Origin of the sequence: Klebsiella sp. RHBSTW-00215 (assembly GCF_014103785.1) — a bacterium.
Taxonomy (GTDB): Bacteria; Pseudomonadota; Gammaproteobacteria; order Enterobacterales; family Enterobacteriaceae; genus Klebsiella.
Window position 1 is genome coordinate 2,700,064 of the sequence record NZ_JABXQS010000001.1, and the last position, 57,671, is coordinate 2,757,734.

Annotated in this window: 51 protein-coding genes, 4 tRNA genes, 3 rRNA genes and 2 pseudogenes (2 of these 60 only partly in view); 40 read left to right on the forward strand and 20 right to left on the reverse strand. The window is 51.7% G+C overall.

The window, feature by feature from the left end; all coding sequences use genetic code 11:
• From rnhB to tilS, 7 genes are all read left to right on the forward strand, one after another.
• On the forward strand, nt 1-415 hold the 3' portion of the coding sequence (rnhB, locus tag HV127_RS12780) for a ribonuclease HII (protein WP_182236458.1). It extends 182 nt beyond the left edge of the window; the window shows 415 of its 597 coding nt (coding positions 183-597); its start codon lies beyond the left edge, outside the window; the stop codon is at nt 413-415.
• A 38-nt stretch (nt 416-453) separates the two neighbouring features.
• Nucleotides 454-3,936: a DNA polymerase III subunit alpha gene (gene dnaE / locus HV127_RS12785; protein ID WP_182236460.1), complete on the forward strand. Its 3,483-nt coding sequence runs from the start codon at nt 454-456 to the stop codon at nt 3,934-3,936.
• Nucleotides 3,937-3,948: 12 nt separating this feature from the next.
• Nucleotides 3,949-4,908: an acetyl-CoA carboxylase carboxyl transferase subunit alpha gene (gene accA / locus HV127_RS12790; RefSeq protein WP_181483496.1), complete on the forward strand. Its 960-nt coding sequence runs from the start codon at nt 3,949-3,951 to the stop codon at nt 4,906-4,908.
• Nucleotides 4,909-5,098: 190 nt separating this feature from the next.
• On the forward strand, nt 5,099-6,901 hold the full coding sequence (locus HV127_RS12795) for a chitinase (RefSeq protein ID WP_182236462.1): 1,803 nt from the start codon (nt 5,099-5,101) through the stop codon (nt 6,899-6,901).
• Between the two features lie 77 nt (nt 6,902-6,978).
• On the forward strand, nt 6,979-9,117 hold the full coding sequence (locus tag HV127_RS12800; RefSeq protein WP_182236463.1) for a lysine decarboxylase LdcC: 2,139 nt from the start codon (nt 6,979-6,981) through the stop codon (nt 9,115-9,117).
• Between the two features lie 62 nt (nt 9,118-9,179).
• Nucleotides 9,180-9,569, forward strand: a complete 390-nt coding sequence (locus HV127_RS12805) for a VOC family protein (RefSeq protein WP_112215840.1) — start codon at nt 9,180-9,182, stop codon at nt 9,567-9,569.
• A 69-nt stretch (nt 9,570-9,638) separates the two neighbouring features.
• A complete protein-coding gene (gene tilS, locus HV127_RS12810) occupies nt 9,639-10,955 on the forward strand; it encodes a tRNA lysidine(34) synthetase TilS (RefSeq protein WP_182240647.1) in 1,317 nt (438 codons plus the stop codon).
• A gap of 1 nt (nt 10,956) precedes the next feature.
• Here tilS and rof read toward each other — a convergent pair whose 3' ends face one another.
• Both rof and HV127_RS12820 read right to left on the reverse strand, forming a co-directional pair.
• A complete protein-coding gene (gene rof, locus HV127_RS12815) occupies nt 10,957-11,217 on the reverse strand; it encodes a Rho-binding antiterminator (protein WP_110272453.1) in 261 nt (86 codons plus the stop codon).
• Nucleotides 11,204-11,404 carry a YaeP family protein gene (locus tag HV127_RS12820; protein WP_110272452.1) on the reverse strand — a complete coding sequence of 67 codons (201 nt, stop codon included), beginning with the start codon at nt 11,402-11,404 and terminating at the stop codon, nt 11,204-11,206. Before HV127_RS12820 ends, rof begins: the two co-directional genes overlap by 14 nt.
• A 196-nt stretch (nt 11,405-11,600) precedes the next feature.
• Here HV127_RS12820 and HV127_RS12825 point away from each other — a divergent pair, with 196 nt between their 5' ends.
• Genes HV127_RS12825 through nlpE form a run of 3 tightly spaced genes read left to right on the forward strand, consistent with a single transcriptional unit; the run spans nt 11,601 to nt 13,298 of the window.
• Complete coding sequence (locus HV127_RS12825; RefSeq protein ID WP_112215841.1) at nt 11,601-12,146, forward strand: YaeQ family protein; 546 nt, start codon at nt 11,601-11,603, stop codon at nt 12,144-12,146.
• Nucleotides 12,143-12,556, forward strand: coding sequence for an alternative ribosome rescue aminoacyl-tRNA hydrolase ArfB (arfB, locus tag HV127_RS12830; protein ID WP_110272450.1), 414 nt, complete (start codon nt 12,143-12,145; stop codon nt 12,554-12,556). The genes HV127_RS12825 and arfB overlap by 4 nt, the downstream gene beginning before the upstream one ends.
• Before the next feature lie 19 nt (nt 12,557-12,575).
• Nucleotides 12,576-13,298 (forward strand): envelope stress response activation lipoprotein NlpE, encoded by a 723-nt coding sequence (nlpE, locus tag HV127_RS12835; RefSeq protein WP_167492823.1) that lies wholly within the window; start codon nt 12,576-12,578, stop codon nt 13,296-13,298.
• On the opposite strand, the gene HV127_RS12840 is transcribed toward nlpE, so the two are convergent.
• The 7 genes from HV127_RS12840 to metN all read right to left on the reverse strand — a co-directional run bounded on the left by HV127_RS12840 (nt 13,299) and on the right by metN (nt 19,757).
• Entirely contained in the window at nt 13,299-14,120 is an 822-nt protein-coding gene (locus HV127_RS12840; RefSeq protein WP_182236464.1) for a YaeF family permuted papain-like enzyme, read from the reverse strand.
• Between the two features lie 54 nt (nt 14,121-14,174).
• Nucleotides 14,175-15,893: a proline--tRNA ligase gene (proS, locus tag HV127_RS12845; protein WP_112215843.1), complete on the reverse strand. Its 1,719-nt coding sequence runs from the start codon at nt 15,891-15,893 to the stop codon at nt 14,175-14,177.
• Nucleotides 15,894-16,004: 111 nt separating this feature from the next.
• Entirely contained in the window at nt 16,005-16,712 is a 708-nt protein-coding gene (gene tsaA / locus HV127_RS12850) for a tRNA (N6-threonylcarbamoyladenosine(37)-N6)-methyltransferase TrmO (RefSeq protein ID WP_182236465.1), read from the reverse strand.
• Nucleotides 16,709-17,116, reverse strand: coding sequence for an Rcs stress response system protein RcsF (gene rcsF / locus HV127_RS12855; RefSeq protein WP_110272445.1), 408 nt, complete (start codon nt 17,114-17,116; stop codon nt 16,709-16,711). The genes tsaA and rcsF overlap by 4 nt, the downstream gene beginning before the upstream one ends.
• Nucleotides 17,117-17,224: 108 nt before the next feature.
• Entirely contained in the window at nt 17,225-18,040 is an 816-nt protein-coding gene (metQ, locus tag HV127_RS12860) for a methionine ABC transporter substrate-binding lipoprotein MetQ (protein WP_110272444.1), read from the reverse strand.
• A gap of 39 nt (nt 18,041-18,079) precedes the next feature.
• Nucleotides 18,080-18,733, reverse strand: coding sequence for a methionine ABC transporter permease MetI (locus tag HV127_RS12865; RefSeq protein ID WP_110272443.1), 654 nt, complete (start codon nt 18,731-18,733; stop codon nt 18,080-18,082).
• Nucleotides 18,726-19,757: a methionine ABC transporter ATP-binding protein MetN gene (gene metN, locus HV127_RS12870; protein ID WP_182236466.1), complete on the reverse strand. Its 1,032-nt coding sequence runs from the start codon at nt 19,755-19,757 to the stop codon at nt 18,726-18,728. The genes HV127_RS12865 and metN overlap by 8 nt, the downstream gene beginning before the upstream one ends.
• Nucleotides 19,758-19,945: 188 nt before the next feature.
• Between metN and gmhB the strand changes: the two genes are divergently transcribed.
• The 8 genes from gmhB to dkgB all read left to right on the forward strand — a co-directional run bounded on the left by gmhB (nt 19,946) and on the right by dkgB (nt 27,138).
• Nucleotides 19,946-20,512 (forward strand): D-glycero-beta-D-manno-heptose 1,7-bisphosphate 7-phosphatase, encoded by a 567-nt coding sequence (gene gmhB / locus HV127_RS12875; RefSeq protein WP_110272441.1) that lies wholly within the window; start codon nt 19,946-19,948, stop codon nt 20,510-20,512.
• Between the two features lie 365 nt (nt 20,513-20,877).
• Nucleotides 20,878-22,417, forward strand: a 16S ribosomal RNA gene (locus HV127_RS12880).
• A gap of 71 nt (nt 22,418-22,488) precedes the next feature.
• Nucleotides 22,489-22,565: transfer RNA gene (locus HV127_RS12885), tRNA-Ile, on the forward strand.
• Nucleotides 22,566-22,674: 109 nt separating this feature from the next.
• Nucleotides 22,675-22,750, forward strand: a tRNA-Ala gene (locus HV127_RS12890).
• Between the two features lie 200 nt (nt 22,751-22,950).
• Nucleotides 22,951-25,857 (forward strand): 23S ribosomal RNA (locus tag HV127_RS12895).
• 65 nt (nt 25,858-25,922) lie between these two features.
• A 5S ribosomal RNA gene (gene rrf / locus HV127_RS12900) occupies nt 25,923-26,038 on the forward strand.
• Together the 16S, 23S and 5S rRNA genes with 3 tRNA genes alongside form the textbook arrangement of a ribosomal RNA operon.
• A 56-nt stretch (nt 26,039-26,094) precedes the next feature.
• Nucleotides 26,095-26,171: transfer RNA gene (locus HV127_RS12905), tRNA-Asp, on the forward strand.
• A 163-nt stretch (nt 26,172-26,334) separates the two neighbouring features.
• Nucleotides 26,335-27,138 (forward strand): 2,5-didehydrogluconate reductase DkgB, encoded by an 804-nt coding sequence (gene dkgB / locus HV127_RS12910; protein ID WP_182236468.1) that lies wholly within the window; start codon nt 26,335-26,337, stop codon nt 27,136-27,138.
• 49 nt (nt 27,139-27,187) lie between these two features.
• Here dkgB and yafC read toward each other — a convergent pair whose 3' ends face one another.
• Complete coding sequence (gene yafC, locus HV127_RS12915; protein ID WP_182236470.1) at nt 27,188-28,090, reverse strand: DNA-binding transcriptional regulator YafC; 903 nt, start codon at nt 28,088-28,090, stop codon at nt 27,188-27,190.
• A 104-nt stretch (nt 28,091-28,194) separates the two neighbouring features.
• Here yafC and HV127_RS12920 point away from each other — a divergent pair, with 104 nt between their 5' ends.
• From HV127_RS12920 to HV127_RS12930, 3 genes are all read left to right on the forward strand, one after another.
• Nucleotides 28,195-29,385 (forward strand): MFS transporter, encoded by a 1,191-nt coding sequence (locus HV127_RS12920; protein ID WP_182236472.1) that lies wholly within the window; start codon nt 28,195-28,197, stop codon nt 29,383-29,385.
• 103 nt (nt 29,386-29,488) lie between these two features.
• On the forward strand, nt 29,489-30,286 hold the full coding sequence (locus HV127_RS12925; RefSeq protein ID WP_181486486.1) for an endonuclease/exonuclease/phosphatase family protein: 798 nt from the start codon (nt 29,489-29,491) through the stop codon (nt 30,284-30,286).
• An 84-nt stretch (nt 30,287-30,370) separates the two neighbouring features.
• Nucleotides 30,371-31,141 (forward strand): class I SAM-dependent methyltransferase, encoded by a 771-nt coding sequence (locus HV127_RS12930; protein ID WP_182236474.1) that lies wholly within the window; start codon nt 30,371-30,373, stop codon nt 31,139-31,141.
• Nucleotides 31,142-31,195: 54 nt separating this feature from the next.
• On the opposite strand, the gene mltD is transcribed toward HV127_RS12930, so the two are convergent.
• Together mltD and gloB are read right to left on the reverse strand one after the other, a co-directional pair.
• Nucleotides 31,196-32,563 (reverse strand): murein transglycosylase D, encoded by a 1,368-nt coding sequence (gene mltD, locus HV127_RS12935; RefSeq protein ID WP_112213997.1) that lies wholly within the window; start codon nt 32,561-32,563, stop codon nt 31,196-31,198.
• Between the two features lie 71 nt (nt 32,564-32,634).
• Nucleotides 32,635-33,390 (reverse strand): hydroxyacylglutathione hydrolase, encoded by a 756-nt coding sequence (gloB, locus tag HV127_RS12940; protein ID WP_182236477.1) that lies wholly within the window; start codon nt 33,388-33,390, stop codon nt 32,635-32,637.
• A 33-nt stretch (nt 33,391-33,423) separates the two neighbouring features.
• Between gloB and HV127_RS12945 the strand changes: the two genes are divergently transcribed.
• A complete protein-coding gene (locus HV127_RS12945) occupies nt 33,424-34,146 on the forward strand; it encodes a class I SAM-dependent methyltransferase (protein WP_182236480.1) in 723 nt (240 codons plus the stop codon).
• Here HV127_RS12945 and rnhA read toward each other — a convergent pair.
• Nucleotides 34,143-34,610 carry a ribonuclease HI gene (gene rnhA / locus HV127_RS12950; protein WP_182236483.1) on the reverse strand — a complete coding sequence of 156 codons (468 nt, stop codon included), beginning with the start codon at nt 34,608-34,610 and terminating at the stop codon, nt 34,143-34,145. The genes HV127_RS12945 and rnhA overlap by 4 nt on opposite strands.
• Before the next feature lie 65 nt (nt 34,611-34,675).
• Between rnhA and dnaQ the strand changes: the two genes are divergently transcribed.
• Complete coding sequence (dnaQ, locus tag HV127_RS12955; RefSeq protein ID WP_197975052.1) at nt 34,676-35,407, forward strand: DNA polymerase III subunit epsilon; 732 nt, start codon at nt 34,676-34,678, stop codon at nt 35,405-35,407.
• Between the two features lie 132 nt (nt 35,408-35,539).
• Nucleotides 35,540-35,616 (forward strand) — tRNA-Asp (locus HV127_RS12960).
• Nucleotides 35,617-35,684: 68 nt separating this feature from the next.
• Here HV127_RS12960 and HV127_RS12965 read toward each other — a convergent pair.
• Nucleotides 35,685-36,215 (reverse strand): annotated as a pseudogene (locus HV127_RS12965) (substrate-binding domain-containing protein); the annotation flags it as partial.
• A 97-nt stretch (nt 36,216-36,312) separates the two neighbouring features.
• On the opposite strand from HV127_RS12965, the gene HV127_RS12970 reads away from it, so the two are divergent.
• The gene (locus HV127_RS12970) at nt 36,313-37,716 is read left to right on the forward strand and encodes an ISNCY-like element ISKpn21 family transposase (RefSeq protein WP_001567368.1); all 1,404 of its coding nucleotides are present in this window, start codon (nt 36,313-36,315) and stop codon (nt 37,714-37,716) included.
• A 28-nt stretch (nt 37,717-37,744) separates the two neighbouring features.
• Here the strand turns inward: HV127_RS12970 and HV127_RS12975 are convergent, their stop codons facing one another.
• On the reverse strand, nt 37,745-38,377 hold the full coding sequence (locus HV127_RS12975) for a hypothetical protein (RefSeq protein ID WP_001567369.1): 633 nt from the start codon (nt 38,375-38,377) through the stop codon (nt 37,745-37,747).
• A gap of 97 nt (nt 38,378-38,474) precedes the next feature.
• A pseudogene (locus tag HV127_RS12980) lies at nt 38,475-38,846 on the reverse strand (LysR family transcriptional regulator); the annotation flags it as partial.
• A gap of 104 nt (nt 38,847-38,950) precedes the next feature.
• Between HV127_RS12980 and eamB the strand changes: the two are divergent.
• Entirely contained in the window at nt 38,951-39,544 is a 594-nt protein-coding gene (gene eamB, locus HV127_RS12985; protein ID WP_182236485.1) for a cysteine/O-acetylserine transporter, read from the forward strand.
• A 156-nt stretch (nt 39,545-39,700) separates the two neighbouring features.
• Here the strand turns inward: eamB and HV127_RS12990 are convergent, their stop codons facing one another.
• Both HV127_RS12990 and fadE read right to left on the reverse strand, forming a co-directional pair.
• Nucleotides 39,701-40,471, reverse strand: a complete 771-nt coding sequence (locus HV127_RS12990; RefSeq protein WP_182236488.1) for an amidohydrolase — start codon at nt 40,469-40,471, stop codon at nt 39,701-39,703.
• A 166-nt stretch (nt 40,472-40,637) separates the two neighbouring features.
• A complete protein-coding gene (gene fadE / locus HV127_RS12995; protein ID WP_182236499.1) occupies nt 40,638-43,082 on the reverse strand; it encodes an acyl-CoA dehydrogenase FadE in 2,445 nt (814 codons plus the stop codon).
• Nucleotides 43,083-43,320: 238 nt separating this feature from the next.
• On the opposite strand from fadE, the gene lpcA reads away from it, so the two are divergent.
• Both lpcA and HV127_RS13005 read left to right on the forward strand, forming a co-directional pair.
• Nucleotides 43,321-43,902: a D-sedoheptulose 7-phosphate isomerase gene (lpcA, locus tag HV127_RS13000; protein WP_123755557.1), complete on the forward strand. Its 582-nt coding sequence runs from the start codon at nt 43,321-43,323 to the stop codon at nt 43,900-43,902.
• Nucleotides 43,903-43,945: 43 nt separating this feature from the next.
• Nucleotides 43,946-44,713, forward strand: a complete 768-nt coding sequence (locus tag HV127_RS13005; RefSeq protein ID WP_182236502.1) for a class II glutamine amidotransferase — start codon at nt 43,946-43,948, stop codon at nt 44,711-44,713.
• Here the strand turns inward: HV127_RS13005 and dpaA are convergent.
• Nucleotides 44,684-45,424 carry a peptidoglycan meso-diaminopimelic acid protein amidase gene (dpaA, locus tag HV127_RS13010; protein ID WP_112214007.1) on the reverse strand — a complete coding sequence of 247 codons (741 nt, stop codon included), beginning with the start codon at nt 45,422-45,424 and terminating at the stop codon, nt 44,684-44,686. The genes HV127_RS13005 and dpaA overlap by 30 nt on opposite strands.
• Nucleotides 45,425-45,838: 414 nt before the next feature.
• Between dpaA and HV127_RS13015 the strand changes: the two genes are divergently transcribed.
• The 11 genes from HV127_RS13015 (at nt 45,839) to prfH (ending at nt 55,524) form a co-directional block, all read left to right on the forward strand.
• Nucleotides 45,839-47,182, forward strand: coding sequence for a Na(+)-translocating NADH-quinone reductase subunit A (locus tag HV127_RS13015; RefSeq protein ID WP_182236504.1), 1,344 nt, complete (start codon nt 45,839-45,841; stop codon nt 47,180-47,182).
• Between the two features lie 3 nt (nt 47,183-47,185).
• A complete protein-coding gene (locus tag HV127_RS13020) occupies nt 47,186-48,424 on the forward strand; it encodes an NADH:ubiquinone reductase (Na(+)-transporting) subunit B (RefSeq protein ID WP_182236506.1) in 1,239 nt (412 codons plus the stop codon).
• Nucleotides 48,417-49,211, forward strand: a complete 795-nt coding sequence (locus HV127_RS13025) for a Na(+)-translocating NADH-quinone reductase subunit C (RefSeq protein ID WP_182236508.1) — start codon at nt 48,417-48,419, stop codon at nt 49,209-49,211. The genes HV127_RS13020 and HV127_RS13025 overlap by 8 nt, the downstream gene beginning before the upstream one ends.
• Nucleotides 49,204-49,842, forward strand: a complete 639-nt coding sequence (locus HV127_RS13030) for an NADH:ubiquinone reductase (Na(+)-transporting) subunit D (protein ID WP_110273895.1) — start codon at nt 49,204-49,206, stop codon at nt 49,840-49,842. The genes HV127_RS13025 and HV127_RS13030 overlap by 8 nt, the downstream gene beginning before the upstream one ends.
• Nucleotides 49,843-49,848: 6 nt before the next feature.
• Nucleotides 49,849-50,445, forward strand: a complete 597-nt coding sequence (gene nqrE / locus HV127_RS13035; protein WP_110273894.1) for an NADH:ubiquinone reductase (Na(+)-transporting) subunit E — start codon at nt 49,849-49,851, stop codon at nt 50,443-50,445.
• 11 nt (nt 50,446-50,456) lie between these two features.
• A complete protein-coding gene (gene nqrF, locus HV127_RS13040; protein WP_182236510.1) occupies nt 50,457-51,680 on the forward strand; it encodes an NADH:ubiquinone reductase (Na(+)-transporting) subunit F in 1,224 nt (407 codons plus the stop codon).
• Nucleotides 51,681-51,682: 2 nt separating this feature from the next.
• Nucleotides 51,683-51,898: a (Na+)-NQR maturation NqrM gene (gene nqrM, locus HV127_RS13045; RefSeq protein ID WP_167492892.1), complete on the forward strand. Its 216-nt coding sequence runs from the start codon at nt 51,683-51,685 to the stop codon at nt 51,896-51,898.
• 139 nt (nt 51,899-52,037) lie between these two features.
• A complete protein-coding gene (dinB, locus tag HV127_RS13050) occupies nt 52,038-53,093 on the forward strand; it encodes a DNA polymerase IV (RefSeq protein WP_182236519.1) in 1,056 nt (351 codons plus the stop codon).
• 2 nt (nt 53,094-53,095) lie between these two features.
• Nucleotides 53,096-53,551 carry a GNAT family N-acetyltransferase gene (locus tag HV127_RS13055; protein ID WP_182236521.1) on the forward strand — a complete coding sequence of 152 codons (456 nt, stop codon included), beginning with the start codon at nt 53,096-53,098 and terminating at the stop codon, nt 53,549-53,551.
• 237 nt (nt 53,552-53,788) lie between these two features.
• Nucleotides 53,789-54,928, forward strand: coding sequence for an RNA ligase RtcB family protein (locus HV127_RS13060; RefSeq protein WP_182236523.1), 1,140 nt, complete (start codon nt 53,789-53,791; stop codon nt 54,926-54,928).
• Complete coding sequence (prfH, locus tag HV127_RS13065; RefSeq protein ID WP_182236525.1) at nt 54,925-55,524, forward strand: peptide chain release factor H; 600 nt, start codon at nt 54,925-54,927, stop codon at nt 55,522-55,524. Before HV127_RS13060 ends, prfH begins: the two co-directional genes overlap by 4 nt.
• A gap of 58 nt (nt 55,525-55,582) precedes the next feature.
• On the opposite strand, the gene pepD is transcribed toward prfH, so the two are convergent.
• The gene (pepD, locus tag HV127_RS13070; RefSeq protein ID WP_182236527.1) at nt 55,583-57,040 is read right to left on the reverse strand and encodes a cytosol nonspecific dipeptidase; all 1,458 of its coding nucleotides are present in this window, start codon (nt 57,038-57,040) and stop codon (nt 55,583-55,585) included.
• 257 nt (nt 57,041-57,297) lie between these two features.
• Here pepD and gpt point away from each other — a divergent pair, with 257 nt between their 5' ends.
• On the forward strand, nt 57,298-57,671 hold the 5' portion of the coding sequence (gene gpt / locus HV127_RS13075; RefSeq protein ID WP_110273886.1) for a xanthine phosphoribosyltransferase. 85 nt of this gene lie beyond the right edge of the window; only the first 374 of its 459 coding nucleotides appear in the window; it begins with the start codon at nt 57,298-57,300; its stop codon lies off the right edge, out of view.

The window sequence follows — 57,671 nt, forward strand, 5'->3', positions numbered from 1 at the left end:
CAAAGAAAAAGCGCTGTGCTGGAGCCTCGGTCGTGCTGAGCCGCATGAAATCGATGAACTGAATATTTTGCACGCGACCATGCTGGCAATGCAGCGCGCTGTTGGCGGTTTGAGTATTCCCCCAGAGTATGTCCTGATTGATGGCAACCGCTGTCCGCCGCTGCCTGTACCTTCACTGGCAGTTGTCAAAGGCGATAGCCGGGTGGCGGAAATTAGCGCTGCGTCTATTCTGGCTAAAGTGACGCGCGATGCTGAAATGACCGAACTGGATCGGGCATACCCCCAGTACGGTTTTGCACAACATAAAGGTTATCCCACCGCTTTCCACCTGCAAAAACTGCTGGAACATGGCGTAATTGAGCATCATCGGCGCAGTTTTGGCCCGGTGAAACGCGCGCTGGGCCTGGCGTCCTGAACCGACACGCAAGCAATTAAGTAACGCGGAATCTGAAGATGGCTGAACCACGTTTCGTACACCTGCGGGTGCACAGCGACTATTCCATGATTGATGGGCTGGCGAAAACCGGACCACTGGTGAAAAAGGCTGCCGGGCTTGGCATGCCAGCGCTGGCGATCACTGATTTTACCAACCTCTGTGGGCTGGTGAAGTTCTATGGAACGGGACATGGCGCCGGGATTAAACCGATTGTCGGTGCGGATTTTCACGTCCAGAGCGATTTGATGGGTGATGAGCTGACTGAGCTAACGGTGCTGGCAGCGAATAACGTCGGCTATCAAAACTTGACACTGCTAATCTCCCGCGCTTATCAACGCGGTTACGGCGCATTGGGGCCGTGGATTGATCGCGACTGGTTGGTCGAACATCAGGAAGGCCTCATTCTGTTATCTGGCGCGCGCAAGGGTGATGTTGGCGTAAGCCTGACGCGCGGTAACATGGCGTTGGTCGAGCAGTGCGTCTCTTTTTATCAGCAGTATTTTCCCGATCGTTACTATTTAGAGCTGATCCGCACTGGACGCGCTGATGAAGAGAGCTATCTTCATGCGGCTGTGCAACTGGCGGAAGAGTGCGGTTTACCCGTTGTCGCGACTAACGATGTCCGTTTTCTGGAGACCGGCGACTTTGATGCGCATGAAATTCGCGTAGCTATCCACGACGGTTTTACCCTTGATGATCCTAAGCGCCCACGCAACTACTCGCCGCAGCAATATATGCGCAGCGAGGAGGAGATGTGCGAGTTGTTCTCTGATATTCCGGAAGCGCTGGAAAATACCGTTGAAATCGCCAAACGTTGCAACGTTACCGTGCGGCTTGGCGAATATTTCCTGCCACAGTTCCCGACCGGGGAAATGTCGACAGAAGACTTTCTCGTCGTCAAATCAAAAGAGGGGCTGGAAGAGCGCCTCGAATTTTTATTCCCGGATCCTGAAAAGCGCGCAGAATCCCGCCCTCCATATGATGAACGTCTGGATATTGAACTCCAGGTTATCAACCAGATGGGGTTCCCAGGTTACTTCTTGATCGTTATGGAGTTTATCCAGTGGTCGAAAGATAACGGCGTGCCGGTAGGTCCTGGGCGAGGCTCCGGTGCGGGTTCGCTGGTGGCCTATGCGCTGAAAATTACCGACCTGGACCCGCTAGAGTTTGACCTGCTGTTCGAACGTTTCCTTAACCCGGAACGTGTTTCAATGCCCGACTTCGACGTTGACTTCTGTATGGAGAAACGTGACAGGGTTATCGAACATGTGGCGGAGATGTACGGTCGTGACGCGGTCTCGCAGATTATTACCTTTGGTACGATGGCGGCGAAAGCGGTTATCCGCGACGTGGGCCGCGTGCTGGGACATCCATACGGGTTTGTTGACCGCATATCCAAGCTAGTGCCGCCCGATCCGGGTATGACCCTGGCAAAAGCTTTTGAGGCTGAACCACAGCTTCCGGAAATTTACGAAGCCGATGAAGAAGTCAAAGCACTGATCGATATGGCGCGTAAGCTGGAAGGGGTCACGCGTAACGCGGGTAAACATGCCGGTGGTGTCGTTATCGCGCCGACTAAAATTACCGATTTCGCTCCGCTATATTGCGACGATCAGGGGCAAAACCCGGTTACTCAGTTCGATAAAAACGACGTGGAATACGCGGGGCTGGTGAAGTTCGACTTCCTTGGCTTGCGTACGCTGACGATCATCGACTGGGCGTTGAAAATGATCAACCCGCGTCGGGCGAAGCAGGGCCTGGAGCCGATAGATATCGCGGCTATCCCGCTCGACGATAAAAAAAGCTTCGATATGCTGCAGCGCTCGGAAACCACAGCGGTATTCCAGCTTGAATCCCGCGGCATGAAAGACCTGATCAAACGCCTGCAGCCTGACTGCTTCGAAGATATGATAGCCCTGGTGGCCCTGTTCCGTCCGGGCCCGCTGCAGTCGGGCATGGTAGATAACTTTATCGACCGTAAGCACGGTCGTGAAGAAATCTCCTATCCAGACGTGCAGTGGCAGCATGAATGTCTGAAACCGGTACTGGAGCCGACTTACGGTATTATCCTGTACCAGGAACAGGTTATGCAGATTGCCCAGGAACTGTCCGGTTACACCCTTGGCGGCGCAGATATGCTGCGTCGTGCGATGGGTAAGAAAAAGCCGGAAGAGATGGCCAAGCAGCGCGGCACCTTTGAAGAGGGTGCGAAGAGTCGCGGCGTGGACGGTGAACTGGCGATGAAAATCTTTGACCTGGTGGAGAAATTCGCGGGTTACGGATTTAACAAATCGCACTCTGCCGCTTATGCGTTAGTTTCCTATCAGACGCTGTGGCTGAAGGCGCACTATCCGGCTGAGTTTATGGCAGCGGTAATGACCGCGGATATGGACAACACCGAGAAAGTGGTCGGTCTGGTTGATGAGTGCTGGCGCATGGGATTGAAAATCTTGCCGCCGGACATTAACTCTGGCCTGTACCATTTCCACGTCAATGATGATGGCGAAATCGTTTATGGTATCGGCGCCATCAAAGGCGTTGGTGAAGGCCCGATTGAAGCGATCATTGAAGCGCGTAACCAGGGCGGTTATTTCCGTGAGCTGTTTGATCTTTGCGCGCGAACTGATATCAAAAAGCTAAACCGTCGGGTACTGGAAAAACTGATTATGTCCGGGGCGTTTGACCGCCTCGGCCCGCATCGCGCGGCGTTGATGAATTCGTTGAGCGATGCGCTGAAGGCTGCCGATCAGCACGCCAAAGCTGAAGCGATTGGCCAGGCTGATATGTTTGGCGTTCTGGCAGAAGAGCCGGAACAAATTGAACAATCCTACGCTAACTGCCAGCCGTGGCCGGAACAGGTGGTGTTGGAGGGCGAAAGGGAGACCCTGGGGCTATATCTGACCGGGCACCCGATTAACCAGTATCTCAGAGAGATCGAACGCTATGTTGGCGGCGTACGACTCAAAGACATGCATCCGACCGATCGTGGTAAAGTGACCACGGCGGCGGGGCTCGTTATTGCGGCGCGGGTCATGGTCACCAAGCGCGGCAATCGTATCGGCATCTGTACGCTGGATGACCGTTCCGGGCGTCTGGAGGTGATGTTATTCACCGATGCCCTGGATAAATACCAGCAATTGCTGGAAAAAGACCGCATACTTATCGTCAGCGGACAGGTCAGCTTTGATGACTTCAGCGGGGGGCTTAAAATGACCGCTCGTGAAGTCATGGACATTGACGAAGCCCGGGAAAAATATGCTCGCGGGCTTGCTATCTCGCTGACGGACAGGCAAATTGATGACCAGCTTTTAAACCGACTCCGTCAGTCTCTGGAACCCCATCGTTCGGGAACCATTCCAGTACACCTCTATTATCAGAGGGCGGATGCGCGCGCGCGGTTGCGTTTTGGCGCAACATGGCGCGTCTCTCCGAGCGATCGTTTACTCAACGATCTGCGTGGCCTTATCGGCTCGGAGCAGGTGGAACTGGAGTTTGACTAATACAGGAATACTATGAGTCTGAATTTCCTTGATTTTGAACAGCCGATTGCAGAGCTGGAAGCGAAAATCGATTCTCTGACTGCGGTAAGCCGCCAGGATGAGAAACTGGATATTAATATCGATGAAGAAGTGCATCGCCTGCGCGAAAAAAGTGTAGAGCTGACGCGCAAGATCTTCGCCGATCTTGGCGCATGGCAGGTCGCTCAGCTGGCACGCCATCCACGTCGCCCATACACCCTGGATTATGTTCGCTTGGCTTTCGACGAATTCGACGAACTGGCTGGTGACCGTGCTTACGCTGACGATAAAGCTATCGTCGGTGGGATTGCGCGTCTGGACGGGCGTCCGGTGATGATTATCGGCCACCAAAAAGGGCGCGAAACCAAAGAGAAAATTCGTCGCAACTTCGGGATGCCGGCACCAGAAGGCTATCGTAAGGCGTTGCGCCTGATGGAGATGGCTGAGCGTTTTAAAATGCCCATCATTACTTTCATCGACACTCCAGGGGCTTACCCGGGAGTGGGAGCGGAAGAACGCGGCCAGTCTGAAGCGATTGCCCGTAACCTGCGTGAAATGTCACGCCTGAGCGTACCGGTTATCTGCACCGTGATTGGTGAAGGTGGTTCCGGCGGCGCGCTGGCTATTGGCGTGGGCGATAAAGTGAATATGCTGCAGTACAGCACTTATTCCGTTATCTCCCCGGAAGGCTGTGCTTCCATTCTGTGGAAGAGCGCCGACAAAGCGCCGTTGGCCGCTGAAGCGATGGGTATCGTCGCTCCGCGTCTTAAAGAGCTGAAGCTGATTGACTCTATCATTCCGGAGCCGCTGGGCGGCGCGCATCGTAATCCGGAAGCGATAGCGGCGAGCTTGAAAGCTCAACTGCTGGCTGACCTGGCAGACCTCGACACTCTGAATGAGGAAGAGCTGCTCAACCGTCGCTATCAGCGTCTGATGAGCTACGGTTACGCCTGATTATCAATATCATTTTTTATCTCTAAGGGTCGGATTTTCCGACCCTCTTTTTATGTGTTGTTTACTGATGCGAGATGAGATCAGTGAGAGGTAATGTGATTAGCAGATGATGCCGTTCTTCCCTAAAACTGCAGCAACTGCCAGGTATTGCGACCCGGCAGGCAGTTAACAAGGATAAAGGAGAAATACTATGGCATTGTATAAAACCGTCGCGTTGAGCGCCGTGGCCGCAGGGATCATGTTAAGCCTGGGGGCCGCACAGGCCGCACCGTTACTTGGTGCAACAGAAGCGACAACCATTAAAGCGAGCGATCTGAGCGCTAAAGAAAAAGCATTAACCGACTTCCCACTGATGGATGCGGTAAAATCATCCATTCAGACGCTGTCTAACAGTGAAGTTGAAAAAATTGAACCGGGTCTTTCGACCAACCCGGCAAACGTTAAACGTGTTGAGGGTATGCTATCTGAGCAAGATTGGGACTATCTGTTCCCGATGCGTGCTCCGGAATATACTTACTCCAACTTCCTCAAAGCGGTTGGTAAATTCCCTGCTGTTTGCGGTACCTATACCGATGGTCGCGACAGTGATGCCATCTGCCGTAAATCTCTGGCAACCATGTTTGCTCACTTTGCGCAGGAAACTGGTGGCCATGAAAGCTGGCGTGATATTCCTGAATGGCGTCAGGCTCTGGTCTATCTCCGCGAAGTAGGTTGGGTAGAAGGGCAGAAAGGCGGCTACAACGGCGAATGTAACCCGGATATCTGGCAGGGTCAGACCTGGCCGTGTGGTAAAGACAAAGATGGCGATTTCCTTAGCTACTTTGGTCGCGGGGCGAAACAGCTCTCCTACAACTACAACTATGGCCCATTCTCTGATGCCATGTACGGCGGCGACGTTCGCCCGCTGTTGGATAAACCGGAACTGGTTGCTGATACCTGGATGAACCTGGCGAGCGCCGTCTTCTTCTTTGTTTACCCGCAGCCGCCGAAGCCATCTATGCTGCACGTTATTGATGGTACCTGGCAGCCAAACGATCATGATAAAGCAAACGGTCTGGTCACGGGCTTTGGCGTGAGCATTCAAATTATCAACGGCGGCGTAGAGTGCGGTGGCGCGGAAGAGAACGCCCAGTCTCTTAACCGTATCGCTTACTACAAAGAGTTTGCTAACTATCTGAAAGTACCGATTGCCGATGACGAAGTTCTCGGCTGTAAAAACATGAAGCAGTTTGATGAAGGCGGCGCGGGCGCACTGCCAATCTACTGGGAAGAAGATTGGGGATGGAGCGCAGAGACCTCTGATGGCAAAACGAATGCTTGCCAACTGGTAGGCTATCAGACGCCATATACTGCCTTTAAAGCGGGTGACTATGCGAAATGCGTCCAGGGCCACTTCAACGTCAACATCGTAGACGACAACGGTCAGGCTGAAGACTCGACAACTGATACCACTCCGGTTACGCCCGAAGATACCACGCCGGCGCAGGAGACTAATGTTGCGCCAGTTGCCCGTATCTCTGGCCCGATCGGCGCTATCGAAGCCGGTGCCCAGGTTTCTCTGAGTGCTGAAGGCTCTACCGATGCTAATGGCGACAAGCTGAGCTACACCTGGATGTCTCAGGATGGTCAAACTATTAGCGGTCAGGATAAAGCTGTTGTCACTTTTACCGCTCCGGAGAAAGATCAGGATGCGCAGTACGTTGTCAGCCTGACGGTAAGTGATGGCTTGCTGTCCAGCACGACGACTTACACGCTGAACGTGAAGGCCAAAGCGGCTGCTGCAGATGAAGCTACAGATGGCAAAGATAGCGGCACCATCAGCTATCCTTCCTGGAGCAGTACTCAGACCTGGAAAGCGGGCGATATCGTTAATAGCCACGGCGCACTGTATCAGTGTAAACCGCTACCGGAAGGTGCATGGTGTAACGTTGCGCCGACTTACTATGAACCTGGTGCTGGTATTGCCTGGGGTGATGCCTGGAAAGCGTTGTAATATAGATAAATCCGCCAGTGCTAAGCACTGGCGTGATTGTTATGATGCTTCCCTCAGGTAAATTCCAGGAGGAAAGCGTGAATATCATCGCCATCATGGGCCCCCATGGCGTCTATCACAAAGACGAACCGATCAAAGAACTGGAAGCCGCCCTGCAACGGCAAGGCTTCCAGACCATCTGGCCGCAAAACAGCGCCGACCTGTTGCAGTTTATCGAACATAATCCGCGGATCTGTGGGGTTATCTTTGACTGGGATGAGTACAACGTTGATTTGTGCAGCGAGATTAACCAGCTGAATGAATACCTGCCGCTATACGCCTTTATCAACGCGCATTCGACGATGGATGTCAGCGGTCAGGATTTACGTATGACGCTGTGGTTTTTCGAATATGCGCTTGGGCTGGCGGAAGAGATCGCGACCCGAATTGGCCAGTACACCCGCGAATACCTCGACAACATCACGCCACCGTTCACTAAAGCATTATTCAACTATGTGCAAGAGGGAAAATATACCTTCTGCACCCCTGGGCATATGGGCGGCTCTGCCTATCAAAAAAGCCCGGTAGGTTGCTTGTTTTATGATTTCTTCGGCGGTAATACCTTAAAGGCCGATGTTTCTATTTCGGTGACGGAGTTGGGGTCGCTGCTCGACCATAGCGGCCCACATCTGGAGGCTGAAGAGTATATTGCGCGTGCTTTCGGCGCGGAACAAAGCTATATGGTGACCAACGGGACTTCAACGTCGAACAAAATTGTCGGCATGTATTCCGCTCCGGCGGGAAGTACCCTGCTTATCGATCGCAACTGCCATAAATCGCTGGCGCATTTACTGATGATGAGTGACGTTGTGCCGTTATGGTTAAAACCGACGCGCAATGCGCTGGGGATCCTCGGCGGTATTCCGAAGCGCGAGTTTACCCGCGATGTGATACAGCAAAAGGTAAATGCTGCGGGTGGTGCTGGATGGCCTGTACATGCGGTGATCACCAACTCCACCTATGACGGACTGTTGTACAACACCACCTGGATTAAAGAAACCCTCGACGTGCCGTCTATTCACTTTGACTCTGCCTGGGTACCCTACACCCATTTTCACTCGATCTATCAGGGAAAAAGCGGCATGAGCGGCGATCGCATTGCCGGGAAAGTTATCTTTGAAACGCAGTCGACGCATAAAATGCTGGCGGCGCTGTCGCAGGCTTCGCTTATCCATATTAAAGGCAGCTACGACGAAGATACCTTTAATGAAGCTTTTATGATGCATACCTCGACCTCGCCGAGCTACCCGATTGTCGCCTCCATCGAAACGGCTGCGGCGATGCTACGTGGTAACTCCGGCAGGCGCCTTATTCAGCGTTCAATTGAACGGGCGCTTGATTTTCGCAAAGAGGTGCAGCGGCTACGTGAAGAGTCTGACGGTTGGTTCTTTGATATCTGGCAGCCGGAAGAGGTGGGGGAAGCGCAGTGCTGGCCAGTCGCACCGGGTGAACAGTGGCACGGCTTTCAGGATGCCGATGATGACCATATGTTCCTCGACCCGGTGAAAGTGACCATTCTGACGCCCGGAATGGATGAGCAAGGTAACATGGATAATGAGGGTATCCCAGCCTCGCTGGTGGCGAAATTCCTCGATGAGCGCGGTGTGGTGGTTGAAAAAACCGGGCCGTATAACCTGTTGTTTCTCTTCAGTATCGGCATTGATAAAACCCGCGCAATGGGACTGCTGCGTGGGTTGACGGAATTTAAGCGCTCTTACGATCTGAATCTGCGAGTGAAGAATATGTTGCCGGATCTCTATGCTGAGGATCCGGATTTTTATCGCAACATGCGCATTCAGGAACTGGCTCAGGGTATTCATCGCTTGATTCGCCAGCACCAGCTTTCTCAACTGATGCTGCGTGCCTTTGATGTTCTGCCTGAGATGAAAATGACACCTTACCGAGCCTGGCAGCGGCAAATTAAAGGTGAAGTGGAGACCATTGAGCTGGAGAATCTGGTCGGACGCATTTCAGCCAATATGATCCTGCCGTATCCACCGGGAGTTCCGCTGCTGATGCCTGGGGAAATGATTACCGAAGAGAGCCGGGCGGTACTCGATTTCCTGTTAATGCTGTGTTCTATTGGGCGCCATTATCCGGGTTTTGAAACCGACATCCACGGGGCGAAACGTGATGAAGACGGCGTGTATTGGGTTCGAGTCTTAAAAAATGACTAAGTGCTTGCGCGATTACGGGTGGCGCGAGTAACTTTGCAGGCTTCAACAGGAGGGGTTTTACGATGCTGGGTTTAAAACGGGTTCACCATATCGCCATCATTGCGACGGATTATGCGAAGAGTAAAGCTTTCTACTGCGACATTTTGGGATTTACTCTCCAGGGGGAGTTTTACCGTGAAGAGCGCGATTCGTGGAAGGGCGATCTGGCGTTAAATGGCGAATATGTCATTGAACTGTTTTCTTTCCCGTTTCCTCCTTCGCGCCCAAGCCGTCCTGAAGCCTGCGGATTACGTCATCTGGCGTTTAGCGTTGATGACATTGATGCCGCCGTTGCCCATCTTGAGGCGCACGGTGTCGCTTGTGAAGGCGTACGTATCGATCCGTTCACCGATAAGCGCTTCACCTTTTTCAATGATCCCGATGGCTTGCCGCTGGAAATCTATCAACAGTAATTCTTGTCAGAAGGTGTCCTGCCGGGTAACGTGCCGGACACGCTTTCCTCAGTCAGTACTCACATGATGATGATCTCAGATCTTGCGCAAACGCTCCAACCGTACCGCCAGTTTTTGCTGGCCTTCAGCGGCGGGCTGGATTCGACCGTTCTTTTGCACCGCCTGGTCCGTTGGCGTGAACAAGATCCAACCATTCAACTGCGGGCGATTCATATTCACCACGGGCTAAGCGCCAATGCCGATGGCTGGGTGGCGCACTGCCAGCAAGTTTGTCAGCAGTGGCAGGTGCCGCTTTTGGTCGAACGAGTGGTGCTCGGCGATGAGGGGCTGGGGATTGAGGCTCACGCGCGGCAAGCTCGCTATCAGGCATTCCGTATGGCGCTTTTGCCTGGAGAAGCACTCGTTACCGCACAACATCTTGATGATCAGTGTGAAACCTTCCTGCTGGCGCTTAAGCGGGGGAGTGGACCGACCGGATTATCGGCGATGTCGGGTAAATCTAACTTTGCCGGAACGAAACTATTGCGCCCGCTGCTCAATGAACGTCGCGAGTCGCTATATCAGTGGGCAATGACTCATCAGCTCACCTGGATTGAAGATGAAAGTAACCAGGATGATGCTTACGACCGTAATTTTCTCCGCCTACGTATCGTTCCGTTACTCAGCGCACGATGGCCGCATTTTGCTGAGGCCGTAGCCCGTAGCGCCAGCCTGTGCGGCGAGCAGGAACAACTGCTTGACGAAATGCTGGCAGCGGAGCTCGCCACGCTGATGGCGGAGGACGGTTCTCTGGCGGTCGAGCCGTTAACTACGCTGAGCGCGCCGCGTCGGGCTGCGCTGCTGCGGCGTTGGCTCGGTGCGCACAATGCGCTAATGCCTTCTCGCGATGTACCGGAGCGCATCTGGCGTGAAGTCGCACAGGCGCGAGAAGATGCATTTCCTTGCCTACGTCTTGGCGATTTTACCGTTCGTCGTTATCAGCAGCGGCTGCATTGGGTTAAGTATATTCCGGGTCAGACAGAAGCCGTGCTGAGCTGGCCCGATATTTCAGAACCGCTGTTGTTACCCGCTGATCTTGGTGAGCTGGCGTTACAACCTGGTGGGGCGTTACGTGAGCCGAATCAGGGAGATACGGTGACAATACGCTTTCGTGCCAGCGGTAATCTACATATCGTGGGCCGCCACGGTGGCCGCAAGCTGAAGAAGATATGGCAGGAACTGGGCGTAGCCCCCTGGCGTCGTGATACTACGCCGTTACTGTTTTATGGCGAAACGCTGATTGCTGCCGCCGATGACCTGTTTGTCACGCAAGAGGGGCGAGTAGAGCAAGGTAAAGGCGTACAGATGGTGTGGAGGAAAACGGGTGACCAGGGCCACCCGTTTTGATTCAGGACTCACTGACCACGACGGTACCGATTTCCGGGTGGCTGAAACTGGCGATTTTATCCAGGCGTAGCTCGCGGACGTCGCCGGCGAGTTCTACTACCAGATACTCGATGTTTTTGCGCGAGATCAGATCGTTGGCCTTCCCTTGCAGCTGTTCGCCATCTTTGAGCGCCAGCGCCAGAACTAAATGGTGCTGGCAGGCAAGTTCGAGGTTGTCATAATCATCGCAATTGATGGGTTGATAAGTATCATTCATTGACATAATCGCTCACCAGTAAGTTTGCTGCCGCATAAGCGGCCTTTTCCCTGACTGACTCAGAAAGGGCCTGATCCGCCGCAATCTCATTCAATGTTTTCAACACGCAACCGAGCGCGTCCGAAATATACCCCAGATCCCCGCTGGCTATTTCCGCATACCGCTTGCGTATTAACTCACAATATTTGTCCACATGCCCTCCTGTCAGCATCCTGACTCAACCGTGGGATGTAAGTTTAAGCCTACGAAGATAAACTCTGTTTAGCAAGGTGACTATACCATAGTCATTTAAGCAATATCAGCAGGATGAAACGGGATCCTTTGATTGCTGACAGCCTTTTGTCGTGAGTTTAGCTACAATGTACGCCATTTTTATCAGGAGTTTATTCATGGCGCTGAAAGCGACGATTTATAAAGCGACGGTGAACGTGGCTGACCTGGACCGTAACCAGTTTCTGGATGCCAGTCTGACGTTAGCTCAGCATCCGTCTGAAACCCAGGAGCGCATGATGCTGCGACTGCTGGCGTGGATCAAATATGCCAACGAGCGTCTGCAGTTTACCCGCGGTTTGTCTTCCGATGATGAAGCGGAGCTCTGGCTGCTTAACGATCATCTGGGCGTTGATTTATGGATTGAACTGGGGCTGCCTGACGATCGGCGGATTAAAAAAGCTTGCTCACGGGCACAAGAGGTTGCGCTGTTTGCCTATAATAGTCGGGCGGCTGAAATTTGGTGGCAGCAGAATAAGAGTAAACTGGCACAGTTTTCGAAGCTGACGGTCTGGTATTTGGATGATACTCAACTGGCGCAGCTCAGTGCATTTGCCGATCGTACGATGATACTGCAGGCGACTATCCAGGATGGCAGTATCTGGTTATCCGACGCTAAGAATAATCTGGAAATTAACTTAACGGCCTGGCAAACACCCGCATGATTACCATTAGCCGCAGCGTGGCGATTGCGGATGAAGAGATCTCTCTTTCCGGTATACGTGCGCAGGGTGCGGGCGGTCAGCACGTGAATAAGGCATCAACGGCTATTCATTTGCGCTTTGATATTAAGGCATCAAGCCTGCCTGAGTATTATAAGGAACGTCTGCTTGCTGCCAGCCACCACTTAATTTCTGCTGACGGTGTGGTTATCATTAAGGCTCAGGAATATCGCAGCCAGGAAATGAATCGCGAAGCGGCGATTGCTCGCCTGGTTGCCCTAATACAAGAATTAACCGCAGTGCAAAAAAGTCGCCGGGAGACGCGACCGACTCGGGCATCCAAAGAGCGTCGACTTGCCTCTAAGGCGCAAAAATCCTCAGTCAAAGCGCTGCGTGGGAAAGTTCGTCCTTAAGGCGTGACGAACGGGTGGAATGGATTATAAGGAATTTACAGTGAAGAAAATCGTATTTTCAGTCGTGGCGGCTTGTTCGCTTTTTGCGCTGTTTGGCTGTAATCATCGTTCGGAAGTTGAAACGTTACAACCTACACCGATGGAAGAGCTCAAACCGATGCAGCAGAGCTGGCGTGGCGTATTGCCTTGTGCCGATTGTGAAGGTATCGAAACCACGCTCTTTCTGGAGAAAGATGGTACCTGGGTCATGAATGAACGCTATCAGGGGGTTAGCCGCGAGCCTTCCTCTTTTGCTTCCTACGGTATCTGGGCGCGCACTGCCGATAAACTGGTGCTGACTGATAGTAAGGGCGAGAAGTCTTATTATCGTGCAAAAGGCGACAAGCTAGAAATGCTCGATCGTGACGGTAATCCCATTGAGTCGACGCTGAATTATACGCTTGAGTCGGTCAAAGCCAGCCTGCCGATAACACCGATGGCGATGCGTGGAATGTACTTCTATATGGCGGATGCGGCGACATTTACCGATTGTGCGACCGGTAAGCGAGTGGCTGTGGCTAACAACGCTCAGCTCGAGCGTGGCTATGCTGCTGCGCGTGGTACAGATACACGTCCAGTATTGCTGGTGGTAGAAGGGCATTTTACCCTCGAAGCTAACCCTGATACGGGAGAGCCGGTTAAAGTTCTGGCGACGGATTCTGCAGGGTCGTTTTATCAAAACAAAGATTGCAATACTCGTTGATTAATTCAGCCCTACGAGGCGGCTTGTTTTAATATAAACCCCCAGCTTTAGATGCCCGGCGTACAGTAATTGTGTTTCGGGCTTAAAGGTGGAAACGTCGCCTTCGCGCATATGCAGCAGGTCTGAGGGGCTAATCCAGCCCGGCTGCGCCATTGTCAGCGGATGCCCGGCTTTAGCGAAGGCATCGCTGACAAACTCAGAACAAAACCAGGTTTTCTTATCTTCGGGAGCAATGTCGCTTAGCTGAGCTTTGGCCAGACCGTTAACGCACTGCTGGCGAAAATCTCTGGAGAAAGGATTCAGAGAACACATCTGCTTTGTCATCATAAAAGGGATGAATTCGATAATGCCGCGATAGTTATAGCCGCTGTTTTTATTTTTATAAGCGAAGTTTTTAATTTCTGCGGCCTGTTGAGGTGTGAGGTCTGGTGCTCTTAGGGCAAATAGTTTATCGCTGTGCTGCATTGCTTGCTTAAGGGATACAATCTGTACTCCAGCGCCTGTGGCTTCTGCAACCTGGCTATCCCCGAGGTAGATGGCGACGTGGCTAACGGAAGATGTGCTGAAAGCACGGATCCCCAGCGATGTGACGCCAATACTGGAAGAGAAAAGCAAGTCTCCGGGGCGCAGATCTTTTTCGCTAATCTCAAGCAGTGCTTTATCTGTAATTGAGCCCTGACGTTGAAGTTTGATTGCCCATTGTTTTGATTGCTTGTTAATAGTCGATTCTGAAGGATCAGGCTGGCTGAGGTCCATCGTACAGGCGCAAAGCAATACAGATATGAGAAAAAGTAAGCCGTAACTTGCAGCTCGGTTAGCCATGATTACAATCCTTGTAAAAAAGAGGCTCTGAAAAATCAGAGCCTCTTTTTGGTATTAACCTTTAATTTGTGCGACCAGGTAATCTACGATATCGCCGGTCTTGATCAACTGTTTCTCTCCGTGACGACGGTGTTTATACTCAATATCGTCGTTGTCGAGGTTGCGATCGCCCAGCACAATGGTGTGTGGGATACCAATTAGCTCCATATCGGCAAACATCACGCCCGGACGCTCTTTGCGGTCGTCCATCAGTACTTCGATACCTTGAGCGGTCAGCTCAGCGTACAGCTTCTCGGCCAGCTCCTGCACACGATAGGATTTGTGCATGTTCATTGGCAGAATAGCAACCTGGAACGGTGCAATAGCTTCCGGCCACAAAATCCCGCGATCGTCAAAGTTCTGCTCAATGGCCGCAGCCACCACACGAGTCACCCCGATACCGTAGCAACCCATGGTCAGAATCTGGTTGCGACCATCTTCGCCCTGTACGGAGGCTTTCATCGCTTCTGAGTACTTGGTGCCTAACTGGAAGATATGACCCACTTCAATACCGCGTTTAATCAACAGTGTCCCCTGACCGTCTGGGCTAGGGTCACCGGCAACAACGTTACGAATGTCAGCTACTTCTGGAGTCGCTACGTCGCGATCCCAGTTAATACCGAAGTAGTGCTTACCATCCACGTTCGCGCCAGCGGCAAAATCGCTCATTGCCGCAACGGTGCGGTCAATAACCACGGGAATCGGCATGTTGACTGGCCCAAGAGAACCTGGACCTGCTTTCACAACGGCGCGGATTTCTTCTTCGGTGGCGAAGGTTAACGGGCTGGCAACCTGCGGCAGCTTCTCGGCTTTGACTTCGTTCAGCTCGTGGTCGCCGCGAACCAGCAGGGCAACCAGAGGATATGCGCTGTCTTCTACCGCTTTCACCAGCAGGGTTTTCACGGTTTTCTCGATTGGCAGATTGAACTGCTCAACCAGTTCGGCGATGGTTTTCGCATTCGGCGTATCGACCAGCGTCATTTCTTGGGTTGCATCAGCGCGTGGTTCTTTCGGCGCAACAGCTTCGGCGAACTCAATGTTGGCCGCGTAATCGGAAGAATCAGAGAAGATCACATCATCTTCGCCGCTCAGCGCCAGTACCTGGAATTCATGGGAAGCGCTGCCGCCGATAGAGCCGGTATCAGCCTGCACCGCACGGAAATCCAGATCCATACGGGTGAAGATTTTGCTGTAGGCCTCGTACATCTTGTCATAGGTCTCTTGCAGAGATTCCTGAGAAGTATGGAAAGAGTAGGCATCTTTCATCAGGAATTCGCGTGAGCGCATGACGCCAAAGCGAGGACGGACTTCATCACGGAACTTTGTTTGAATCTGGAAGAAATTCAGCGGCAACTGCTTATAGGAGTTCAGCTCGTTGCGAATCAGATCGGTGATGACTTCTTCATGAGTCGGACCGAGTACGAAAGGACGATCGCCTCGATCAGCAATGCGCAGCAGTTCCGGGCCGTACTGCTCCCAACGTCCGCTCTCTTGCCACAGTTCAGATGGCTGAACGACCGGCATTAACACCTCGATCGCACCGGCGTTGTTCATCTCTTCACGCACGATGTTTTCGACTTTTTTCAGGACGCGCACGCCGGTCGGTAACCAGGTATACAACCCAGAGGCCAGCTTGCGGATCATCCCGGCGCGCAGCATCAGCTGATGGCTGATGACTTCGGCGTCGGCAGGTGTCTCCTTCAGAGTGGAGAGCAGATATTGGCTAGTACGCATGTTGTTACGGTTCCATTTGGGCGATCGGTACAGGCCGAAAGCCAGCCTGACACAAAAAAAGTGGTTTAGTTTACCAGTGTGGCAAAGATGCCAAAAGAGAGGAAAATAAAATTAGCGTGGTTCGAGAGAAAAGACTTCAAAACCGGACGAAATCACCCGCCAGCGCACGTTAAAATCAAGCAGCCAGACGGCATATGTTTTTCCTGCTTCTTCTTCCTTGCGATAAGCCGGTCGCGGATCTTGCGCTAGTACTTCGGTGATAAACATCTTCAGCCGTGGGTAGCGTTTTTCCAGCGTCAAAAGCTGAGCTTCTGTTTCTGGCGTGAAGCAGACCGCCATTTCCGCCAGCGGAGCCTGCTGAGCATAGCTGGCGCTGGCGTCTGGCAATGCCTCTGCAAACGGCAGGTAAGGTTTTATGTCGACCACTGGAGTTCCATCTACCAGATCCAGGCTCCCTAGCTCAAGAATAACCTGCTCTTTCTGACAGCGAATACTTTTTAGCTCAACCAGCGACATGCCTATTGGGTTAGGGCGAAAGGTTGAACGGGTGGCGAATACGCCCATCCGCGCATTTCCTCCGAGGCGAGGCGGGCGGACGGTTGGGCGCCAGCCGCCTTCCATCGTCTGATGAAAAACAAACAGCACCCAGAGATGACTGAAATCCTCCAGGCCGCGTACGGCATCGGCCTGGTTGTAAGGAGGCAAGAGGTGTAATTCGCCGCCACCATTTTTGACTAATCCAGGCTGGCGGGGGACGGCAAACTTTTCTTTATATGGCGAGCGAATCACGCCTATCTGTGCAAACTGAAAGGCACTCATTGCGCCGAAACGTTAAGAGCCGAGCCAAAGCAAACAGCCTGACGGTAGCAGCCTGGCGTACCGCTGGTGACTTCACAACGATGCAGCAAAACGGCATTCGCTTGCATTTTTGCAGCGTTAACCTGCATACGTTTACGGGCTGTCGGGATATTTGGCGGAGAGTCTTGATTCGATGCCTGACATGATTCACCGGTAACTTCGTCCAGTTCGCGGAAAGGTTTACCCACCAATTCTGCGGCATCAGTATAGATTCTTACCGGAGCCGGACGCGTCGCTTTCGGCTTTGTCGGTTCTGATTTGGCTGGCGGACTTACCATACTTTGTGCAGGGCCAACAGGAGATCTGCTTAACATCGAACAGCCGCTTAACATGAGTGCTAACAAACAGACCGGTAAAGCACGCATAGTATTTCCTCAGTAAATAATAAAACAGGGCGCTATTGAATCAGGTGCTTGCATAAATGACAAGGCGGGCATAAAGCCCGCCCTGCATGATATTACGCTGAAAAAAGATTACCAGCCTTTCACTGCGCCGCCGTTAAAGATTTTGTTAGCCGCTTCGTAAACTTCGTCACTTTGGTAGGCTTGAACAAATTTCTTAACATTTTCCGCATCTTTGTTGTCTTCACGAGCAACAATCAGGTTCACGTATGGAGAATCTTTACCTTCCACAAAAATACCGTCTTTTGCTGGCGTCAGACCAATCTGGCTGGCGTAGGTGGTATTGATAACCGCCAGGGCGATCTGTGCATCATCCAGAGAACGTGGAAGCTGTGGTGCTTCCAACTCAACAATTTTCAGGTTTTTCGGGTTTTCAATAACATCCAGAGAGGTTGGCAGCAGACCCACACCTTCTTTCAGTTTGATCAGACCAACTTGCTGCAACAGCAGCAGTGAGCGACCAAGGTTTGTCGGATCGTTAGGGATTGCGACCTGAGAACCCGGTTGCAACTCGTCCAGTGATTTGATTTTTTTCGAATAACCGGCAATGGGGTAGACGAAAGAGTTACCCACGGAAACCAGTTTGTAGCCACGGTCTTTAATCTGCTGATCAAGATAAGGTTTATGCTGGAAGGCGTTAACATCGATATCGCCTTTGCTCAGCGCTTCGTTCGGCAGAACGTAGTCGTTGAAGGTTACCAGCTCAACATCAAGGCCGTATTTTTCTTTTGCTACTTTCTGCGCGACTTCAGCAACCTGCTGTTCCGCACCGACGATAACGCCGACTTTAATATGATTTGGATCTTTTTCATCCTGACCGCAACCCACCAGAGCCAGAGAACCGATTAACGCACCGACAGCCGCAAAGGTTTTGAAATTAAAGGCCATGTTATTTCCTTCCTGTAAGATTCTGTATTGTGTGTAATGTTATTTGTGAGTCACAGCCCGGACGATACGATCGCCAGAGAATTGAATTAAATAAACCAGAATAACCAGTAATACCAGTACGGTATTCATCACGGTTGCATTGTAGCCGATATAGCCATACTGGTAGCCAATCTGCCCCAGGCCACCGGCACCCACAGCACCGCCCATCGCGGAATAGCCAACCAGGGTAATTAGCGTGATCGTTGCCGCATTCACCAGACCCGGCAGCGCTTCCGGCAGCAGGACTTTACGCACGATCTGCATCGGCGTTGCGCCCATAGCGCGTGATGCTTCGATAAGACCGGTCGGAATCTCCAATAGGGCGTTTTCCACCATACGAGCGATAAAGGGTGCGGCACCAACTGTCAACGGGACGATTGCTGCCTGCAGACCAATCGACGTCCCGACAATAATACGAGTGAATGGAATCATCCATACCAGCAAGATGATAAAAGGAATTGAGCGGAAGATGTTAACCACCGCAGACAGCGTACGGTACAGCTTCGCGTTAGCCGCAATTTGCCCTGGACGGGTGACATACAGCAGTACGCCGACCGGTAAGCCGAGAACAAAACCGAAGAAGCCGGAGACAAACGTCATGGCCAGCGTTTCCCATACGCCGCGAACCAGCAGCCAGATCATTGGTTCAGACATATCCCAGTACCTCTACTTTTACATGATGTTCCTGCAGCCAGGCTATTGCGGCCTGGGTATCTTCCTGTGTGCCGTGCATTTCGGTCAGCATAATGCCGAACTTCACACCGCCAGCGTAATCCATCTGCGCGCTAATAATGTTGTTGTTCACATTAAAGCGACGAGCGGTTTCAGAGAGAAGCGGGGCATCAACGGAATGACCAGTGAACTCCATGCGCAGCATCGGTACGCTATCAGGAAGAGCCTCAGGTTTCAGGCGAGCCTGATAATCATCCGGGATATCCAGATGCAGCGTTGACTGAATAAACTGCTGCGCCAGCGGCGTTTTGGGATGAGAGAAGACTTCGCTCACCGTATCCTGTTCAATCAGCTGACCGTTGCTGATAACAGCAACGCAGTCACAGATGCGTTTGACCACATCCATTTCATGAGTGATAAGCAGAATCGTCAGGCCCAGGCGACGATTGATATCTTTCAGCAATTCCAGAATCGAACGAGTGGTCGCTGGATCCAGGGCACTGGTGGCTTCATCGCAGAGCAGAACCTTCGGGTTGCTGGCCAACGCGCGCGCAATGGCGACGCGCTGCTTTTGCCCGCCTGAGAGGTTCGCCGGGTAGCTATCGTGTTTGTCTTCCAGCCCAACGAGAGCAAGCAGCTCGGTAACCCGGCGCTTAATTTCATCTTTAGGCGTATTGTCGAGCTCCAGAGGCAGGGCAACGTTGCCGAACACGGTACGTGAGGCAAGCAGGTTAAAGTGCTGGAAGATCATGCCAATCTGACGGCGAGCGCGGGTCAGCTCTTTTTCGGAAAGCGCCGTTAGCTCCTGGCCATCAACTTGCACGCTGCCTTCAGTAGGGCGTTCAAGCAAGTTAACACAGCGGATCAAGGTACTTTTACCCGCGCCAGAAGCGCCGATGACGCCATAAATCTGACCAGCAGGCACATGCAGGCTGACATCGTTCAGCGCCTGTATGCTGCGGTTCCCTTGTTGGAACACTTTGGTGATATTCGAAAGTTTAATCATCAGTTATTTATTATCGTTTAGCCGTTTGCCGTGGCATTTTCTTCTGCCGTGTCCAGGCGATGCCTGTCAATGAAATGGATGTTAAGGCATCCAGACGTCTAAATCAATCTGACTCTGTATAATGAGCACTTTCTTGCGTCTGGAAACATGCGATACTAATCAGACTAGCCTTTATCAGGAGCAAACCGGTGGCAAAGTCAGTACCCGCAATTTTTCTTGACCGTGATGGCACAATTAATGTTGATCACGGATACGTGCACGAAATCGACAACTTTGAATTTATTGATGGCGTCATTGACGCAATGCGTCAATTAAAGGAGATGGGTTATGCGCTGGTGGTGGTGACCAATCAGTCCGGCATTGCCCGCGGTAAATTTACTGAAGATCAGTTTGAAACGCTGACTGAGTGGATGGACTGGTCGTTGGCTGACCGTGGCGTTGATCTGGATGGTATCTATTATTGTCCGCATCACCCGCAGGGTACTGTAGAAGAATTTCGTCAGACCTGTGACTGCCGCAAGCCGCATCCTGGAATGCTTATCTCGGCGCGCGACTATCTGCATATAGATATGGCTGCTTCATATATGGTAGGCGATAAAGTAGAAGATATGCAGGCGGCTTTGGCTGCAGATATTGGGACAAAAGTATTAGTTCGTACTGGCAAGCCAGTCACTCCGGAAGCGGAAAATGCCGCGGATTGGGTGCTTAATAGCCTGGCGGACCTGCCTGATGCCATCAAAAAGCAGCAAAAGTAAACGTTACGTATAAAAGTTGAGCGGTTGAAATAAAATTGTATTTTTCCGCTTGTCACCGCCGAAGAACTCCCTATAATGCGCTCCCACTGACACGGCAGATGTGAATCACTTCACACAAACAGCCGGGTCGGTTGAAGAGAAAAACCTGAAAATAAGGTTGACTCTGAAAGAGGAAAGCGTATTATACGCCACCTCGCAACGGTGAGCGAAAGCCGCGTTGCACTGCTCTTTAACAATTTATCAGACAATCTGTGTGGGCACTCAAAGTGACATGGATTCTTAATGTCTTCGGACAATAAATGAATACCAAGTCTCTGAGTGAACACGTAATTCATTACGAAGTTTAATTCACGAGCATCAAACTTAAATTGAAGAGTTTGATCATGGCTCAGATTGAACGCTGGCGGCAGGCCTAACACATGCAAGTCGAGCGGTAGCACAGAGAGCTTGCTCTCGGGTGACGAGCGGCGGACGGGTGAGTAATGTCTGGGAAACTGCCTGATGGAGGGGGATAACTACTGGAAACGGTAGCTAATACCGCATAACGTCGCAAGACCAAAGTGGGGGACCTTCGGGCCTCATGCCATCAGATGTGCCCAGATGGGATTAGCTTGTTGGTGAGGTAACGGCTCACCAAGGCGACGATCCCTAGCTGGTCTGAGAGGATGACCAGCCACACTGGAACTGAGACACGGTCCAGACTCCTACGGGAGGCAGCAGTGGGGAATATTGCACAATGGGCGCAAGCCTGATGCAGCCATGCCGCGTGTATGAAGAAGGCCTTCGGGTTGTAAAGTACTTTCAGCGAGGAGGAAGGCATTGTGGTTAATAACCGCAGTGATTGACGTTACTCGCAGAAGAAGCACCGGCTAACTCCGTGCCAGCAGCCGCGGTAATACGGAGGGTGCAAGCGTTAATCGGAATTACTGGGCGTAAAGCGCACGCAGGCGGTCTGTCAAGTCGGATGTGAAATCCCCGGGCTCAACCTGGGAACTGCATTCGAAACTGGCAGGCTAGAGTCTTGTAGAGGGGGGTAGAATTCCAGGTGTAGCGGTGAAATGCGTAGAGATCTGGAGGAATACCGGTGGCGAAGGCGGCCCCCTGGACAAAGACTGACGCTCAGGTGCGAAAGCGTGGGGAGCAAACAGGATTAGATACCCTGGTAGTCCACGCTGTAAACGATGTCGACTTGGAGGTTGTTCCCTTGAGGAGTGGCTTCCGGAGCTAACGCGTTAAGTCGACCGCCTGGGGAGTACGGCCGCAAGGTTAAAACTCAAATGAATTGACGGGGGCCCGCACAAGCGGTGGAGCATGTGGTTTAATTCGATGCAACGCGAAGAACCTTACCTACTCTTGACATCCAGAGAACTTAGCAGAGATGCTTTGGTGCCTTCGGGAACTCTGAGACAGGTGCTGCATGGCTGTCGTCAGCTCGTGTTGTGAAATGTTGGGTTAAGTCCCGCAACGAGCGCAACCCTTATCCTTTGTTGCCAGCGGTCCGGCCGGGAACTCAAAGGAGACTGCCAGTGATAAACTGGAGGAAGGTGGGGATGACGTCAAGTCATCATGGCCCTTACGAGTAGGGCTACACACGTGCTACAATGGCATATACAAAGAGAAGCGACCTCGCGAGAGCAAGCGGACCTCATAAAGTATGTCGTAGTCCGGATCGGAGTCTGCAACTCGACTCCGTGAAGTCGGAATCGCTAGTAATCGTGGATCAGAATGCCACGGTGAATACGTTCCCGGGCCTTGTACACACCGCCCGTCACACCATGGGAGTGGGTTGCAAAAGAAGTAGGTAGCTTAACCTTCGGGAGGGCGCTTACCACTTTGTGATTCATGACTGGGGTGAAGTCGTAACAAGGTAACCGTAGGGGAACCTGCGGTTGGATCACCTCCTTACCTTAAAGAACCTGCCTTTGTAGTGTCCACACAGATTGTCTGATGAAAAATTAGCAGTAAAAAATCTCTGCAGGCTTGTAGCTCAGGTGGTTAGAGCGCACCCCTGATAAGGGTGAGGTCGGTGGTTCAAGTCCACTCAGGCCTACCAAATTTGCCCTGATACTGTGTTGTGAAACGACTCGCATACGTCAGTATGCTTCGTCATTCCACGCCTTGTCTCAGGACAAATTATCGGTACAGAGATAAGTTTTTACGATGGGGTTATAGCTCAGCTGGGAGAGCGCCTGCCTTGCACGCAGGAGGTCTGCGGTTCGATCCCGCATAGCTCCACCATCCTTTTACTGCAAAAAACAAGAAAACTTCAGAGTGTACCTGAAAAGGTGCACTGCGAAGTTTTGCTCTTTAAAAATCTGGATCAAGCTGAAAATTGAAACGACACGCTGCGTCTGTTCTCCGTAATAAGAACAGCATGACGGTGTGTTCGAGTCTCTCAAATTTTCGCAATCATGAAGTGAAACATCTTCGGGTTGTGAGGTTAAGCGACTAAGCGTACACGGTGGATGCCCTGGCAGTCAGAGGCGATGAAGGACGTGCTAATCTGCGATAAGCGTCGGTAAGGTGATATGAACCGTTATAACCGACGATTTCCGAATGGGGAAACCCAGTGTGTTTCGACACACTATCGTTAAGTGAATACATAGCTTAACGAAGCGAACCGGGGGAACTGAAACATCTAAGTACCCCGAGGAAAAGAAATCAACCGAGATTCCCCCAGTAGCGGCGAGCGAACGGGGAGGAGCCCAGAGTCTGAATCAGTTTGTGTGTTAGTGGAAGCGTCTGGAAAGTCGCAGGGTACAGGGTGATACTCCCGTACACAAAAACACACAGGCTGTGAACTCGAAGAGTAGGGCGGGACACGTGGTATCCTGTCTGAATATGGGGGGACCATCCTCCAAGGCTAAATACTCCTGACTGACCGATAGTGAACCAGTACCGTGAGGGAAAGGCGAAAAGAACCCCGGCGAGGGGAGTGAAACAGAACCTGAAACCGTGTACGTACAAGCAGTAGGAGCCCACTTGTTGGGTGACTGCGTACCTTTTGTATAATGGGTCAGCGACTTATATTCTGTAGCAAGGTTAACCGTATAGGGGAGCCGCAGGGAAACCGAGTCTTAACTGGGCGTTAAGTTGCAGGGTATAGACCCGAAACCCGGTGATCTAGCCATGGGCAGGTTGAAGGTTGGGTAACACTAACTGGAGGACCGAACCGACTAATGTTGAAAAATTAGCGGATGACTTGTGGCTGGGGGTGAAAGGCCAATCAAACCGGGAGATAGCTGGTTCTCCCCGAAAGCTATTTAGGTAGCGCCTCGTGAACTCATCTTCGGGGGTAGAGCACTGTTTCGGCTAGGGGGTCATCCCGACTTACCAACCCGATGCAAACTACGAATACCGAAGAATGTTATCACGGGAGACACACGGCGGGTGCTAACGTCCGTCGTGAAGAGGGAAACAACCCAGACCGCCAGCTAAGGTCCCAAAGTCATGGTTAAGTGGGAAACGATGTGGGAAGGCACAGACAGCCAGGATGTTGGCTTAGAAGCAGCCATCATTTAAAGAAAGCGTAATAGCTCACTGGTCGAGTCGGCCTGCGCGGAAGATGTAACGGGGCTAAACCATGCACCGAAGCTGCGGCAGCGACACTATGTGTTGTTGGGTAGGGGAGCGTTCTGTAAGCCGTTGAAGGTGGCCTGTGAGGGCTGCTGGAGGTATCAGAAGTGCGAATGCTGACATAAGTAACGATAAAGCGGGTGAAAAGCCCGCTCGCCGGAAGACCAAGGGTTCCTGTCCAACGTTAATCGGGGCAGGGTGAGTCGACCCCTAAGGCGAGGCCGAAAGGCGTAGTCGATGGGAAACAGGTTAATATTCCTGTACTCGGTGTTACTGCGAAGGGGGGACGGAGAAGGCTATGTTAGCCGGGCGACGGTTGTCCCGGTTTAAGCATGTAGGCGGATGTTCCAGGTAAATCCGGAACGTCATTCAACGCTGAGGTGTGATGACGAGGCACTACGGTGCTGAAGTAACAAATGCCCTGCTTCCAGGAAAAGCCTCTAAGCATCAGGTAACATCAAATCGTACCCCAAACCGACACAGGTGGTCAGGTAGAGAATACCAAGGCGCTTGAGAGAACTCGGGTGAAGGAACTAGGCAAAATGGTGCCGTAACTTCGGGAGAAGGCACGCTGATGGTAGGTGAAGTGACTTGCTCATGGAGCTGAAATCAGTCGAAGATACCAGCTGGCTGCAACTGTTTATTAAAAACACAGCACTGTGCAAACACGAAAGTGGACGTATACGGTGTGACGCCTGCCCGGTGCCGGAAGGTTAATTGATGGGGTTATCCGTAAGGAGAAGCTCTTGATCGAAGCCCCGGTAAACGGCGGCCGTAACTATAACGGTCCTAAGGTAGCGAAATTCCTTGTCGGGTAAGTTCCGACCTGCACGAATGGCGTAATGATGGCCAGGCTGTCTCCACCCGAGACTCAGTGAAATTGAACTCGCTGTGAAGATGCAGTGTACCCGCGGCAAGACGGAAAGACCCCGTGAACCTTTACTATAGCTTGACACTGAACACTGGTCCTTGATGTGTAGGATAGGTGGGAGGCTTTGAAGTGTGGACGCCAGTCTGCATGGAGCCATCCTTGAAATACCACCCTTTAATGGCTGGTGTTCTAACGTGGACCCGTAATCCGGGTTGCGGACAGTGTCTGGTGGGTAGTTTGACTGGGGCGGTCTCCTCCTAAAGAGTAACGGAGGAGCACGAAGGTTAGCTAATCCTGGTCGGACATCAGGAGGTTAGTGCAATGGCATAAGCTAGCTTGACTGCGAGCGTGACGGCGCGAGCAGGTGCGAAAGCAGGTCATAGTGATCCGGTGGTTCTGAATGGAAGGGCCATCGCTCAACGGATAAAAGGTACTCCGGGGATAACAGGCTGATACCGCCCAAGAGTTCATATCGACGGCGGTGTTTGGCACCTCGATGTCGGCTCATCACATCCTGGGGCTGAAGTAGGTCCCAAGGGTATGGCTGTTCGCCATTTAAAGTGGTACGCGAGCTGGGTTTAGAACGTCGTGAGACAGTTCGGTCCCTATCTGCCGTGGGCGCTGGAGAATTGAGGGGGGCTGCTCCTAGTACGAGAGGACCGGAGTGGACGCATCACTGGTGTTCGGGTTGTCATGCCAATGGCATTGCCCGGTAGCTAAATGCGGAAGAGATAAGTGCTGAAAGCATCTAAGCACGAAACTTGCCCCGAGATGAGTTCTCCCTGACTCCTTGAGAGTCCTGAAGGAACGTTAAAGACGATGACGTTGATAGGCCGGGTGTGTAAGCGTAGCGATACGTTGAGCTAACCGGTACTAATGAACCGTGAGGCTTAACCTTACAACGCCGAAGATGTTTTGGCGGATTTGAGAGAATTTCAGCTTGATACAGATAAACAGAATTTGCCTGGCGGCGACAGCGCGGTGGTCCCACCTGACCCCATGCCGAACTCAGAAGTGAAACGCCGTAGCGCCGATGGTAGTGTGGGGTCTCCCCATGTGAGAGTAGGGAACTGCCAGGCATCAAATTAGCAAGTGAAACCGGGGCATTAAACCGGTGGTTGTAAAGAAATTCGGTGGAGCGGTAGTTCAGTCGGTTAGAATACCTGCCTGTCACGCAGGGGGTCGCGGGTTCGAGTCCCGTCCGTTCCGCCACTTATTAAAAGCCCTGGGCATTTGCTCAGGGCTTTTTCTTTTCTTGTCGTTTAATTATTGCTGATTTAGCAAAAATCCTCTGCATATAGCGATCTTTTTCTCGCTCCTTTCATTCGCCATAATTGTCCTCGTTAACCGATATTGATAAATAAAGAGGAAAATCATGACAATCCCTGCATTTGGTCTGGGCACCTTCCGCCTGAAAGATGATGTGGTAATCGCTTCTGTAAAAACGGCGCTGGAGCTGGGCTATCGCGCCATTGATACCGCACAAATCTATGATAACGAAGCGGCTGTAGGTCAGGCCATTGCTGAAAGTGGCATCGCGCGTGATGAGCTGTTCATCACCACCAAGATCTGGATTGAAAACCTGGGCAAAGATAAGCTGATCGCCAGCCTGAAAGAGAGTTTGCAGAAGCTTCGTACCGACTATGTCGACCTGACGCTGATCCATTGGCCGTCACCGAATGATGCTGTTGCAGTCGAAGAGTTTATGGCCGCCCTACTGGAAGCGAAGAAAGAGGGGCTGACCCGTCAGATTGGTATCTCTAACTTCACTATCCCGCTGATGGAGCGTGCAATTGCTACTGTCGGTGCGGAGAATATCGCGACCAACCAGGTCGAACTGTCTCCGTACCTGCAGAACCGTAAAGTGGTCGATTGGGCGCGTGAGCACGGTATCCATATCACTTCTTATATGACGCTGGCCTACGGTAAAGCTCTGAAAGATGAAGTGATTGCCCGTATCGCCGCTAAACATAATGCGACCCCGGCTCAGGTCATCCTGGCATGGGCGATGGGCGAAGGTTATGCGGTTATCCCATCTTCCACCAAGCGTGAAAACCTGGCGAGCAACCTGAAAGCGCTGGATCTGAAGCTGGACGATGAAGATCGTCAAGCGATCGCTGCACTGGATTGCAACGACCGCCTGGTAAGCCCGGAAGGCCTGGCGCCGAAGTGGGATTAATCCACGGCCTCCGGCACGGCGGTTTACGCCGCTGCCGGAGGACAGTCTCTTACAGCTCCTTCGGGAGCTGTTTGACGTGCTCGCTAAGAAAATCAATAAATGCCCTGATGCGCGTGCTTACGGCCCTGTCGCTGTAGTACACTGCGCTGAATGGCATCTCGACCGGCAGGCGTTTGTCGGCAAGCAATTCAACAAACTCCCCGCTGGCAATCTCTTTATCCACCATATAATCCGACAGGCAAGCGATGCCATTACCTGCGAGGCAAAGTTGTTTGAGTGTTTCTCCACTGTTAGACGATATTTCACATTCAACCTCCAGCAGTTGGCCATCACAGCAGGAAACGGGCCATGTATTCAATGACAAGGGTTCGCTAAAACCCAGGCACTGGTGATTTTTTAAATCGGCTACGTTTTGCGGTGTACCGCAACAAGCAAGATACTCCGGTGAGGCGATAATTTTGCGGTAGCTATTAAACAACGGTCTGGCGCGCAAACTGGAATCAGTCAGGGTACCCGCGCGGATGGCAACATCAACTTTGCGCTCAATCAGATTTATAAACGTTTCTGAGGAGACCAAAGCAAGACTCATCTCCGGGTAGCGTTCGCGAAAAGGTTTTATCAAAGGCATTAGAAAATGCAGCATCACTGGTGTTGCAGCATCAACACGTAATAATCCTCTTGGCGTCGTCCGACTTTCCAGAAGCTCATTCTCAGCCGCCGCCATTTCCTGAAGCACCACCTGTACACGGCGAAAATAACGCTCCCCCTCTTCGGTCAAACTTAGCTGACGAGTGGTACGGTTAAGCAGGCTAACACCGAGTTTTGACTCCAGCTTTTTCACGGCCCGGCTCACGGCAGAGTTGGCTTGTCCTAACTGTTCAGCCGCGCGACTGAAGCTACCACTCTCTACTACGGCGACAAAGATGGCGATTTCTTCTGAGGTAGCTCTCATTATTGCACCTGTGGCAAAATTCTATTGATATTTTGACTATTTTTGTTATTAAAACATCCCTTCATACTACGTGTCATCTTAATCCTGGTGATACGGAGTAAATTATGCCACTGGCGCTACTTGCCTTGACGATCGGTGCCTTTGCTATCGGCACGACTGAATTTGTAATTGTAGGTCTGGTACCTGCAATTGCTGAACAGCTGTCTATCTCATTGCCCTCTGCGGGTTTGCTGGTTTCTATCTACGCGTTAGGCGTGGCGATTGGCGCCCCGGTACTCACCGCATTGACCGGTCGTATGCCGCGTAAGCAGCTACTACTGGCATTGATGGTACTGTTCACCGCTGGTAATCTTTTGGCCTGGCAGGCACCAGGCTATGAAACTCTCGTTCTGGCACGCCTTTTGACAGGTCTGGCACACGGCGTATTCTTCTCGATAGGTTCGACAATTGCTACCAGCCTGGTGCCAAAAGAGAAAGCAGCTTCGGCGATTGCAATTATGTTTGGTGGTCTGACAGTTGCGTTGGTGACCGGTGTTCCGCTAGGCACTTTTATTGGCCAACATTTTGGCTGGCGTGAGACATTCCTGGCGGTATCGATCCTTGGAGCGGTCGCGTTAATTAGCAGCCTGATTCTGGTACCGAGTAATATCCCTGGCCGCGTCAGTGCTGGCCTACGTAATCAACTTAAGGTCCTGACTCATCCACGTTTACTGATTATTTATGCTATTACTGCACTTGGTTATGGTGGCGTATTTACCGCTTTTACCTTCCTGGCACCGATGATGCAAGATCTGGCCGGTTTTAGTCCATCAGCAGTGAGTTGGATTTTATTGGGGTATGGTGTTTCGGTCGCAATTGGTAACGTGTGGGGCGGTAAACTGGCAGATAAACATGGCGCCGTTGTAGCGCTGAAGTTTATCTTTGCTGCCCTGGTTGTTCTGCTGTTGGTATTTCAGTTCACGGCAAGTATTCACTATGCCGCGTTAGCGACGATACTGGTGATGGGTATTTTTGCTTTCGGTAATGTTCCTGGTCTACAGGTGTACGTAGTCCAAAAGGCGGAGCAATATACTCCCGATGCGGTTGATGTCGCCTCCGGCTTGAACATTGCAGCGTTCAATATTGGTATTGCGTTAGGTTCCGTGATTGGTGGACAGACGGTGGAACATTATGGTTTGGCTCAGACGCCCTGGATTGGCGCGCTGATTGTGCTGGTTGCGTTGTTATTGGTGGTTATTAGCGGTCGGCTCGATAAGCCTCAGCGCTGTGCTACGGGCCTTTCCGTAGAAGGATAACGGTTTCTGGCAAATTGCATTGAAAGTGTATACAAAAATCCCTATAACAGAAGGACCAGCCGCAGTCGGGCTGGTTTCCTGTTATCGAGGTTTGATGCCTAAATTGCGAAAGAATACCTATGCCATGCGCTATGTCGCCGGACAACCCGCGGAGAGAATTTTACCTCCGGGGTCGTTTGCAGGCATTACTCCGGCTTTCCCTTCTGGGGTGCCGTTAAGCTCAGATGAAAAAATCCGCGTACTGGTGTGGAATATCTTCAAACAGCAGCGCGCCGAGTGGAAATCCGTTCTTAATAATTTCGGCAAAGATGCCCACCTGGTGCTGTTACAGGAAGCGCAAACCACGCCTGAGTTAGTAAAATTTGCTACGTCCAATTATCTGGCCGCCGATCAGGTGCCGGCGCTGGTACTGCCTCAGCATCCTTCTGGCGTGATGACGTTAGCCTCTGCTCATCCGATATACTGCTGCCCTCTGCGTGAACGTGAGCCGATCCTGCGGTTGGCGAAGTCAGCGCTAGTGACAGTTTATCCGTTACCAGATGCCCGTTTGCTGATGGTGGTGAATATTCACGCGGTCAACTTCAGCCTTGGTGTCGATGTCTACAGCAAGCAACTGTTGCCGATAGGCGATCAGATAGCCCATCACAGCGGACCGGTGATTATGGCGGGTGATTTCAACGCCTGGAGCCGTCCGCGAATGAACGCTTTGTACCGCTTTGCGCGGGAAATGTCGCTGCGTGAAGTCCGCTTCTCTGACGATCAGCGCCGTCGCGCTTTTGGTCGTCCGCTTGATTTTGTGTTCTATCGAGGCTTAAGCGTACACGACGCTTCCGTATTGGTGACGCGCGCCTCCGACCACAATCCTCTACTAGTTGAATTCAGTCCCGGCAAGCCTGATTAATTAAGGTATGTCAGGCCTGCCATGGGGCAGGCCTGCGCAAGTATGGTTCTGCCTTTATTACTCAAACAACCGAAGGACAAAGCAATGACAACACGCTCTCATCACGACAATGTCGAAAAACAGTTTGGCTCGCAGGCTAGCGCTTATCTGACTAGCGCTGTACATGCATCCGGGCGCGATCTGCAACGTCTGGCAGAAAGGTTAGCCGATTTTCCGCAGGCTCAGGTGCTGGACATGGGATGTGGCGCCGGTCATGCCAGTTTTGCAGCTGCAGGACAGGTTGCACAGGTGGTGGCGTATGATTTATCCAGCCAGATGCTGGAGGTTGTAGCTCAGGCCGCTTCGGATAAAGGGTTTGTTAATATTGCGACTCAGCAGGGTTATGCCGAATCACTGCCTTTCGCTGATGCCAGTTTTGATGTGGTGATTAGCCGCTATTCTGCACATCATTGGCATGATGTCGGTCAGGCATTACGCGAAGTCAAGCGGGTGCTGAAACCGGGAGGAGCCGTAATTATCATGGACGTCATGTCGCCAGGGCATCCGGTTCGTGATGTTTGGCTGCAGACCGTTGAGGCTTTGCGCGATACTTCTCATGTTCGCAATTACTCAAGCGGTGAATGGCTGGCAATGGCGAATGAGGCGGGATTAGTGACGAATAATTTGCTGACCGATCGCTTGCCGCTGGAATTCGGCTCATGGGTTGCCCGGATGCGGACACCAGCGCCTTTGGTGGAGGCTATTCGTCTGTATCAGGAGAGCGCATCGGCAGAGGTTAAGGCTTACTTTGCACTGGAGCTGGATGGATCTTTTACCAGCGATACAATTATGTTTGAGGCTCATAAAGCGATCTAGAGCAGAAAAAAAAAAGGCACCACATGGGTGCCTTTTAAAATGAATCCTGAGCTATCAGGATTCAGGTCTGTCGCTGTTTTTCACAAACAGCGTTAACTGATCGCCAGGTTTCAGGTTGCCGGTATCGTTATTCCAGCGCATCACATCGCGAATGTTCACGCCATGGCGTTTTGCAATACTCGATAGCGAGTCGCCTTTGCGCACGCGATAAGTGATGCTATCGCTATTGTTTGCCAGACGCTCTGCACTGCTACCTGCACCGATTACGAGACTCTGACCCACTTTCAGGTTTGATCCGCGAATACCATTCCATTGCTGCAGATCTCTCGTTGATACACCGAGTCGAGATGCTATACCGGAGATAGTATCTCCAGAACGCACTTTGTAACTACGACTGGTCAACGGTCTGTTGTCCGCAAGCTGAGTCGGCTGCACGGCAGCAATGTCACCGGAAGCCAAAGACTCACGCAATTGAGCTGCATGTTTCTGCGGCACCAATACATAGTTAGGCCCATTAGCGCCCAGGGTCGAACCCTTAACACCTGCGTTGAACGTCTTCAGCTTACTAACCGGCATTCCTGCCATATCGGCTAGCTGTGAAATCTCAACCGGGTTGTCGAGGCGTACACGTGCCAGCGCTCGGCTTTCGTCTGCTGTGGGCAGTTTTACGCCATACTGCTTGCTGTTCTTGAGAATATCACTCAAAGCCAGCATTTTAGGTACGTAGATTTTGGTTTCCTGAGGTAATGAGAGTGACCAAAAATCTGTGGGTTTTCCACGTGATTTGTTGGCTTTAATTGCCTTCATTACCCGGCCTTCACCGCTGTTATATGCTGCGACAGTTAACAACCAGTCGCCGTCGAACATTTTGTTCAGACGTTGCATCATATTCAGCGCCGCAGTTGTTGAGGCGACGATATCACGACGCGCATCATAACTGCGGGTTTGCTTCAGACCATAATTGCGCCCGGTGCTCGGAATGATCTGCCAAATACCTGCGGCATTGGCACCAGACGTTGCATGCGGGTCAAAAGCGCTCTCCACTATGGGTAGTAATACCAGTTCCATAGGCATGTTACGTTTCTTAACTTGCCCGGCTATCCAGTACATATACGGCTCTGCCCGTAAAGTTACATCGTGGAGATAGCTCTTATTTCTCAAATATTTCTGCTTTTGTTCGCGAATCCGGACATTTTCCGGAATTCCCATCTTCAGCTCGTCGCCAATGGAAGCCCACAGATCCTGGTCTTGCGCGTAGAAGGTTCCATCATCTAACCAGCGCGCTTGACTTGTGAACTTACCTGCTTCCCCTTGACTCGCTGCAGAAAGGCTCTGTGCGTGCTGTTGAACGGTGCCATCGTGTTTAGACGCCTGGCACCCTACCAGCAGGACAGAGACGAGTAAAATCGCTCGTGCCTTCATGTGTGTGTCAATAGTTGCTTAAAAGACGAGCAAGAATAACGGTGAAGTCGACCGAAGACAAGAATTAAATATCAGAAGACGTCTTTCTTTGACCTTAACCATGCAAATCTCTCAATAGAGTGTTGCAAATTTGTTTCTTTGGAAATTTCTTTAATTAAATCATCGTCATCTGTGCGTAAAAATAAATTTATACGACGCTCATTTTTCAGAGTTACGGGCAGTGTATTTTGTTTTTTTGCACGTAACTCATTAACTTTGTGGTAGTAATCATTTATATCCCTATCCAGGGGCAGGATGCTTAATGCAAACTTCATATTTGCTAAAGTGTACTCATGTGCGCAACATATTAATGTTTTATCGGGAAGAGCGTTGATCTTCATAAATGATTGATACATCTGCTCTGGAGTGCCTTCAAATAACCTACCGCAGCCACCTGAAAACATAGTATCGCCGCAGAATAGATAAGGTTTCATGAAGAAACAGATGTGTCCTAAAGTGTGACCCGGAGTGGCGAAAATAGAAAATTCACGCTCTAAAACGGAGATGCTATCGCCATCAGCCACAAGGTGAGTGGTTCCCTTATCCAGGGTTTCTGCCGGCCCGTAAACCACGATTGTAGGAAATTTCTCGCGAAGTTGTTTTACTCCGCCAACGTGATCGTGGTGGTGGTGAGTCAATAGAATAGCTTCTGGTCGCCAGTGGTTCTGTTCTATTGCGGCCAACACGGGTGCCGCTTCGCCAGGATCGACTATCAGACAGCGTCCACTATCCTCAGCAAGAACCCAGATGTAGTTGTCCTGAAATGCGGGAATACTGATAAGATTCATAAATTACCTCTCAAAGCATAGCGGAAGGTTGTGATGAAGCCGGCAAGGATACCTCATACAGTGGCAGCGCCCGAGCATTGGTCCAGCATGCCGTGGGGTGAATACTATCGCGAATCACTAGAACGGCAGATGAAACCGTGGCTGGCTAAATTATATGGTTTTCATTTACTTAAAATTGGCAATCTGAGCGCGGAAATTAATACCGAATCCTGCGCTATTTCTCATCAGGTGAATGTTTCTTTGCAGGGTAACCCGATACAGGTGAAAGCCGACCCATTGTATTTACCTTTTGCCGAGAAATCGGTTGATGCCTGTTTACTGGCTCATACTTTGCCATGGTGTAGCGATCCGCACCGCCTGCTGCGGGAGGCGGACAGGGTGCTGATTGATGATGGCTGGATTATTTTAACCAGTTTCAATCCAATGAGTCTGATGGGGTTACGTAAGCTAGTACCCGTGTTACGCAATAAGACCCCGTATAACAGCCGGATGTTTACGTTGACGCGCCAGCTAGATTGGCTGGCGTTGCTGAACTTTGAAGTGCTCCACTGTGGTCGCTATCAGGTGCTACCCTGGTCCCGTCATGGGGGGAAAATGCTTAGTACGCATTTACCCGCTCTGGGCTGCTTACAGCTGATTATTGCTCGTAAACGCACCATACCCTTGACGCTAAACCCGATGAAATCGGGTAAAGCAAAAAACCGGATACGGCAGGCTGTCGGCGCCACACGACAGTGGCGCAAAGGGCAGAATTAACTTTCTGCCTTATAACCGGTATCGTCCTGGGTGGGGTTAGAGGCTGCTGCGCGTGCCAGTTCGTCGCAGCGTTCATTTTCCGGATGGCCGGCATGGCCTTTGACCCATTCCCATTTTATCTTGTGTTGGCCCAGCGCTGTGTCCAGTCGCTGCCAGAGATCGACGTTTTTGACTGGTTTTTTGTCCGCGGTTTTCCAGCCGCGTTTTTTCCAGTTATGGATCCACTGAGTAATCCCCTGGCGAACATACTGGCTGTCGGTGCTGAGAATCACTTCGCACTGTTCTTTCAGCGCTTCCAGAGCGACAATTGCCGCCATCATCTCCATGCGGTTATTAGTCGTAAGATTAAAACCTTCGCTAAAGGTTTTCTCTTTCCCCCGATAGCGTAAAATTGCACCGTAACCGCCTGGGCCTGGATTTCCCAGACAAGAGCCATCGGTGAAAATTTCTACCTGTTTGAGCATCTCTGGTAGACTTCCTGTAATTGAAATCGATACGTAAAACGGTAAGTCTGACATAAATGACCGCTATGAGCACTGCAATTACACGACAGATTGTTCTCGATACTGAAACCACCGGTATGAACCAACTCGGTGTCCATTATGAAGGGCACAAGATAATCGAGATCGGCGCGGTGGAGGTGATTAACCGCCGCCTGACCGGGAATAACTTCCACGTCTATTTAAAACCAGATCGGCTGGTGGACCCTGAAGCATTTGGTGTTCACGGTATTGCTGATGAATTCCTGATGGATAAGCCGGTGTTTGCTGATGTTGCCGATGAGTTTATGGATTACATCCGCGGTGCGGAACTGGTCATCCATAACGCATCGTTCGATATCGGCTTTATGGACTATGAGTTTGGCAAGCTTAAGCGTGGAATTCCGAAAACCGATACGTTTTGTAAGGTCACCGATAGCCTGGCCGTAGCGCGTAAAATGTTCCCGGGAAAGCGTAATAGCCTTGATGCACTATGCTCGCGTTATGAAATAGACAACAGTAAGCGAACGCTGCACGGGGCATTGCTCGATGCCCAGATTCTGGCTGACGTTTATCTGATGATGACCGGTGGCCAGACAACAATGGCTTTCTCGATGGAAGGGGAAGGGCAGCAGCAGGCCGGAGAAATAGGAATACAGCGCGTTGTTCGGGCTGCCAGTAAATTACGTGTGCTTTATGCCTCGGACGAAGAGCTGATGAACCATGAATCGCGGCTCGATCTGGTACAAAAGAAAGGCGGGAGCTGCCTGTGGCGGGCCTGAATTGTCGGAATATGCATGAAAAATAGTCCGATGGGCGATTTTTGCAGCAAGCGATTCATAAATGAAGAAAAACCATTGACGCAGTAGAGGGGAAACCGTAGTATCTGCCTCGTTCCCAAGGGAACAGTAAGTGGAGCGGTAGTTCAGTCGGTTAGAATACCTGCCTGTCACGCAGGGGGTCGCGGGTTCGAGTCCCGTCCGTTCCGCCACTATTCAGAAAGCCTGAATCAGCAATGATTCAGGCTTTCGTCGTTTCAGGCCTGTGCAATTTTATGAATCAGATCTTCAGGCACTCTTCCATACACTCGACAAAGACCTGCATCGCCGGGCTGACAACTTTGCTGGCGTGATACCCGCATACCGCATTAATACTCAGCGGTTTTTTACTGAAAGGCAGTTCCACCAGTTTACCTTCACGCAATTCTTGTTCTACGGCAAATCGCGGCAGGTAGCTTACGCCGAGATTACCCGCCACACATTGCTTGATACTTTCAATACTCCATAGCTCAATCGTATTTTCCAGAGTAATGCCGCGCTTGCGCAGCTCGCCTTCAAATATTTGCCGGAAAATGCACTGTGGCTCATTGATGATAAAACTCAGCGGAATGTGTTGGTCCCGGCGCATAAAGTTAACCGGAGCGTGTTCCGGCGAAGCGACCAGTACCAGTTGCTGATCGCCAAAGTGGTGAATTTTCAATGCTTCATCATTACCGACACGGTAAAACACCCCGAGATCGACATCATCATCCAGCAGGGCATCGCGAATCGAATAGCAATTTAACGATTGTAAAGATAAACGAACCTTTGGTGTAATGGCTCAATAGTAATGTCCGCCTGTGGCTCAATTCAGATGTCCGCGCTATGGTAAGCTTCACTGGTCCGTTTAAACTACCGGGAGGCATATCATGAGCGCAGAAAGCTCAGGAGTGTTTACTTTGAAAGAGATCAACCGGATCAAGATTATACAGGACGTCATTGAACGTCGCATCACAACGCGCCGTGCGGCCGAGCACCTCGGTATCAGCGACAGGCAATGCCGCAGACTTCTTGCCCGTTACCGTGAAGGCGGACCGCTTGGTATGGCCAGCAGACGATGTGGCATGCGTGGTAACCGCCAGTTGCCACCCGGGCTCGCAGATCAGGCTCTGGAACTGATCAAGACGCGTTATGCTGATTTCGGTCCGACTCTGGCGCGTGAAAAGCTCGAAGAACTCCACGGACTGTTTCTTGGCAAAGAAACTGTCCGGCGCATCATGGTGCGGGCTGGCTTATGGGTTCCCCGTAAACAACGTGCCGCAAGGATCCCTCAACCACGGTACCGGCGTCCGTGTACTGGTGAGCTGATACAAATAGATGGCTGTGATCACGACTGGTTTGAAGGCCGTGGCCCGGCCTGCACCGCGCTGGTCTATGTTGATGATGCAACCAGCAAACTGATGGAACTGTTGTTTGTTAAATCGGAGTCCACGTTTTCTTACTTCGAAGCCACGCGGCGCTATATCGATAAGCATGGTAAACCGCTGGCACTGTACAGCGATAAAGCCGGTGTTTTTCGTGTTAACAATAAACACGCCACAGGCGGAGACGGGCATACTCAGTTTGGGCGAGCCATGCATGAACTGAACATCCAGACTATCTGTGCAGAAACCAGTCCCGCCAAAGGGCGTGTAGAACGAGCTCACCTCACTTTACAGGATCGTCTGGTCAAAGAGCTGCGGTTACAGGGCATTTGTTCAATGGAGGCTGCAAATGACTTCGCTGAGGCCTATATGGCTGACTATAACCGCCGTTTTGGCAAAGTACCGCGACATGATTTTGACGTACACCGTGCTGTAGAACATGATGAGGACCTGGGGCTTATTTTCACTGTTCGTGAAAAACGTAAAGTCTCAAAATCGTTGACGATACAATATGATAAAATGTTGTACCTGATTGAAGACAGCGAACTGAGTCGCCGTGCAATAGGTAAATATATCGATGTGTATCACTATCCTGATGGCAGAAAAGAGCTGCGCCTGAACGGTACGCTACTTCCCTACTCTACCTACGACCGACTGTCAGAAATCGACCAGGGCGCGATTGTCGATAACAAGCGTCTTGGCCGAACCCTGGAGTTTATCAGTCTGGTGCAGAGCAAGCGGGATAACACGCGCTCTCAGTCAATTCCCGCTGGAGATGGCCCTTCCCGACGACGGCCAAAGCAGGAAGGGAAGAAATCCCAGCGCTCACTGGATAATGATGACATGCTCGAAGCACTCAAACAGCTTCAGTCACGTTCAGAGGACATTTTTGGTAAAAGAGCCCGCTGATGGTACTCACTGGCCGGACAGTGGTTGCTCACCAGTTGATATTGTCCGGCCAGACCCATGATGTATTATTCATTTCGTTCAGCATCTTTATGTCCTGCTTTTCACGGGCATACTTACCCCATAATGAATGAAAAGAACGAACAATACTGATTAACTGCTTTTTTCTTTGCTCCGGAGATAGGCTGATAAAATAGCAGCACCTGCTGTCAATATTATCCTCAATGAAATTAAAATCAGAGTCTGATGCATATTTTACTGTTAGCATAATATCATTCGACGTTGTTCTCTCAGACTCTGTTAATGCTGATTCTATCAGGTATTCAAAGGCATACATGACAGACAGCTGGTTTTTGTCTGTCTGAATATAACCCATTGAGTTTCTGAGTATTGAGGACTGTACCAGGACCAGAGGCCATAAAAGCTCAACACCATAAAGCTTATATGTATCATGTTGATCATACTGATGTTGCTCAACACGACGATTACCTTCCCGTGCTTTACGAATATCATAGGCAAGGGATAACATAAATCCGTCTTTAACTTTAATCAGTGGGCTTTCATCCACGATGTAATGAATGAGTTCATGTAATTCATTCAGGGCTTCTGAATCTCCCCACAGTATAAAACCTGCATTGTTCGGCGTTAACTCGTATCGAAGCATGGGCTCAATCATCCTGTTGTTTCAGTCGGAGGAAAGTCTATCAGTAAAGAGAATGAGAGATCAAAGTGGTCATTTTAATTGAGCTGGATAACGGACATTTCAATTGAGCCTTGACATTTGGCGCCCGCTGCTTAAAGCGTTGTAAAACGGCGGGGATTTTATATGCCAGCAGCGTTTCCCCGGTGGCAACACGGAGCTCTCCACTCGGCTCCTGATCCTGCCTGGCGGCATGACGAATGGACTCCATCACTTTTATCAGCTCGTGGATGTGGGGAAGAATATTTTTCCCGGCTGTAGTCAGGCACATCCGGCGGCCGATTTTTTCAAAAAGCTGGATAGACAGCTCTTGCTCAAGTTGTTGAATGTGAAATGTCACTGTTGATTGCGTACAGCATAGTTTCTGCGAAGCGCGTAAAAAGGATCCCTCTTCAACAACCGTCTTGAGCGTGACAAAGCGACGTAAGTCCATCATGGCCTCAATGTATCGAAATTATCGAATTTAGAATGAAATAATATTCATTTTTTTAAATGATTTATATCGGGTACTGTCGGCTAAAAAACAGGAGAAGACAAGTGCCCCCAGCCTTGATAAGCGCATTTTTAACCTACACCCTGATAACCGCATTGACCCCCGGGCCGAATAACATTCTTGCGCTGAGCAGCGTAGCTTCACATGGGTTGCGCAAAAGCATGTTCGTGCTGGCCGGGATGAGCGTGGGGTTTATTATTACGATGCTGATTTGTGCTGGCCTGACGTTTTCGTTAGTTATGCTCGATGAGGGATTATCCCGGGCACTGAGTTGGATTGGTGCTGCCTATATTCTTTGGTTAGCGTGGCAAATAGCGAAGAGTAAACCTGCTGGCAATGATCTCAGCGGCAAACCGGTAAGTTTTTGGATGAGCTTGGGCCTACAGTTTGTGAATGTTAAAATCATCCTTTATGGGATTACGGCACTGTCGACCTTTGTACTGCCGGTGACGCGTGATCCTGTTTGGCTGGTGAGCGTGAGTTTGCTTCTTGCGGCAATTGGGACTTTCGGCAACGTGTGTTGGGCGCTGGCCGGGCATCTGTTTCAGCGCTTATTCCTGCATTATGGGCGTCAGGTAAATTTCCTTTTAGCTTTGTTACTGGTCTACTGCGCAGCAAGGATCTTGTTTAAAATATAGGAAAGGGAGCATTGGCTCCCCTTTATACCCGTCATACTTCAAGCTGCTTATGTGTTGGCTGCGCTCGCTCACCCCGGTTACATAGTTATCTATGCTCCCGGGGACTCACTCCCTTGCCGTCTTTAAGCAACTTGAATTATTTAGGGTATATTTGCATTAGTTGAGTGTGAAAGGATCCGCATCCTGCCAGGCCGGAAACTTTTCGCGGTACTCTTTAAGCGCTGTTAATGACAGTTCAGCATCCAGGCGCGTAGCCTGATGCGGTTCGGCGGTGGCGATTATCTCTCCTTGTGGGGTGATAATCCGGCTGTCTCCCCGATAGTGATGGCCGTTGCCGTCGGTACCTACGCGGTTACAACCAGCGACGTAGGCCTGGTTTTCAATTGCTCGGGCGACCAGTAATGCCTGCCAGTGGGTGGAGCGCGGTGCGGGCCAGTTGGCAACGTAAAGTGCTAAATCATAGTCATTATGGTTACGTGACCACACCGGGAAGCGCAAGTCGTAGCATACCAGCGGCAGAATTCTCCAGCCGCGCCATGCAAAAATCACGCGTTCACTACCTGCCTCATAATGATGATGCTCATCCGCCATGCGAAACAGGTGTCGTTTATCATAAAAATGCGTTTTACCATCAGGCTCAACTAACAGAAAACGGTTAACGGGCCCGCGTTCCGTTTGCAGTGCTGCACTGCCTGCGATTAGCGCGTTGGTTTGCGCGGCCTTCGCTTCCATCCAGGCAATAACATCCTCTTGCGCTAACGACTGCTTCGCCGCCTCCATCGCGAAACCGGTAGTGAACATTTCCGGTAGAACAATCACATCACGCCCGGTAATTCCTTCCAGTTGACGATCGAAATGGCGCAGGTTGGCGGGACCGTCCATCCACACCAGCGGTTGTTGTAAAAGGGTAATTTTCAGTCCGGGCACAATGATGAACTCCAGTATCAAGAGAGGCTTATTATTACTTTAACACCATATCAGTCAGTGGATGGCTGGCGGAATATTTTGTTAATAAAATGATAAGTTGGGAGGCGGGAAAAAAAATGAGGCGGGGGGGCCCGCCTCGATCGTGATGTTGTTATATTATGGTTTTTTATGCCGCTTCAATCTTGCGTACTTTCTCCGGCAGCTTTACCGGGCGGGTCGCCAGCTCATCCGGGGCGAAGTCGTCGACGTTAATACTGCGCAGGCGACTGGTTTCGGCACGAACCAGAATATCAGCCTCATCCTGATTAATTAACCCTTTTGCCAGCGCGTTATGGGCCAGTTCATCAAGACGGGTAAACGACAGGTTCTTACCAAGTTCTTTGCAAATACGCTGGTGGATGGGGTCGGCCGCCATAACATCGAGCAGCGCCTCTTCCAGCAATCCAACCGGGTTATGCTCGCTCGGCGTCAAGTACTGACCGCGGCCGATACGAGAACGAGTCGCGCTCGGAACCTGCAGAATTTTCGCTACTTTATGATCCAGCTTATCTGAAGGGGCCAGATAATGACGCCCGGTCGGGAAGATAGCTACGCGAAGGGCTCCGGCCACCAGGCGATTCGGGAAGTTGACCAGCAGATCATCAATGGCCTGTTCTGCCTGATACAGCGCATCCTGCACGCCCCAGTGAACCAGCGGCAAATCTGCTTCGTTACGCCCTTCATCGTCATAGCGCTTCAGCACCGCAGAGGCCAAATAGAGCTGGCTCAGTACATCGCCCAGGCGCGCTGAAATACGCTCGCGACGTTTCAGACTACCGCCCAGTACCGCCATTGAGACATCGGACAGCAGGGCCAGGTTGGCGCTCAGGCGATTCATATGCTGATAGTAGCGGCGAGTGGCATCGCGGGTCGGTGAACTGCTGGTGAGGCCGCGAGTCAGACCCAGCCAGAAGCTGCGTACTTTGTTGCTACCCACATGACCGATATGTTTGAACAGCAGCTTATCGAATGCGTTAACATCGTTATTCTGCGCGGCGGCCATTTCATCCAGTACGTACGGATGGCAACGAATCGCCCCCTGACCGAAGATCATCATGCTGCGGGTGAGTATATTCGCCCCCTCCACGGTGATAGCGATTGGTGCGCCCTGATAGGCTCGCGCCAGGAAGTTACCGCTGCCGAGCATAATGCCTTTACCGCCGGTAATATCCATTGCGTCAATGATCGAGCGCTGGCCGCGATGGGTACAGTGATATTTCACAATTGCCGATAGTACCGCCGGTTTTTCACCGAGCATAATACCGTAGGTAATCAGCGAGGCTGCGGCATCCATCACGTAGGCGTTACCTGCAATACGCGCCAGCGGTTCTTCAATCCCTTCCATTTTACCGATAGAGATTTTGAACTGGCGGCGAATATGCGCGTAGGCGCCGGTAGCCATGGCGACGGATTTCAGGCCGCCCGTGGCATTGGACGGTAACGTGATGCCGCGGCCCACGGATAAACATTCAACCAGCATCCGCCAGCCCTGACCGGCCATCGACGGGCCGCCAATGATGTAATCGATAGGAACAAAAATATCTTTACCCTGGGTCGGGCCATTCTGGAACGGAACGTTCAGCGGGAAGTGGCGACGACCGATCTCAACGCCTGGTGTGGCTGTTGGGATCAGGGCACAGGTGATACCCAGCTCTTCTTCACCACCCAGCAGGCGGTCGGGGTCGGAGAGTTTAAACGCCAGTCCCAGTACCGTGGCGATTGGCGCAAGCGTGATGTAGCGTTTGTTCCAGGTCAGGCGCATACCCAGCACCTGTTGGCCCTGCCATTCGCCCATGCAGACCACGCCGGTGTCCGGAATGGCCCCAGCATCTGAGCCTGCTTCCGGGCTGGTCAGCGCGAAGCACGGAATTTCCTGACCGCGCGCCAGACGTGGCAGATAGTGATTCTTCTGCTCTTCGGTGCCGTAATGCTGCAGCAGTTCGCCTGGGCCTAATGAGTTAGGTACACCGACGGTAATCGCCAGAATCCCGGAAACGCCGGACAGTTTTTGCAGCACGCGCGCCTGGGCGAAAGCAGAAAACTCCAGGCCGCCGTACTCTTTCTTGATGATCATCGCGAAGAAGCGATGCTCTTTCAGATAAGCCCACAGCTCCGGCGGTAGATCGGCCATCTCGTGGGTAATTTCGAAGTCGTTCGCCATGCGGCAGGCTTCTTCAACCGGGCCGTCAATAAAGGCTTGTTCTTCAGCGGTCAGGCGCGGCTGCGGGTAGTTGTGCAGCTTCTGCCAGTCAGGGTTACCGCGAAACAGGTCGCCTTCCCACCAGGTGGTACCGGCATCAATGGCTTCTTTTTCAGTACGCGACATCGGCGGCATAACCTTGCGGAAAGCGCGAAATGCAGGAACTGAAATCATTGATTTACGCATTGGCGCAAAGTTAAACGGCAGGAGAATGATAGCCAGCGGTACCAGTAGCCAGATATTCCACAGTCCAGCAACGCCGAGTGCCGCAGTCCAGGCAAGCAAAATCGCGCTGCTAAGCAGCAGATTGATTCGGTGATAGAAGAGCGCACCGAGTAAAACAACGGTTGCAACAATACTCAAAATCATCATAAAGAAATGCTCCCTGTCTTGTAGGAGGTCTGACCACTTGTGATGATATGGTTGTAGTGGATGTAATTTGTTTTAGCAATATGTTTACAAAATAATTACAACATTGCTCACATTGTTGTACGGAAATGCGGCACATAAAATCAAAACCGCAGGGGATAGACCCGTCTGCTGCTTCTCGCTTCGGCGGCTATCCGGTAAACTGCCTGAGTTATCCCACAAATACTGAAGGATTATCCTCATGTACCAGGATCTTATTCGTAACGAACTGAACGAAGCGGCGGAAACGCTGGCTAATTTTCTGCAGGACGATGCCAACATTCATGCCATTCAGCGTGCAGCGGTGCTGCTGGCAGATAGCTTTAAGGCTGGCGGCAAAGTTCTTTCCTGCGGTAATGGCGGTTCTCACTGCGATGCGATGCATTTTGCGGAAGAACTGACCGGGCGCTATCGTGAAAATCGCCCGGGCTATCCGGCAATTGCGATTTCAGACGTGAGCCATCTCTCTTGCGTCAGTAATGATTTTGGCTATGAATATGTTTTTTCTCGCTACGTTGAGTCGGTGGGCCGCTCAGGCGACGTGTTGCTGGGGATTTCTACTTCCGGTAACTCTGGCAACGTTATTAAAGCGATTGAAGCCGCTCGCGCTCAGGGGATGAAAGTCATCACTCTGACCGGCAAAGATGGCGGTAAAATGGCGGGCTCTGCGGATGTTGAAATTCGCGTACCGCATTTTGGCTATGCCGATCGCATTCAGGAAATTCACATTAAAGTGATTCATATCCTGATTATGTTGATTGAAAAAGAGATGGTTAAAGCCTGATAAATCGCGGGGGTGACTCCCGCATTGTTGTATGAGGTGATCTATGTGCGAATTGCTCGGGATGAGCGCGAATGTGCCAACAGATATTTGCTTTAGTTTTACCGGGCTGGTGCAGCGCGGTGGCGGAACTGGGCCGCATAAAGACGGCTGGGGCATTACCTTTTATGAAGGTAAGGGCTGTCGCACATTTAAAGATCCACAGCCTAGCTTTCAGTCACCGATTGCTAAGCTGGTACAGGACTATCCCATTAAATCATGTTCAGTCATCGCCCATATTCGCCAGGCTAACCGGGGGATCGTCGCGCTGGAAAATACTCATCCGTTTACCCGTGAACTCTGGGGACGTAACTGGACCTACGCGCATAACGGCCAGTTAGAAGGATATGAGTCTCTGGAGACGGGAAATCTGCAGCCAATTGGCGAGACGGACAGCGAGAAAGCCTTCTGCTGGTTACTGCATAGCGTAACTGAACGCTATCCCAATACGCCGGATGATATGGTCGAGGTGTTTAGATTTATCGCTACGCTTGCCGGAACGCTGCGCGAAAAAGGCGTGTTTAACATGCTGCTGTCCGATGGACGCTATGTGATGGCGTTTTGCTCAACCAATTTATACTGGATCACGCGACGCGCGCCGTTTGGTGTAGCAACGTTGCTGGATCAGGATGTGGAAATCGATTTTCAACGCGAGACTACACCGAATGATGTGGTCTCCGTGATCGCCACTCAGCCGTTAACTGGCAACGAAACCTGGAATAAGATCATGCCAGGCGAGTGGGCATTATTTTGCCTCGGGGACCGTGTAGTTTGATGCGAGCTGCGGCTGGACAACTTCGTGGCTGAGCGGCTTGCTTACCACGTAGCGGCCATCGGCCACTGAGACTACCGGCGGCTTGTGCGTCTGCTGGAAGTAATCATAGCCAGGTTTCAGCTGTTTCCAGAAATCGGTGAAATAGGAAAACTTGTGACGGGCCATGTTGGCATCGGTCATGCGGAAAGGATAAATGCTGACCTGGACGCTGGACTGACCGAAGACTAGCGCCCCGGTGACGAACTGGAAAATCTCATCAATACCGGTATCGGTCATGGCATAACAGCCGACTGATACGCACGCGCCGTGAATCATCAGGTATTTACCTTCATAACCATGCGCACGATCGTAGGCGTTCGGGAAGCCGATATTGATTGCTTTATAGAAGCGACTGTCAGGTTTTAGCTGATTGCGGGAAACGTTATAGAAACCTTCCGGGCTCTTAAAATCGCCCTGACGCTGCTTGGGTCCGAGACCACCGGAGTAGTTGCAGATCCGGTAGCTATCGAGAAGCTGATAGGTTTCGCCCATTTTGACGTAAAGATCGAGCATGCGCTCTTCTTTAAAGATCTCAATGTAGACCGGTGAGCCCATTAATTGCTGCTTATATTCTTTGCTCATCGGTGTTGTCGAGCTATTACTGCTGAGTAACCCTGCGAATGACACGCATGGCAACAGAAGCATCGCAATAAATAATGCGATTTTGCGCATACTACTTGTTCCTTGATAAAACAAATAACCACATTGCCAGGACGGCAAGAGAGATCCGAAATCAGAGTTTTCTGGATTTAGAGCGCTCACATTAGCATCACGGCAGTTTTTCGCAAGCACGACGTGCTGCGTTTACGTTTTAGTTTCCTGTTATAGCGAATCTCACGGCAAAGCGCAGTCAGAACTTTGCGTAATAGCTCGCATTTTAGAACGACTTAATGGCGGTTTGTCTACAGGCGCTGCTCACGAAATGTTACACTTGGTCTGCTAAATGATCAGGGTAAGAAAGGATGCTTCTCTCCCATCTTGTGAATCACCAGGACTATGGTGTTCCTTTCTTCCTCTTATTTTTCCATCAATGATGCTGGCCTCGGCCTGATGCCGGGGTTTAAGTAACGGATACCTGCTAACGATATGATTAAAATCACGAAAGGGCTAAATCTGCCCATAGCTGGCATGCCATCACAGCAAATTTCTTCTAAGACTGCGGTCAAACGCGTTGCGCTGTTAGGTGAAGAGTACATCGGTATGCGCCCTTCGATGGCGGTGCGTGAAGGCGACCGGGTGCAAAAAGGCCAACTCCTGTTCGAAGATAAAAAGAACCCTGGCGTGCGTTTTACCGCCCCCGCGAGCGGAATCGTTAGCGCCATTCACCGTGGCGAGCGACGGGTTCTGCAATCGGTTGTTATCGATGTCGAGGGAGAGGAGGCCATTCATTTTTCCCGTTATGAACCCGCTGACTTTGCTGGATTAACGCGTGAGAGCGTGCAGCAACAGCTGCTGGAGTCCGGGCAGTGGACTGCATTTCGTACCCGTCCTTTCAGCAAAATTCCGGCTCCGGGCAGCGTGCCCGCGGCGATTTTTGTAACTGCGATAGACACCAACCCGCTAGCAGCCGAACCTCAGCCCATCATTCTGGCCCAGCGCGACGCTTTTGATGCCGGGCTGACGGTGCTGACGCGTCTGACTGACGGTCAAGTTCATGTGTGTCAGGCCAGCGGCGGCAAGCTTGGTGGGCATCCTGTTGGGCAGGTGACTTTCAACCAGTTCACCGGACCACATCCGGCAGGGCTACCCGGAACGCACATCCATTTTCTGGAGCCGGTTAGCCTGAAAAAGCAGGTCTGGCATCTAAACTACCAGGACGTCATCGCTATCGGTAAATTATTCCTCGAAGGGGAAATATATAGCGAACGCATTATTGCCCTCGGTGGTCCGCAGGTAAAAGAGCCTCGTCTGTTAAAGACTTGCTTAGGTGCCAGCCTTGATGAGCTGCTTGTCGATGAGCTGCTTGATGATGAAAACCGCGTTATTTCGGGTTCAGTTCTCAGCGGAACCCATGCCTATGGACCCCATGCTTTCCTTGGGCGCTTTCATTTGCAGGTCAGCGTGGTGAAAGAGGGGCGTGAAAAAGAACTGTTCGGCTGGGTGATGCCGGGGAAAGATAAATTCTCCATTACCCGCACCACGCTTGGTCATTTCCTCAAGCATAAGCTGTTTAACTTCTCGACGGATACCCACGGCGGCGAGCGGGCTATGGTGCCAATTGGTAACTATGAGCGCGTGATGCCGCTGGATATTTTGCCCACGATGTTGCTGCGAGATTTGCTGGCGGGTGATACCGATAGCGCGCAGGCGCTGGGCTGTCTGGAGCTGGATGAGGAAGACCTGGCACTGTGCACCTACGTATGCCCCGGCAAATATGAATTTGGCCCGGCGTTGCGCAGTGTGTTAACCCAGATTGAGCAGGAAGGATAAGTGATGGGCTTAAAGCAAATTTTTGACAAACTTGAGCCGCACTTTACGCATGGCGGCAAGCTGGAAAAATACTATCCGCTGTTCGAAGCGACGGCGACGCTGTTTTACACTCCGGGGCAGGTGACGCGCGGTGCGGCGCATGTCAGAGACGCCATCGACCTCAAGCGGATGATGATTCTGGTGTGGTTTGCGGTTTTCCCGGCGATGTTCTGGGGAATGTATAACGTTGGTCAGGAAACCATCCCGGCACTGCATAAATTATACGGTGCTGAACAACTGCAGCAGGTTATCGCCGGGAACTGGCACTACAGCATTGCACAATGGCTGGGGGTGAGCTTCACTGCTGATGCCGGTTGGCTCAGCATGATGACGCTGGGGGCGATATTCTTCCTGCCCATCTACATCACCGTGTTTCTTGTCGGCGGATTCTGGGAGGTTCTGTTTGCTATCGTGCGTAAGCACGAAATAAACGAAGGCTTCTTCGTTACCTCAATCCTGTTCGCATTGATAGTGCCGCCTACTCTGCCGCTGTGGCAGGCCGCATTGGGGATCTCATTTGGCGTTGTTATCGCCAAGGAGATTTTTGGCGGCACCGGGCGCAACTTTCTTAACCCGGCGCTGGCTGGGCGTGCGTTTTTATTCTTTGCCTACCCGGCGCAAATTTCTGGCGATCTGGTGTGGACCGCGGCGGATGGTTTTTCCGGCGCAACGCCGCTATCTCAGTGGACGAGCGGTGGTGGTGAATCACTGGTTAACGTTATTACCGGCCAGCCGATCGGTTGGATGGACGCCTTCCTGGGCAATATTCCTGGCTCGATTGGTGAAGTCTCGACGCTGATGATTCTCATCGGCGGTGCAATTATCATCTTCGGTCGCGTGGCCTCCTGGCGCATTGTCGCTGGGGTGCTGATCGGTATGGTTGCCACCGCGACCCTGTTCAATTTCATTGGCTCTGATACCAACCCGATGTTTGCCATGCCGTGGTACTGGCATCTGGTGCTTGGCGGTTTTGCCTTCGGCATGATGTTTATGGCCACGGACCCGGTATCCGCGTCCTTTACGGATAAAGGAAAATGGAGTTATGGCCTGCTTATCGGCGTGATGTGCGTGCTGATTCGCGTGGTCAACCCGGCCTATCCGGAAGGGATGATGCTGGCGATCCTCTTCGCCAACCTCTTCGCTCCGCTGTTTGATTACCTGGTGGTGCGAGCCAATATTAAGCGGAGGAAGTCGCGTGGCTGAGAATAAAAGTAACGATAGCATCGGCAAAACGCTGCTGGTGGTGCTGGTGCTTTGTCTGGTTTGCTCCATCGTGGTCGCCGGTTCTGCCGTGGGGCTGAAGTCGCGCCAGCAGGAGCAGCGCGCGCTGGATAAACAGCGCAATATCCTGGCGGTTGCAGGGCTGATGAAGCAGGGGATGAATGCAGATGAAGTGGCTGGCATTTTTAATGCCCGCATCTCTCCACGATTAGTCGATTTAGCCACTGGTGAACTGCTGGATAAAGATCCGAGCAAGTTTAATCACTCCCAGGCGCTGAAGGATCCGCAGCAGAGCATACAGTTGGAAGCCAGTCAGGACCCGGCCGGAATCAAACGCCGCAGCAATATTGCCGAAATTTATCTGGTGCGCGATGAGAAGCAGCAGGTTCAGGAAGTCGTATTGCCAATTTACGGTAACGGCCTGTGGTCGGTGATGTATGCCTTTGTTGCGCTGGAAACCGATGGCCGTACGGTTAAAGGGATTACTTATTACGATCACGGTGAAACGCCAGGGCTGGGCGGGGAAATAGAAAACCCGAACTGGCGTCAGCAGTTTGTTGGTAAACAGGTACTTGACGACAAAGGCATGCCAGCGCTGAAAATAGTAAAAGGCGGTGCGCGTCCGGGTGACGTTCATGCTGTTGATGGCCTGTCAGGCGCAACGCTGACCGCGAACGGTGTCCAGCATAGCTTTGATTTCTGGATGGGCAAACTGGGCTTTGGTCCATTCCTGAATAAGGTGCGCGAAGGGGAGCTGAATAATGGCTGATTTGGGCGACATGAAAGAAATGAAGCGTGTGCTGGTGGGGCCGCTTATCGCTAATAACCCCATTACTCTGCAGGTTTTGGGCGTGTGTTCTGCACTGGCTGTAACCACCAAGCTGGAAACCGCTTTTGTTATGACCATCGCGGTAACGCTGGTTACGGCATTCTCCAGCATGTTTATCTCTATGATTCGTCACCATATTCCTAACAGCGTGCGCATCATTGTACAGATGGCGATTATCGCCTCACTGGTTATTGTGGTTGACCAGTTGTTACGTGCCTTTGCCTATGAGACCTCGAAACAGCTATCAGTGTTTGTCGGGCTTATCATCACTAACTGTATTGTAATGGGGCGGGCGGAAGCCTATGCCATGAAGTCGCCGCCGCTGGCGAGTTTTATGGACGGTATCGGCAACGGTCTGGGATATGGTGCGATTCTGTTGATTGTCGGCTTCCTGCGCGAACTCATTGGCAGCGGCAAACTGTTTGGCATCACGGTGCTGGAAACGGTGCAGAACGGCGGCTGGTACCAGCCAAATGGTATGTTCCTTTTGGCACCGAGCGCATTCTTCATTATCGGTTTGTTGATTTGGGCCGTGCGCAGTTGGAAGCCTGAACAGCAGGAAAAGGAGTAACCGATTATGGCTCATTACATTAGCCTGTTTGTCCGCGCTGTGTTTGTTGAAAACATGGCGCTGGCCTTCTTTCTGGGGATGTGTACCTTCCTCGCGGTATCGAAAAAAGTCTCGACCTCCTTTGGGCTTGGCGTTGCGGTAACGGTCGTGCTTGGGCTGGCCGTGCCTATCAATAACCTGGTGTATAACCTGGTGTTACGCGACAGCGCATTGGTGGAGGGTGTTGACTTAAGTTTCCTCAACTTCATCACCTTTATCGGGGTTATCGCAGCGCTGGTGCAGATTCTGGAAATGATCCTCGATAAGTACTTTCCGGCGCTCTACAACGCGCTGGGGATATTCTTGCCGCTGATCGCCGTTAACTGCGCGATTTTTGGCGGTGTCTCATTCATGGTGCAGCGTGACTATAACTTCACCGAATCCATCGTGTACGGTTTTGGCTCTGGTATTGGCTGGCTGTTGGCGATTGTGGCGATGGCTGGCATCCGTGAAAAAATGAAATACGCAAACGTGCCCGCAGGCCTGCGCGGGTTAGGGATCACCTTTATTACCACGGGTCTGATGGCGCTGGGCTTTATGTCATTCTCCGGTGTGCAGCTATAAGGGCGGAAAGTATGGAAATTATTCTTGGCGTTGTGATGTTCACGCTGATCGTCCTGGTGCTATCAGGGTTGATACTGGCCGCGCGTTCAAAACTGGTGAATGCTGGTGATGTGGTCATCGAAATTAATAACGAGGCGGACAAACAGATCCGTACTCCGGCGGGTGATAAATTACTCAACACACTCTCCAACAACGGTATTTTCGTTTCATCCGCCTGCGGTGGCGGTGGTTCCTGCGGTCAATGCCGGGTGACGGTGAAAGAGGGCGGCGGCGATATTCTGCCAACCGAACTTTCTCATATCACCAAACGTGAGGCGAAAGAAGGCTGCCGCCTGGCCTGTCAGGTAGCGGTGAAGCAGAACATGAAAATTGAGCTGCCGGAAGAAATCTTCGGAGTTAAGAAGTGGGAATGCGAGGTTATCTCTAATGATAATAAAGCTACTTTTATCAAAGAGCTGAAGCTGCGCGTGCCGGATGGCGACGAGGTTCCATTCCGCGCGGGTGGTTATATTCAGATTGAATGTCCTTCGCACAAGGTCGCTTATGCCGACTTTGATGTACCGGACGAGTATCGCGGCGATTGGGATAAATTTAACCTCTTCCGCTACGTTTCTGACGTAAAAGAGCCGACTTTGCGCGCTTACTCAATGGCTAACTATCCGGAAGAGAAAGGCATTATCATGCTTAACGTGCGTATCGCGACGCCGCCGCCGAAAGTACCTGACGCGCCACCGGGTATCATGTCCTCGTATATTTGGTCGCTGAAAGCGGGCGATAAGGTGACGATTTCCGGGCCGTTTGGTGAATTCTTTGCCAAAGAGACGGACGCGGAAATGGTCTTCATCGGCGGCGGTGCTGGAATGGCGCCGATGCGTTCGCATATTTTCGATCAGCTTAAGCGTCTGCACAGCACGCGTAAAATTAGCTTCTGGTACGGTGCGCGTTCTCTGCGTGAAATGTTCTATGACGATGAATTCGAACAGTTGGCGCGTGAAAATCCGAATTTCACCTTCCATGTGGCGCTGTCCGATCCGTTACCGGAAGATAACTGGACCGGCCATACTGGCTTTATTCACAACGTCCTGTATGAAAACTATCTGCGCGATCATCCGGCACCGGAAGACTGTGAATTTTATATGTGTGGCCCGCCGGTCATGAACGCTGCGGTGATTAAAATGCTCAAAGATCTCGGCGTTGAAGATGAAAACATCATGCTGGATGACTTTGGAGGCTGATGATGTTGACGGTATTTGTGGCGACCTTTGTTATTTTCGCGCTGGTTATTCTGGGGATGTCGCTGGGATACCTGATCAAGCGTAAAAGTATTCAGGGCAGCTGTGGCGGGATCTCCTCGCTGGGGATAGAGAAAGTCTGTGACTGCCCTGAGCCTTGCGATGCGCGTAAACGGCGAATAGCGCGTGAAGAACAACGCCAGCAGAACCGAATTCTGTAATTTCTTCAGTTTCCACCCGGCCGAGCGTAGCGACGCCGGGTTATTCCTCATCACGATGTTCATCGCCGCTTACAACACATCTCTTCTCAACATCTCGATTTTTGCTGTATACTTGTCCAGTGGTCAGTGAGGGCTAACTATGCGCAAAATCATCCATGTTGATATGGACTGTTTCTTCGCGGCGGTGGAGATGCGTGATAATCCGGCGCTACGCGATATTCCTATCGCCATTGGCGGTAGTCGGGTACAGCGCGGTGTTATCAGCACTGCTAACTATCCAGCACGCAAATTTGGCGTGCGTAGCGCCATGCCGACGGCCACTGCTCTCAAACTTTGCCCGCATCTGACCCTGCTACCCGGTCGTTTCGATGCTTACAAAGAAGCCTCAAATCATATCCGGGAAATTTTTTCCCGCTACACTTCGTTAATCGAACCGTTATCGCTGGACGAGGCCTATCTTGACGTTAGCGATAGCGTTCTTTGCCAGGGTTCAGCGACGCTGATGGCGCAGGAGATCCGTGAAACCATTCATCGTGAACTAAATCTGACCGCCTCCGCCGGAATTGCGCCGGTAAAGTTCCTCGCTAAAATCGCCTCGGATCTTAACAAACCCAACGGCCAGTTTGTCATTGCGCCGCATCAGGTGGCGGAGTTTGTCAAAACGTTGCCGCTGTCGAAAATCCCTGGCGTCGGCAAAGTTTCTGCCGCGAAGCTGGAAAGCATGGGGCTGCGAACTTGTGAAGATGTGCAAAACAGCGATCTGGCGATGTTGCTTAAGCGCTTTGGTAAATTTGGCCGGATATTATGGGAGCGCAGTCAGGGGATCGATGAGCGAGAGATCAACAATGAGCGGCAGCGTAAATCAGTTGGTGTCGAGCGCACTCTGGTGGAGGATATCCACGAGTGGGCGGAGTGTGAGTCGATTATTGAAAATCTCTACCCTGAGCTGGAACGACGTCTGGCGAAGGTAAAGCCAGATTTGCTGATTGCCCGCCAGGGCGTCAAACTGAAGTTTAATGATTTCCAGCTCACCACGCAGGAACATATCTGGCCCCGGTTGAATAAAGATGACTTGATCAGCACTGCTCACAAAGCCTGGCAAGAGCGACGAGGTGGCCGGGGAGTGAGGCTGGTGGGGCTGCATGTGACGCTTCTTGACCCACAGCTTGAGAGACAATTAGTTCTGGGATTATAACGATGCTGAAAATAAGACCTTACGAGGCGCATGATTTTTCCGCGCTATGCGCCATCTTTTTACGGGCCGTTAAAGAGACCGCCAGCGCTGATTATTCCTCACAGCAAATTGCCGCCTGGGCGCAGGTTGATGAAGTTCGCTGGCGACAGAAAATAACCACCTCTCAGGTGCTGGTGGCGGTAAAAAATGAATCGCCCGTTGGGTTTATTACTGCCGTTGATGACTATATCGATTTACTGTTTGTCTCGCCTGACTATAGCCGCCAGGGAATTGCCAGCACGCTGCTCAATGCATTGTTTATACAGTTTCCTGAACGCATTTGGACAGTGGAAGCCAGTATTACGGCAAAACCCTGCTTTGAACGTCATGGTTTCAGCGTTGTAGCGAAACAGGTGGTAGAAGCACGCGGTGAATGTTTTCTTAATTATCTGATGCGGCGACAAATCGTCTTGCAATAAAAATTGTGCCTGATTACTATACGTGCGCTTTCACCTAATTTATTAACTGCAAAGGAGGTTCACCATGAAAATACATTCTCAGAACGCACTTTGCAGACCTTCCCAGGAATAACTCTCTTTTTTTGCCCTGGTAACGTCTGCCACATCCTTTATTTATTTTTATACCCAAATAATTCGAGTTACACGTAACTAACGTGCATGTAGCCTGGAGTATGACGGTTATATATGGATTGGTATATGGGCAATAATGTTCATTATACGTCTGACAATATTTCTTATATTACGTCAGACGATCTGTGGATCGAAGGTTTAGCGATCCAACAATTACACACGACGGCAAATTTACCCCACATGCATCGCGTGGTGGGAATGCCTGACTTACATCCTGGTCGCGGTTATCCGATTGGCGCGGCCTTTTTCTCTCTCGGTCATTTCTACCCGGCTCTGGTGGGGAACGATATCGGCTGCGGTATGGCGCTGTGGCAAACCGATATTCTTGGGCGGAAATATAACGCGGATAAGTTTGAGAAAAAACTGGCCGCTATGGATGACGTTGCTGAAGAGCTCTGGCTGGATGAACACCTGCCGGAAAATCTAATCGCACACCCCTGGCGCAGCGCGCTGGGCTCCATTGGCGGCGGCAACCACTTCGCCGAACTACAACAGGTGGATCAGGTTGTCGATAGCGAGCGCTTCCAGCGGGTCGGTCTTGATGCTCAGCATCTGCTGCTGTTGGCGCATAGCGGCTCTCGCGGACTGGGGCAATCTATTCTGCAACGCCATATCACGTCTTTTTCGCACGATGGTTTACCCGAAGGGAGCGTGGCGGCGGCGGATTATCTGGCGGAGCATAACGATGCCCTGGCTTTTGCTCGAGTCAATCGCGAACTGATTGCTACCCGTATTTTGCAGCAGGTTCGCGCGACCGGGCAGCGCGTGCTGGATGTTGCGCATAACTTTGTCGAGCCGTGTTCTGTTAGCGGACAACAAGGCTGGCTACATCGCAAAGGGGCGACGCCGGACGGTAGTGGTCTGGTGATTATTCCGGGTTCACGCGGCGACTACAGCTGGCTGGTTCAGCCGGTTATCAGTGAGGAAACGCTGCATTCGCTGGCCCATGGCGCGGGGCGTAAATGGATGCGCACCGAATGCAAAGGGCGGCTATCCGCTAAATACAGCACGGTGCAGATGGCACGCACCGAACTGGGAAGCCGAGTGATTTGCCGCGATCGACAGCTGATCTACGAAGAAGCGCCGCAGGCATATAAATCAGTAGAAAGCGTACTGGAGTGCCTGGTGCAGGCTGGGCTGGTTGAGCCGGTCGCTCGTTTGCGTCCTCTGCTGACGCTGAAAACCAGTGGAGGGAAAGGCGCATGATTTTATTGCAACTCTCTTCCGCCCAGGGGCCAGATGAATGTTGTCTGGCCGTAAAAATGTCGTTGGATCGGCTAATGCAGGAAGCAACTGAGCAGCGGGTTTCTCTGACGCTGCTGGAAAGCGAGCCGGGTCGGCATTCCGGTACGCTGCGTTCGGCTCTGCTTTCGCTGGATGGCGACGCCGCGTTTGCCTTAAGTGAAAGCTGGTGCGGCACCCTACAGTGGATTTTCCCCAGTCCGTTTCGGCCCAATCACGGGCGTAAAAACTGGTATGTTGGCGTAGGACGTTTTTCCAGTAACGAGCAGGAGCGGTCCGGAGAGATTCGCTTTGAAACGCTACGTTCTTCCGGCCCCGGTGGGCAGCATGTGAATAAGACCGACTCCGCAGTGCGCGCCACGCATCTGGCGAGCGGGATCAGCGTGAAGGTGCAGTCGGAACGGAGTCAACATGCCAATAAACGGCTGGCGCGATTGTTAATTGCCTGGAAGCTGGAACAGCAGCGGCAGGATGATAGCGCAGCGTTGAAATCTGAACGGCGAATGTTTCATCATCAGATTGAGCGCGGCAATCCAGTGCGGACGTTTAGCGGGCGGTAATTAGCTAGTCAGTATGAACAAAAAGGTCCACACCCTGCGGTGTGGACCTTTTTTTGACTTATTTCGCTGGAATGGCTTTCAGCAGTTCAGTCAGCAGCGTCCAGTACTGGCCAACGCTTTCGATATGAACCTGCTCATCCGGAGAGTGCGGACCGGTAATGGTCGGCCCGATAGAAACCATGTCCATTTCCGGATACGGTTTTTTGAACAGACCGCATTCCAGACCCGCGTGGATAATCTGGATGTTCGGCGTCTTGTTGAACAGACGCTGATAGGTCTCGCGCACCAGATGCATCACCGGAGAGTTGGCGTCCGGCTGCCAGCCAGGGTATGCGCCTTTGGCTTCGGTTTTTGCACCCGCCAGCTTGCCCAGAGAGTCCAGCATGCTCACGACGTAGTCTTTACCGCTGTCGATCAGCGAGCGAATCAGGCAGTGAATCTGCACGTTGTCGTCGGTCATGGTGACAACGCCGACGTTCAGGGAGGTTTCCACCACGCCTTTCGCCACGTCAGAATTGCGGATGACGCCGTTCGGCGTAGCGTTCAGCAGGCGCACAAAGCTATCGCGGGATTGTGCAGTCAGCGCCGCCTGGTCGTTGCTGACCGATTCCAGCAGGATAACCAGATTTTTTTCTTTGGCTGCCAGCTCGTTTTGCAGGATTTCCTGGTATGCGTTGACCAGCGCCTTCAGTGTATCTGTTTTATCTGCCGCGACGGCCACGGTGGCAAAAGCTTCACGCGGGATGGCGTTACGCAGGGTGCCGCCGTTGAAATCGACCAGACGCAGATCCAGCTCTTCTGCATGGCCCGCCAGGAAGCGCGCCAGCAGTTTGTTGGCATTACCCAAACCAACGTGGATTTCGCCGCCTGAGTGACCGCCTTTCAATCCTTTTAACGTCAATTTAAAGCTCTGGAAACCAGCCGGCACGGCTTCGCGGGTCAGCGGCAGGTTAGAGGTGAAATCGATCCCCCCCGCACAGCCCATGTAGATTTCACCCTCTTCTTCAGAGTCAGTGTTAATCAGGATATCCGCTTGCAGCCAGTTGGCCTGCAGACCAAATGCGCCGTCCATACCGGCTTCTTCAGTCATGGTCAGCAGCACTTCCAGCGGACCGTGGACCACGTTGTCGTCAGCCAGTACCGCCAGTGCGGAGGCCATGCCGATACCGTTATCAGCGCCCAGCGTTGTACCGCGCGCTTTGATCCACTCGCCGTCGATATAGGGCTGAATGGGGTCTTTAGTGAAGTCGTGGACGGTATCGTTATTCTTCTGCGGCACCATATCAAGGTGTGCCTGTAGAACAACAGGCTTGCGATTTTCCATACCGGCGGTAGCGTTTTTACGAATCAGAATGTTGCCAACCTGGTCGCGTTCTGCGTGTAAGCCTTTTTCTTTTGCCCAGCCCATAATGTGCTCAGCGAGCTGTTCTTCGTGATAGGACGGATGGGGAATTGAGCAGATTTTGGCAAAAATATCCCACAGCGGTTGCGGGGATAACTGAGACAGTTCAGACACGATGAGTCTCCTTACGAGCGCCTGCAAAAGTCGTTTACAGGTCGGGGGTTAGCAATCAAGTACACTACAAGCCAAGGCTTGCGCGATGGGGTTGAGAATACCACTTTCCGCGTACTCCGGTAGTGTAAACCACGCAAAAAGAGTCGCGATGGCTGCTTAACGCTGGTTTTTAACGCCCCAGATCTCTATAATCTCGCGCAACCATTTTTCCCCTCGAACACAATTTAAGCCGTATTACATAGGCTGGGACACTTCACATGAGCGAAAAGTACGTCGTCACCTGGGACATGTTGCAGATTCACGCCCGCAAACTGGCTACTCGTCTGCTGCCGGTTGAACAATGGAAAGGCATTATTGCCGTTAGCCGTGGCGGTCTGGTACCGGGAGCTTTACTGGCGCGTGAACTGGGTATTCGTCATGTTGATACCGTTTGCATCTCCAGCTATGACCACGATAACCAGCGCGAACTGACCGTACTGAAACGTGCTGAAGGCGATGGCGAAGGCTTCATTGTCATCGACGATCTGGTCGATACCGGCGGTACCGCGGTAGCTATTCGTGAGATGTATCCAAAAGCGCATTTTGTCACTATCTTCGCTAAACCGGCAGGACGTCCGCTGGTTGATGATTA

Excerpts from the sequence above, each read along its gene's own strand:
- dnaE (WP_182236460.1), top strand. The coding sequence starts at position 454 with ATGGCTGAACCACGTTTCGTACACCTGCGGGTGCACAGCGACTATTCC.
- accA (WP_181483496.1), top strand. The coding sequence starts at position 3,949 with ATGAGTCTGAATTTCCTTGATTTTGAACAGCCGATTGCAGAGCTGGAA.
- HV127_RS12795 (WP_182236462.1), top strand. The coding sequence starts at position 5,099 with ATGGCATTGTATAAAACCGTCGCGTTGAGCGCCGTGGCCGCAGGGATC.
- HV127_RS12805 (WP_112215840.1), top strand. The coding sequence starts at position 9,180 with ATGCTGGGTTTAAAACGGGTTCACCATATCGCCATCATTGCGACGGAT.
- tilS (WP_182240647.1), top strand. The coding sequence starts at position 9,639 with ATGATCTCAGATCTTGCGCAAACGCTCCAACCGTACCGCCAGTTTTTG.
- rof (WP_110272453.1), bottom strand. The coding sequence starts at position 11,217 with ATGTCAATGAATGATACTTATCAACCCATCAATTGCGATGATTATGAC.
- HV127_RS12825 (WP_112215841.1), top strand. The coding sequence starts at position 11,601 with ATGGCGCTGAAAGCGACGATTTATAAAGCGACGGTGAACGTGGCTGAC.
- arfB (WP_110272450.1), top strand. The coding sequence starts at position 12,143 with ATGATTACCATTAGCCGCAGCGTGGCGATTGCGGATGAAGAGATCTCT.
- nlpE (WP_167492823.1), top strand. The coding sequence starts at position 12,576 with ATGGATTATAAGGAATTTACAGTGAAGAAAATCGTATTTTCAGTCGTG.
- HV127_RS12840 (WP_182236464.1), bottom strand. The coding sequence starts at position 14,120 with ATGGCTAACCGAGCTGCAAGTTACGGCTTACTTTTTCTCATATCTGTA.
- proS (WP_112215843.1), bottom strand. The coding sequence starts at position 15,893 with ATGCGTACTAGCCAATATCTGCTCTCCACTCTGAAGGAGACACCTGCC.
- tsaA (WP_182236465.1), bottom strand. The coding sequence starts at position 16,712 with ATGAGTGCCTTTCAGTTTGCACAGATAGGCGTGATTCGCTCGCCATAT.
- rcsF (WP_110272445.1), bottom strand. The coding sequence starts at position 17,116 with ATGCGTGCTTTACCGGTCTGTTTGTTAGCACTCATGTTAAGCGGCTGT.
- metQ (WP_110272444.1), bottom strand. The coding sequence starts at position 18,040 with ATGGCCTTTAATTTCAAAACCTTTGCGGCTGTCGGTGCGTTAATCGGT.
- HV127_RS12865 (WP_110272443.1), bottom strand. The coding sequence starts at position 18,733 with ATGTCTGAACCAATGATCTGGCTGCTGGTTCGCGGCGTATGGGAAACG.
- metN (WP_182236466.1), bottom strand. The coding sequence starts at position 19,757 with ATGATTAAACTTTCGAATATCACCAAAGTGTTCCAACAAGGGAACCGC.
- dkgB (WP_182236468.1), top strand. The coding sequence starts at position 26,335 with ATGACAATCCCTGCATTTGGTCTGGGCACCTTCCGCCTGAAAGATGAT.
- yafC (WP_182236470.1), bottom strand. The coding sequence starts at position 28,090 with ATGAGAGCTACCTCAGAAGAAATCGCCATCTTTGTCGCCGTAGTAGAG.
- HV127_RS12920 (WP_182236472.1), top strand. The coding sequence starts at position 28,195 with ATGCCACTGGCGCTACTTGCCTTGACGATCGGTGCCTTTGCTATCGGC.
- HV127_RS12930 (WP_182236474.1), top strand. The coding sequence starts at position 30,371 with ATGACAACACGCTCTCATCACGACAATGTCGAAAAACAGTTTGGCTCG.
- mltD (WP_112213997.1), bottom strand. The coding sequence starts at position 32,563 with ATGAAGGCACGAGCGATTTTACTCGTCTCTGTCCTGCTGGTAGGGTGC.
- gloB (WP_182236477.1), bottom strand. The coding sequence starts at position 33,390 with ATGAATCTTATCAGTATTCCCGCATTTCAGGACAACTACATCTGGGTT.
- HV127_RS12945 (WP_182236480.1), top strand. The coding sequence starts at position 33,424 with ATGAAGCCGGCAAGGATACCTCATACAGTGGCAGCGCCCGAGCATTGG.
- rnhA (WP_182236483.1), bottom strand. The coding sequence starts at position 34,610 with ATGCTCAAACAGGTAGAAATTTTCACCGATGGCTCTTGTCTGGGAAAT.
- dnaQ (WP_197975052.1), top strand. The coding sequence starts at position 34,676 with ATGAGCACTGCAATTACACGACAGATTGTTCTCGATACTGAAACCACC.
- HV127_RS12970 (WP_001567368.1), top strand. The coding sequence starts at position 36,313 with ATGAGCGCAGAAAGCTCAGGAGTGTTTACTTTGAAAGAGATCAACCGG.
- HV127_RS12975 (WP_001567369.1), bottom strand. The coding sequence starts at position 38,377 with ATGCTTCGATACGAGTTAACGCCGAACAATGCAGGTTTTATACTGTGG.
- fadE (WP_182236499.1), bottom strand. The coding sequence starts at position 43,082 with ATGATGATTTTGAGTATTGTTGCAACCGTTGTTTTACTCGGTGCGCTC.
- lpcA (WP_123755557.1), top strand. The coding sequence starts at position 43,321 with ATGTACCAGGATCTTATTCGTAACGAACTGAACGAAGCGGCGGAAACG.
- HV127_RS13005 (WP_182236502.1), top strand. The coding sequence starts at position 43,946 with ATGTGCGAATTGCTCGGGATGAGCGCGAATGTGCCAACAGATATTTGC.
- dpaA (WP_112214007.1), bottom strand. The coding sequence starts at position 45,424 with ATGCGCAAAATCGCATTATTTATTGCGATGCTTCTGTTGCCATGCGTG.
- HV127_RS13015 (WP_182236504.1), top strand. The coding sequence starts at position 45,839 with ATGATTAAAATCACGAAAGGGCTAAATCTGCCCATAGCTGGCATGCCA.
- HV127_RS13020 (WP_182236506.1), top strand. The coding sequence starts at position 47,186 with ATGGGCTTAAAGCAAATTTTTGACAAACTTGAGCCGCACTTTACGCAT.
- HV127_RS13030 (WP_110273895.1), top strand. The coding sequence starts at position 49,204 with ATGGCTGATTTGGGCGACATGAAAGAAATGAAGCGTGTGCTGGTGGGG.
- nqrE (WP_110273894.1), top strand. The coding sequence starts at position 49,849 with ATGGCTCATTACATTAGCCTGTTTGTCCGCGCTGTGTTTGTTGAAAAC.
- nqrF (WP_182236510.1), top strand. The coding sequence starts at position 50,457 with ATGGAAATTATTCTTGGCGTTGTGATGTTCACGCTGATCGTCCTGGTG.
- nqrM (WP_167492892.1), top strand. The coding sequence starts at position 51,683 with ATGTTGACGGTATTTGTGGCGACCTTTGTTATTTTCGCGCTGGTTATT.
- dinB (WP_182236519.1), top strand. The coding sequence starts at position 52,038 with ATGCGCAAAATCATCCATGTTGATATGGACTGTTTCTTCGCGGCGGTG.
- HV127_RS13055 (WP_182236521.1), top strand. The coding sequence starts at position 53,096 with ATGCTGAAAATAAGACCTTACGAGGCGCATGATTTTTCCGCGCTATGC.
- HV127_RS13060 (WP_182236523.1), top strand. The coding sequence starts at position 53,789 with ATGGGCAATAATGTTCATTATACGTCTGACAATATTTCTTATATTACG.
- prfH (WP_182236525.1), top strand. The coding sequence starts at position 54,925 with ATGATTTTATTGCAACTCTCTTCCGCCCAGGGGCCAGATGAATGTTGT.